Source organism: Hymenobacter tenuis (assembly GCF_054780495.1).
On sequence record NZ_BAAGWF010000001.1, the window covers coordinates 1,773,242 to 1,829,917 of the forward strand.

General features: G+C 55.8%; 49 protein-coding genes, 2 tRNA genes and 1 pseudogene (1 of these 52 running past the window's edge). 32 read left to right on the forward strand and 20 right to left on the reverse strand.

All coding sequences use genetic code 11. The features are described 5' to 3' along the window. Positions 1 to 232: the 5' end (the start) of an SDR family oxidoreductase gene (locus tag ACYVGU_RS07760; protein ID WP_460621580.1), read on the reverse strand. The gene continues 869 nt to the left of window position 1, outside the view; the window shows 232 of its 1,101 coding nt (coding positions 1-232); the start codon lies at positions 230 to 232; the stop codon falls past the left edge of the window. 306 nt (positions 233 to 538) lie between these two features. Between ACYVGU_RS07760 and ACYVGU_RS07765 the strand changes: the two genes are divergently transcribed. Continuing rightward, on the forward strand, positions 539 to 1,246 hold the full coding sequence (locus ACYVGU_RS07765) for an RsmE family RNA methyltransferase (RefSeq protein ID WP_460621581.1): 708 nt from the start codon (positions 539 to 541) through the stop codon (positions 1,244 to 1,246). A 210-nt stretch (positions 1,247 to 1,456) separates the two neighbouring features. Further along, on the forward strand, positions 1,457 to 2,122 hold the full coding sequence (locus tag ACYVGU_RS07770; RefSeq protein ID WP_460611671.1) for a DUF4159 domain-containing protein: 666 nt from the start codon (positions 1,457 to 1,459) through the stop codon (positions 2,120 to 2,122). Between the two features lie 75 nt (positions 2,123 to 2,197). On the opposite strand, the gene ACYVGU_RS07775 is transcribed toward ACYVGU_RS07770, so the two are convergent. From ACYVGU_RS07775 to ACYVGU_RS07795, 5 genes are all read right to left on the reverse strand, one after another. Next, complete coding sequence (locus ACYVGU_RS07775) at positions 2,198 to 2,770, reverse strand: hypothetical protein (RefSeq protein WP_460621582.1); 573 nt, start codon at positions 2,768 to 2,770, stop codon at positions 2,198 to 2,200. Between the two features lie 87 nt (positions 2,771 to 2,857). Beyond that, complete coding sequence (locus tag ACYVGU_RS07780; protein WP_460611669.1) at positions 2,858 to 3,430, reverse strand: lysophospholipid acyltransferase family protein; 573 nt, start codon at positions 3,428 to 3,430, stop codon at positions 2,858 to 2,860. Positions 3,431 to 3,509: 79 nt separating this feature from the next. Next, the gene (locus ACYVGU_RS07785; protein ID WP_460621583.1) at positions 3,510 to 4,277 is read right to left on the reverse strand and encodes a patatin-like phospholipase family protein; all 768 of its coding nucleotides are present in this window, start codon (positions 4,275 to 4,277) and stop codon (positions 3,510 to 3,512) included. 94 nt (positions 4,278 to 4,371) lie between these two features. Next, a complete protein-coding gene (locus ACYVGU_RS07790) occupies positions 4,372 to 5,220 on the reverse strand; it encodes an MBL fold metallo-hydrolase (RefSeq protein WP_460611667.1) in 849 nt (282 codons plus the stop codon). A 123-nt stretch (positions 5,221 to 5,343) separates the two neighbouring features. Continuing rightward, entirely contained in the window at positions 5,344 to 6,291 is a 948-nt protein-coding gene (locus ACYVGU_RS07795) for an acetyl-CoA carboxylase carboxyltransferase subunit alpha (protein ID WP_460613117.1), read from the reverse strand. Positions 6,292 to 6,545: 254 nt separating this feature from the next. Between ACYVGU_RS07795 and ACYVGU_RS07800 the strand changes: the two genes are divergently transcribed. Further along, positions 6,546 to 6,619, forward strand: a tRNA-Asp gene (locus tag ACYVGU_RS07800). Positions 6,620 to 7,029: 410 nt separating this feature from the next. Beyond that, positions 7,030 to 7,103 (forward strand) — tRNA-Asp (locus tag ACYVGU_RS07805). A gap of 116 nt (positions 7,104 to 7,219) precedes the next feature. Here the strand turns inward: ACYVGU_RS07805 and ACYVGU_RS07810 are convergent. Beyond that, entirely contained in the window at positions 7,220 to 8,173 is a 954-nt protein-coding gene (locus ACYVGU_RS07810) for an ADP-ribosylglycohydrolase family protein (protein WP_460621584.1), read from the reverse strand. 256 nt (positions 8,174 to 8,429) lie between these two features. On the opposite strand from ACYVGU_RS07810, the gene ACYVGU_RS07815 reads away from it, so the two are divergent. Both ACYVGU_RS07815 and ACYVGU_RS07820 read left to right on the forward strand, forming a co-directional pair. After that, positions 8,430 to 8,711: a hypothetical protein gene (locus ACYVGU_RS07815; RefSeq protein ID WP_460611665.1), complete on the forward strand. Its 282-nt coding sequence runs from the start codon at positions 8,430 to 8,432 to the stop codon at positions 8,709 to 8,711. Between the two features lie 154 nt (positions 8,712 to 8,865). Further along, positions 8,866 to 9,102, forward strand: coding sequence for a hypothetical protein (locus ACYVGU_RS07820; protein ID WP_460621585.1), 237 nt, complete (start codon positions 8,866 to 8,868; stop codon positions 9,100 to 9,102). Positions 9,103 to 9,402: 300 nt separating this feature from the next. On the opposite strand, the gene ACYVGU_RS07825 is transcribed toward ACYVGU_RS07820, so the two are convergent. Next, positions 9,403 to 10,959, reverse strand: a complete 1,557-nt coding sequence (locus tag ACYVGU_RS07825) for an ArnT family glycosyltransferase (RefSeq protein WP_460621586.1) — start codon at positions 10,957 to 10,959, stop codon at positions 9,403 to 9,405. A 349-nt stretch (positions 10,960 to 11,308) separates the two neighbouring features. Here ACYVGU_RS07825 and ACYVGU_RS07830 point away from each other — a divergent pair, with 349 nt between their 5' ends. From ACYVGU_RS07830 to ACYVGU_RS07840, 3 genes are all read left to right on the forward strand, one after another. Then, a complete protein-coding gene (locus ACYVGU_RS07830; RefSeq protein WP_460621587.1) occupies positions 11,309 to 13,045 on the forward strand; it encodes a M28 family metallopeptidase in 1,737 nt (578 codons plus the stop codon). A 189-nt stretch (positions 13,046 to 13,234) separates the two neighbouring features. Further along, entirely contained in the window at positions 13,235 to 13,759 is a 525-nt protein-coding gene (locus ACYVGU_RS07835) for a hypothetical protein (RefSeq protein WP_460621588.1), read from the forward strand. 147 nt (positions 13,760 to 13,906) lie between these two features. Next, the gene (locus tag ACYVGU_RS07840) at positions 13,907 to 14,920 is read left to right on the forward strand and encodes a S41 family peptidase (protein ID WP_460621589.1); all 1,014 of its coding nucleotides are present in this window, start codon (positions 13,907 to 13,909) and stop codon (positions 14,918 to 14,920) included. 40 nt (positions 14,921 to 14,960) lie between these two features. On the opposite strand, the gene ACYVGU_RS07845 is transcribed toward ACYVGU_RS07840, so the two are convergent. After that, on the reverse strand, positions 14,961 to 16,931 hold the full coding sequence (locus ACYVGU_RS07845) for an OmpA family protein (RefSeq protein WP_460621590.1): 1,971 nt from the start codon (positions 16,929 to 16,931) through the stop codon (positions 14,961 to 14,963). 351 nt (positions 16,932 to 17,282) lie between these two features. On the opposite strand from ACYVGU_RS07845, the gene ACYVGU_RS07850 reads away from it, so the two are divergent. Next, the gene (locus tag ACYVGU_RS07850; RefSeq protein WP_460621591.1) at positions 17,283 to 18,368 is read left to right on the forward strand and encodes a hypothetical protein; all 1,086 of its coding nucleotides are present in this window, start codon (positions 17,283 to 17,285) and stop codon (positions 18,366 to 18,368) included. A 395-nt stretch (positions 18,369 to 18,763) separates the two neighbouring features. Beyond that, entirely contained in the window at positions 18,764 to 19,324 is a 561-nt protein-coding gene (locus ACYVGU_RS07855; protein ID WP_460621592.1) for a hypothetical protein, read from the forward strand. 102 nt (positions 19,325 to 19,426) lie between these two features. Here the strand turns inward: ACYVGU_RS07855 and ACYVGU_RS07860 are convergent, their stop codons facing one another. Beyond that, positions 19,427 to 19,942 (reverse strand): NUDIX hydrolase, encoded by a 516-nt coding sequence (locus tag ACYVGU_RS07860; protein WP_460611656.1) that lies wholly within the window; start codon positions 19,940 to 19,942, stop codon positions 19,427 to 19,429. Positions 19,943 to 20,253: 311 nt separating this feature from the next. Between ACYVGU_RS07860 and ACYVGU_RS07865 the strand changes: the two genes are divergently transcribed. Both ACYVGU_RS07865 and ACYVGU_RS07870 read left to right on the forward strand, forming a co-directional pair. Next, entirely contained in the window at positions 20,254 to 21,690 is a 1,437-nt protein-coding gene (locus ACYVGU_RS07865) for a DEAD/DEAH box helicase (protein WP_460621593.1), read from the forward strand. A gap of 176 nt (positions 21,691 to 21,866) precedes the next feature. Further along, positions 21,867 to 22,346, forward strand: a complete 480-nt coding sequence (locus ACYVGU_RS07870; RefSeq protein WP_460611654.1) for a hypothetical protein — start codon at positions 21,867 to 21,869, stop codon at positions 22,344 to 22,346. A 118-nt stretch (positions 22,347 to 22,464) separates the two neighbouring features. On the opposite strand, the gene ACYVGU_RS07875 is transcribed toward ACYVGU_RS07870, so the two are convergent. The 3 genes from ACYVGU_RS07875 to ACYVGU_RS07885 form a co-directional block, all read right to left on the reverse strand. Then, positions 22,465 to 22,635 carry a hypothetical protein gene (locus ACYVGU_RS07875; RefSeq protein WP_460611653.1) on the reverse strand — a complete coding sequence of 57 codons (171 nt, stop codon included), beginning with the start codon at positions 22,633 to 22,635 and terminating at the stop codon, positions 22,465 to 22,467. Positions 22,636 to 23,407: 772 nt separating this feature from the next. Beyond that, on the reverse strand, positions 23,408 to 23,983 hold the full coding sequence (locus ACYVGU_RS07880; protein ID WP_460621594.1) for a helix-turn-helix domain-containing protein: 576 nt from the start codon (positions 23,981 to 23,983) through the stop codon (positions 23,408 to 23,410). 556 nt (positions 23,984 to 24,539) lie between these two features. Next, complete coding sequence (locus tag ACYVGU_RS07885; RefSeq protein ID WP_460621595.1) at positions 24,540 to 26,306, reverse strand: L,D-transpeptidase family protein; 1,767 nt, start codon at positions 26,304 to 26,306, stop codon at positions 24,540 to 24,542. Between the two features lie 360 nt (positions 26,307 to 26,666). On the opposite strand from ACYVGU_RS07885, the gene ACYVGU_RS07890 reads away from it, so the two are divergent. After that, positions 26,667 to 28,487: a M1 family metallopeptidase gene (locus ACYVGU_RS07890; RefSeq protein WP_460621596.1), complete on the forward strand. Its 1,821-nt coding sequence runs from the start codon at positions 26,667 to 26,669 to the stop codon at positions 28,485 to 28,487. A 149-nt stretch (positions 28,488 to 28,636) separates the two neighbouring features. Then, complete coding sequence (locus ACYVGU_RS07895) at positions 28,637 to 29,575, forward strand: cyanophycinase (RefSeq protein ID WP_460611649.1); 939 nt, start codon at positions 28,637 to 28,639, stop codon at positions 29,573 to 29,575. Between the two features lie 246 nt (positions 29,576 to 29,821). Here ACYVGU_RS07895 and ACYVGU_RS07900 read toward each other — a convergent pair whose 3' ends face one another. Then, positions 29,822 to 30,811 (reverse strand): isoaspartyl peptidase/L-asparaginase family protein, encoded by a 990-nt coding sequence (locus ACYVGU_RS07900; protein ID WP_460621597.1) that lies wholly within the window; start codon positions 30,809 to 30,811, stop codon positions 29,822 to 29,824. 148 nt (positions 30,812 to 30,959) lie between these two features. On the opposite strand from ACYVGU_RS07900, the gene ACYVGU_RS07905 reads away from it, so the two are divergent. The 3 genes from ACYVGU_RS07905 to ACYVGU_RS07915 all read left to right on the forward strand — a co-directional run bounded on the left by ACYVGU_RS07905 (position 30,960) and on the right by ACYVGU_RS07915 (position 33,212). Then, positions 30,960 to 31,385 (forward strand): DUF3127 domain-containing protein, encoded by a 426-nt coding sequence (locus tag ACYVGU_RS07905; protein WP_460611647.1) that lies wholly within the window; start codon positions 30,960 to 30,962, stop codon positions 31,383 to 31,385. Positions 31,386 to 31,627: 242 nt separating this feature from the next. Further along, a complete protein-coding gene (locus ACYVGU_RS07910; protein WP_460621598.1) occupies positions 31,628 to 32,500 on the forward strand; it encodes an SDR family oxidoreductase in 873 nt (290 codons plus the stop codon). 85 nt (positions 32,501 to 32,585) lie between these two features. After that, positions 32,586 to 33,212 carry an AlbA family DNA-binding domain-containing protein gene (locus tag ACYVGU_RS07915; RefSeq protein ID WP_460621599.1) on the forward strand — a complete coding sequence of 209 codons (627 nt, stop codon included), beginning with the start codon at positions 32,586 to 32,588 and terminating at the stop codon, positions 33,210 to 33,212. Here the strand turns inward: ACYVGU_RS07915 and ACYVGU_RS07920 are convergent. Then, the gene (locus ACYVGU_RS07920; RefSeq protein ID WP_460621600.1) at positions 33,200 to 33,598 is read right to left on the reverse strand and encodes a VOC family protein; all 399 of its coding nucleotides are present in this window, start codon (positions 33,596 to 33,598) and stop codon (positions 33,200 to 33,202) included. The two genes, ACYVGU_RS07915 and ACYVGU_RS07920, sit on opposite strands and share 13 nt — an antisense overlap. 278 nt (positions 33,599 to 33,876) lie before the next feature. Next, positions 33,877 to 34,410, reverse strand: a complete 534-nt coding sequence (locus tag ACYVGU_RS07925) for a DinB family protein (protein ID WP_460611643.1) — start codon at positions 34,408 to 34,410, stop codon at positions 33,877 to 33,879. 473 nt (positions 34,411 to 34,883) lie between these two features. Between ACYVGU_RS07925 and ACYVGU_RS07930 the strand changes: the two are divergent. From ACYVGU_RS07930 to ACYVGU_RS07945, 4 genes and pseudogenes are all read left to right on the forward strand, one after another. Further along, positions 34,884 to 34,982, forward strand: a pseudogene (locus ACYVGU_RS07930) (YkvA family protein); the annotation flags it as partial. A gap of 391 nt (positions 34,983 to 35,373) precedes the next feature. Continuing rightward, positions 35,374 to 37,635: a S46 family peptidase gene (locus ACYVGU_RS07935; protein WP_460621601.1), complete on the forward strand. Its 2,262-nt coding sequence runs from the start codon at positions 35,374 to 35,376 to the stop codon at positions 37,633 to 37,635. Positions 37,636 to 37,708: 73 nt separating this feature from the next. Further along, positions 37,709 to 38,281, forward strand: a complete 573-nt coding sequence (locus tag ACYVGU_RS07940) for a hypothetical protein (protein WP_460621602.1) — start codon at positions 37,709 to 37,711, stop codon at positions 38,279 to 38,281. A gap of 57 nt (positions 38,282 to 38,338) precedes the next feature. Beyond that, positions 38,339 to 39,598: a metal-dependent hydrolase family protein gene (locus ACYVGU_RS07945; RefSeq protein WP_460621603.1), complete on the forward strand. Its 1,260-nt coding sequence runs from the start codon at positions 38,339 to 38,341 to the stop codon at positions 39,596 to 39,598. 66 nt (positions 39,599 to 39,664) lie between these two features. Here the strand turns inward: ACYVGU_RS07945 and ACYVGU_RS07950 are convergent, their stop codons facing one another. Beyond that, complete coding sequence (locus ACYVGU_RS07950; protein WP_460621604.1) at positions 39,665 to 40,429, reverse strand: glycosyltransferase family 2 protein; 765 nt, start codon at positions 40,427 to 40,429, stop codon at positions 39,665 to 39,667. A 98-nt stretch (positions 40,430 to 40,527) separates the two neighbouring features. On the opposite strand from ACYVGU_RS07950, the gene ACYVGU_RS07955 reads away from it, so the two are divergent. The 3 genes from ACYVGU_RS07955 (at position 40,528) to ACYVGU_RS07965 (ending at position 42,276) form a co-directional block, all read left to right on the forward strand. Then, on the forward strand, positions 40,528 to 40,827 hold the full coding sequence (locus ACYVGU_RS07955) for a hypothetical protein (RefSeq protein WP_460611638.1): 300 nt from the start codon (positions 40,528 to 40,530) through the stop codon (positions 40,825 to 40,827). A gap of 136 nt (positions 40,828 to 40,963) precedes the next feature. Beyond that, entirely contained in the window at positions 40,964 to 41,815 is an 852-nt protein-coding gene (locus ACYVGU_RS07960) for a LysM peptidoglycan-binding domain-containing protein (protein WP_460621605.1), read from the forward strand. 62 nt (positions 41,816 to 41,877) lie between these two features. Next, positions 41,878 to 42,276, forward strand: a complete 399-nt coding sequence (locus ACYVGU_RS07965) for a GxxExxY protein (RefSeq protein WP_460621606.1) — start codon at positions 41,878 to 41,880, stop codon at positions 42,274 to 42,276. 129 nt (positions 42,277 to 42,405) lie between these two features. Here ACYVGU_RS07965 and ACYVGU_RS07970 read toward each other — a convergent pair whose 3' ends face one another. Further along, a complete protein-coding gene (locus tag ACYVGU_RS07970) occupies positions 42,406 to 43,287 on the reverse strand; it encodes an SDR family oxidoreductase (RefSeq protein ID WP_460621607.1) in 882 nt (293 codons plus the stop codon). A gap of 537 nt (positions 43,288 to 43,824) precedes the next feature. On the opposite strand from ACYVGU_RS07970, the gene ACYVGU_RS07975 reads away from it, so the two are divergent. From ACYVGU_RS07975 to ACYVGU_RS07985, 3 genes are all read left to right on the forward strand, one after another. Further along, complete coding sequence (locus ACYVGU_RS07975; protein ID WP_460611635.1) at positions 43,825 to 44,670, forward strand: Rossmann-fold NAD(P)-binding domain-containing protein; 846 nt, start codon at positions 43,825 to 43,827, stop codon at positions 44,668 to 44,670. 51 nt (positions 44,671 to 44,721) lie between these two features. After that, positions 44,722 to 45,978, forward strand: coding sequence for a BaiN/RdsA family NAD(P)/FAD-dependent oxidoreductase (locus tag ACYVGU_RS07980; RefSeq protein WP_460621608.1), 1,257 nt, complete (start codon positions 44,722 to 44,724; stop codon positions 45,976 to 45,978). Between the two features lie 148 nt (positions 45,979 to 46,126). Further along, positions 46,127 to 46,573 (forward strand): ferritin family protein, encoded by a 447-nt coding sequence (locus ACYVGU_RS07985; RefSeq protein ID WP_460611633.1) that lies wholly within the window; start codon positions 46,127 to 46,129, stop codon positions 46,571 to 46,573. A gap of 410 nt (positions 46,574 to 46,983) precedes the next feature. Here ACYVGU_RS07985 and ACYVGU_RS07990 read toward each other — a convergent pair whose 3' ends face one another. Both ACYVGU_RS07990 and ACYVGU_RS07995 read right to left on the reverse strand, forming a co-directional pair. Further along, complete coding sequence (locus tag ACYVGU_RS07990; RefSeq protein ID WP_460611632.1) at positions 46,984 to 48,954, reverse strand: DEAD/DEAH box helicase; 1,971 nt, start codon at positions 48,952 to 48,954, stop codon at positions 46,984 to 46,986. Between the two features lie 401 nt (positions 48,955 to 49,355). Beyond that, positions 49,356 to 49,547, reverse strand: coding sequence for a cold-shock protein (locus ACYVGU_RS07995; RefSeq protein WP_044002346.1), 192 nt, complete (start codon positions 49,545 to 49,547; stop codon positions 49,356 to 49,358). 320 nt (positions 49,548 to 49,867) lie between these two features. Here ACYVGU_RS07995 and ACYVGU_RS08000 point away from each other — a divergent pair, with 320 nt between their 5' ends. The 4 genes from ACYVGU_RS08000 (at position 49,868) to ACYVGU_RS08015 (ending at position 55,953) form a co-directional block, all read left to right on the forward strand. Further along, a complete protein-coding gene (locus ACYVGU_RS08000) occupies positions 49,868 to 50,290 on the forward strand; it encodes an acyl-CoA thioesterase (protein ID WP_460621609.1) in 423 nt (140 codons plus the stop codon). 67 nt (positions 50,291 to 50,357) lie between these two features. After that, on the forward strand, positions 50,358 to 51,068 hold the full coding sequence (locus ACYVGU_RS08005; RefSeq protein WP_460621610.1) for a hypothetical protein: 711 nt from the start codon (positions 50,358 to 50,360) through the stop codon (positions 51,066 to 51,068). 70 nt (positions 51,069 to 51,138) lie between these two features. Beyond that, positions 51,139 to 54,558, forward strand: coding sequence for a UvrD-helicase domain-containing protein (locus tag ACYVGU_RS08010; protein ID WP_460621611.1), 3,420 nt, complete (start codon positions 51,139 to 51,141; stop codon positions 54,556 to 54,558). 129 nt (positions 54,559 to 54,687) lie between these two features. Further along, positions 54,688 to 55,953: a TCR/Tet family MFS transporter gene (locus ACYVGU_RS08015; RefSeq protein WP_460621612.1), complete on the forward strand. Its 1,266-nt coding sequence runs from the start codon at positions 54,688 to 54,690 to the stop codon at positions 55,951 to 55,953. The last annotated feature ends 723 nt before the right edge of the window (positions 55,954 to 56,676 follow it).

Genomic DNA, 56,676 nt, shown 5'->3' on the forward strand with positions numbered 1-56,676 from the left:
CCAAGCGCTGTACATCTTCGGTTTTGCTTACGTCGGCTACTACATAGGCGGCCCGACCACCGGCCTGGTTGATTTCATCGGTGAGTTGGCGCAGGGCGTCTTCGCTGCGAGCGGCCAATATAAGCCGAGCACCAGCCTTGGCTGCCATGCGCGCCGTTACCAGCCCAATACCCGACGAAGCCCCCGTGATGACTATGGTTTGATCCTTGAGTTTTTTCAGTTTAACTGCCATACCGGTATCAGATTAAAAGTAAGTGATACCCTACAGTACGCGGATAAAAACCCGGGGGCCAGAACTGGACAATTAAAATTTTGGCCTTTTCAACTCCCTGAATGAACGAAAGTTTGAGCATATCTACCTGATTTAAACTCTCCTTCACTCCATTTCAGCGACTTTGCCAACAATTTCCTACTCAATGAAAGAAGCAGGGATCAAGCTGATTTGCTAGCTAGTAGATTCAATGAAATGCTTGCTTGTATAGGAGCCCAACGCACTTGCGAGCAGGCAAACCTCTTGGTTTCAGCGTAGCTTTGCCGTATGCCGCACACCTTCTTCGCCCCCGACCTTACGCTCCCGACCTACACCTTACCCGAAGACGAAAGCAAGCACGCCGTGCGGGTACTACGCCTGACAACCGGCGACGCGGTGGTGCTGGTGAATGGGAGCGGCGGTGTGTACCAGGCTGAGGTAGAGACGGCGGACGCCAAGCGCTGCCGCCTGCGGGTTGTGAGCGAAGAACAAGTGCCACGCCGCGCCTACCACGTGCATGTGGCTGTAGCGCCCACCAAAAACCTCGACCGAATGGAGTGGCTGGTGGAGAAAGCCGTGGAAATGGGCGTCGATACGATGACGTTTTTGCGGTGCGCCCGCTCTGAGCGGCGCGAGCTGAAGCTGGAGCGGCTCCAGAAAATTGCCGTCAGTGCCCTGAAGCAGTCGGGGCAGGCATGGCTGCCGGAGCTCACTGAACTCACCGATTTTACTAGGTTCCTGCCCACTGCAAACCCTGCCACTACGTTTATTGCCCACCTTGAGGATGGCGAGCGGACGCCGCTGGCCCGCGTGGCCGCTGCCGCCGACGGCTGCTGCGTGCTTATTGGCCCCGAAGGTGATTTTACGCCCCAGGAAATTGAAGCGGCCTTTGCCCTGGGCATCCGGCCGGTTACGCTAGGTGCCTCCCGGCTCCGAACCGAAACTGCCGCGCTAGCAGCCGTGCACACGGTGCATATTGCCCGGGAGCTGGCTTAAGTAATACGGCAACAGGCACCATATGAGGTTGTTGAACTTCGAGAGCAGACTATTTACAAAACCGGAAGTGTACCGTATGTGAGAGTTGGTTGTTCTTAAAAACTAGTATACAGCGGTCCGCAGCACCACCCGTGCCCACAGCCGGAACCTGCCAGGCAACCGCCTGAGTTATGGCGTAGCTGCTTACCCCATTTTGCGCATCTTTACTGTATGATGAAGTTTCTGCTTCCGGCCCTGCTCCTGCTCGTGCTGCTTACTGCCGCCGCACCGGTGGCGCCTAGTTTCCGTATTGCCAAGCTGCACTATGGCGGGGGCGGCGACTGGTACGCGAATAAAACGAGCCTGCCCAACCTCATACGCTTCTGCAACCAAACGCTAAAAACCAACATCAATCCCGAGGAGGCCACCGTAGAGCTAGATTCGCCGGAACTGCTCACGTATCCTTTCATTCACATGACGGGGCACGGCAACGTGTCGTTTACGGATGCAGAGGCGCGTAATCTGCGACGCTACCTTATTGGCGGCGGCTTTCTGCACATCGATGATAACTATGGCCTCGATAAGTTTATCCGGCCGGAAATGAAAAAGGTATTTCCGGATCTGGAGTTTGTGGAGTTGCCGTTCTCGCATCCGGTGTACCACCAGAAATTTCAGTTTCCGCGCGGCCTGCCCAAAGTGCACGAGCATGACGGCAAGCGCCCCCAAGGCTTCGGACTGCTGTACAAAGGCCGCCTGGTATGCTTCTATAGCTATGAGTGCGACTTAGGCAACGGCTGGGAAGACCTCGGCACCTACCCCGAAGACACGCCTGCTACCCACGAAGCAGCGCTGAAGATGGGCGCCAACCTGGTTACCTATGCTTTAACGCAGGACTAAGCCTAGCAACCTACAGTACAAAGCAAACCCCGCTGCCCCAGTTTAGTGGCAGCGGGGTTTGGCTTGAAAGAGAGCCTAGAAGCGCCGCTGCAGAATTTCACTGAGCACAAAGGCAGCGCGCACGCTGGCGGGGTTCCGGAGCGAGTCAGCAACGGTAGCGCGCGTAGAGGATTGCGCAGCCGCTTCTGGCCGGCTCCAGTAATCCTCGTTGCGATGCTGCGTGGTTGTTCGGGGAAGCGTAGAGGCTAGGCGCGCTTCTTTTCGGGTGGTTTCCAGCGAGCGGGCGGTAGTGGCTTGCCGCTCCAGGGAGCGGGCATTGCGTTGCTCCATTTCCAGACTACGTGCGGCTGGCGCTTTCTCCTGCGGCATAGGTCGGCCGGCTGGAGTGGTTTCGGGCAGAAAAGTAGGTGCTGGCGTTGAGGCGGGCGGCGTGCTTTTGTTTTGATTTTGCATTTGCCGAAGCAACTCCTCAAAGGAGGTGGCCGGCAAGCCCGGCGCTATAGGGCGTGGCTTGCCGGATGGGTCGGGGCGGGAAAAGCGCCGCTCCTGCTGCTCCCGAGCCGTGGTGGCTTTGGCCTTCTGCACCATGCGCCAGACGAATACCGCCAGAACAACCAGAATCCAGACCAGAGTTTGCACCTTTTCCATGAGCAGTAGCAGGTAATGAGGCTTTAAGGTAAGCGGTAATCCGGACTTCGGAAGCCAGGCTACCCGGGTATTACTAGCCTTTGTGTCTTACCGAACCCCTTTTTCCGGAAAGCGCCCTTGCTTGGTGCGGTAAAATGCCTTTATTTCCTCCAGGTCCTTTTCGTAGTCGCCGGTGGGCCAGAAGGCCGGCCCCACGCCTGCTTCCTTGTTCTTGTAGTCGAGGTAACCAAGCAAAATAGGCACTCCGGCGCCCATAGCGGCGTGGTAGAAGCCTTTGCGCCACTTGGGCTGGTAGCTGCGCGTGCCTTCCGGCGTGATAAGAATCACGAGTTCGTCGCGCTCATTAAAGAGCTGCACCATGCCATCTACGAGGCTATTGTTTTTGCTCCGGTCGACGGCTAGGCCGCCCAGGCTGCGCACCAGCCCCCCTAGCAGTGGAATAGTGGTCCACTCCTTTTTAATGGTTAGCCGAACATCGACATCCATCAGGAAAAAGGCGGCCCGGGCAAACATAAAGTCCCAGTTGCTGGTGTGCGGTGCCGCAATCATCATGCTTTTCTTGATGTTTGGCGGCACTTGCGGACCCAGGTGCCACCCAGTAATCCAGAACCAGAACTTTGAAAACAGATACCAGAAAGTAGAGGTTTTGCGTGCAGCCATGCGGGAAGTAAGTGGTAGCCGGGTACTAGGGGGCTACTGCAGCTCAAAGCTAGAGAAATGTTACGGAAGCGCCGCAGCCTTACTCCTGCTCCAGTAACGCTTCCAACTCCTTGGCCTTGCTCAGGGTGTAGCGGTATCCTATTTCAAACAGTTCAGGGGCCCTTCGGTACTGCGCCATCCGGTAAGCACCCAGCTCTGGCGGCTCCAGCAATAGGTGGCAGTGCTGTTTGCTAGGGTAGGTATTGGCCCCAACTGCCAGGTTTAGCGTCCGCTCAATAAGGCCCCGCAGCGTGCTAATTCGCGCCTCTTTGTGCGGTGGGTTACAGTGCACACCCACCACTTTCAGGCCGGGCTTGCCTAGTAAGGCCTCTACCGGCAAGTTATTCAGCAAGCCGCCATCCACGAGGTGCCGCCCTTGGTATTCCACGGGCCGATATAGCACGGGAACAGCTGAGGAAGCCAGCAGTGGCGGAATCAACAGCCCCTCCGAAAAGCGCACCGACACGCCTTCCTTGATATCGGTAGCTATTAGGGTAAGCGGCAGGCGCAACTGCTCAAACGTGGCATCGGGGCCCAAGTGCAGTTCGAACAGCTTTCCTACCCCATCAATGCGCAGCAACCCGTAGCTGCTGAGCGCCAAGCGGGTAATCTGGCCCAGGCTAACCTCCTGGAACAGACGCAAAATCTCGCGGGGCGGAAAGCCCGCAGCATAAAACGCCGCCACAATAGCGCCTGAGGATACTCCGGCCAGCTCCCCTATGGGCAGGGCCAGCTCATCAAGGGCGGCCAGCACACCCAGGTGCGCAATTCCGCGCGCCCCGCCGCCAGAAAAAGCTAATCCTAGCATTGGTTAATGGTCATGAGTTTTCTCAGGTTTAGCCTTTAACGAGACCTAGGCGTAAGGTTGCCCCACTTGCAAGGAGTATTTGCTGGCGTAGCTCCTACAGGTCTGCTAGCCGAAACGATTCGGCAGCCCTGATGCCGCGCTCAGTGTGTTGCACGGTTATGCACTCAGTCTGGGCATCGTGCTCCAGTACCAGCACCCAATTTTCGTCGGCAGCCCGGCGCAATAGGCGCTCCTTTTCATCCATGGTCACCAAGGGGCGCATGTCGTAGCCCATTACGTAGGGCAGTGGCACGTGCCCGGCACTTGGTATCAGGTCGGCGGCGAACACCAGCGTGCGGCCCTTGTACTCTAGCACCGGCAGCATCATTTTCTCAGTATGCCCGTCGGCATAGATGATTTCACGCAGGCCGCCCAGTTCCGCCGGCAATGCGGCGCCCGGCTCCAGGAAACGCAGTTGGCCGCTTTCCTGCACGGGTAGGATATTTTCTTTCAGAAAGCTGGCCTTCTCGCGCGGATTGGGTGTAACGGCCCAGTCCCAGTGCGCCTGGTTGCTCCAGTACGTGGCGTTCGGGAAGGCTACCTGCAGCTTTTCATCGGAGGTGCGCACTACAGCCCCGCCCACGTGGTCGAAGTGCAGATGCGTTAGAAAAACGTCGGTGATATCGGCGGCGGTGAAACCGCGCTGGCGCAGGGAGTTTTCCAGCGTGTCGTCGCCGTGTAGATAAAAATGCCCACGAAACTTGGCGTCCTGCTTGTTGCCAATACCCGTGTCCACTAGCATGAGCCGGTTTCCGTCTTCTATCAGCAGGCAGCGCAACGCCCAGGTGCACATGTTATTTTCATCGGCGGGGTTGAGCTTTTGCCACATGCTCTTGGGCACCACGCCAAACATAGCGCCGCCATCAAGCTTAAACAGGCCGGTATCGAGGGTATGAACAGTCATCTTTTCAACAAGCAGTTAACAGTGAAATATGAGCAATAAACGATCTAAAAAGCAAAAGCGCAGTCAGCTGGAAGTACCCGCCTGACTGCGCTTTTTCATACAATTTAGAGAGTGCTTATCCGATTATTCTGCTACCACTCCCATGTTCGAGAACTTATCAATCCGCTGACTGATGCGCTCTTCGTGGGGCAGGGCCTCCAGTTCGTCAAGGGTTTTGAGAATGGTCTTTTTCAGAGTCTTGATCATGGTGGCGGCATCAGTATGCGCGCCGCCGAGGGGCTCTTTCACGATTCCGTCTACAAGACCAGCCTTTAGCATATCAATAGCCGTGAGCTTGAGGGCTTCAGCGGCCTGCTCTTTGTAATCCCAGGAGCGCCACAGAATGCTGCTGCATGATTCCGGCGAAATAACGGAGTACCACGTGTTTTCCAGCATCATCACCCGGTCGCCGATGGCAATACCCAACGCACCACCCGAAGCACCTTCGCCGATGATAATGCAGATAACGGGCACCTTCAGCAGGAACATTTCCTTGAGGTTGCGGGCAATAGCCTCGCCCTGCCCCCGCTCCTCGGCCTCCAGGCCCGGAAAGGCGCCGGGCGTGTCAATCAGGGTAACGATAGGGCGGTTAAACTTCTCGGCTAGCTTCATCAGGCGCAGGGCCTTGCGGTAGCCCTCGGGGTTGGGCATGCCAAAGTTGCGAAACTGGCGCTGCTTGGTGTTGCGGCCCTTCTGCTGCCCAATAAACATTACGGAGCGGCCATCAAGCTCGGCAAAGCCGCCCACCATGGCTTTGTCGTCGCCTACGGTGCGGTCGCCGTGCAGTTCAATAAACTTTTCGGTCATGCCCTCAATGTAGTCGAGGGTGTAGGGCCGGTCGGGGTGGCGCGAGAGCTGCACGCGCTGCCAGCGCGTGAGGTTGGCGTAGGTCTCTTTCTTAAGCGCCTGAATTTTCTCTTCGAGGGCCGTTACAGCGGCTGAAACGTCTACCTGGCTATCGAGGGCCAGTTGTTGCATTTCACGGAGCTTGCCTTCGAGAGCGGCAATTGGTTGTTCAAAATCGAGGAGCATCGCCACGGGCAGGGTGCGTGTTGAGGTTGCGAGGGGGAATTGAGAAGAAAGCAAAGGTAAGCGACGAGGTCGAAACCGCGCACTGCCCACTCCTTCCGAATTTTTGAAAAATTTTTCTGCCTGAGCAACAGCCTGAAACAATTTAAGCCGCTTCTTTTTTCATCTTTTTTTAGAGGTAGTGTTGCGCAGTCCAATTCGTCCCTCTACTTTTGCACCACTTCAACGCCACTAGGGCAGCGAAGTAGAACAACCTTGGTTCGGTAGTTCAGTTGGTTAGAATGCCGCCCTGTCACGGCGGAGGTCGCGGGTTCGAGTCCCGTCCGGACCGCAAAGGCCCTTCAGCACACAGCTGAAGGGCCTTTTGCTTTTTTCCCCTACCTCATCTTTTCATCAGTGGCAAAGGCAGACGGCCGTTTTCTGTGCTGCACTGCTGCCGGCTACTACCCCCACTCCTGCTCTAAACCTCCTCATGGGTCTTACTCGGTGCTGTCGGGACAACCCACACGGGAATACACGTCAGTGAAGGTCAAGAAGCGGTAGTTTTCCTTCGAACCATACAGAAAGCGCTTCCCTTGAAAAAAAATTACGCACTCTATCCTGTTTAGTAACAGAACAATATCGTTTAAAAAAGCCCGTATGTGCCTGTCAGGGCAATTTTTTGTTTGCACGGTCAGAATCGACCTTCTATATTTGCATCACAATAACGGAAAGCACACGGCTTTCTGGTTAGTGTAAAACGGTTCGGTAGTTCAGTTGGTTAGAATGCCGCCCTGTCACGGCGGAGGTCGCGGGTTCGAGTCCCGTCCGGACCGCAAAGGCCCTTCAGCATCGCGCTGAAGGGCCTTTTGCTTTTCCCCCTACCTCGTCTTTTTATCAGCGGCAAAAGCTAGATAAGGGGGTTCAGGCCAACTCTGCCCCTAGTAGGTCTTTACAACGCCACCGCCATGCGCCGAGCTAGGTCCTCGATATCGGGGCGCCGGGCTAGTACCTGCAGCCAGTCGGCGGGAATGGCTTCTTCTCCATAGTAGAGTCCGGCCAGGCCGCCGGTCACGGCACCGGTTGTGTCGGTATCATCGCCGAGGTTCACGGCGGCCAGCACGGTTTCTGTATAGGTTTCGTGGCGCAACAAGCACCAGAGCGCCGCTTCCAGGGTGTGCAGCACGTAGCCGCCGCTACTAATAGCTGATTGGGGCAGATCAGGTAGGCGCCCACTCAGGATGCGCTCAAAGTGCTCGGTTTCGTGGACCGGAATATGTAGTTGCTGCAGCTGCGCGGGCACTTCTGTGCACAAGCGGGCATAGGCTTGCTCAATGGTGCAACCCAAGCGCAGGTGGTGGCAAAACTCCAGATACAGGAAGCACGCTACTGCCGAGCGGATATGCCCATGCGTAACAGCAGAAACTGCCTGAATAAGCTGGAAACGCTCTTGTAGTAAGGCATCAGGCTGATAAAAAGCTAGGGGCAGCATGCGCATCAGTGAGCCATTGCCATTGCTGTACTCATCCTGGCCGCCCGCCTGCAACAGCGTATGATCGGCGGCGAGTTGGCTTAGCGCTTCCCGAGTGGTCACTCCAACGTCGAATACGGTCCCGTGCGGCGTCCAGAAACCTTCGAGGTACCAGCGGCAGCAGGTTCGCACCAGCTTCGGGAGGCTGAAGCCGCCCGCTATGGTTTCGGCCAGGCAAAACGTAAGCGACGCATCATCTGACCAGGTACCGGCCGGTTGGTTGTGGGTGCCATATGCCCGCATATGCACCACCGGATCCTGGCGACGGGCGGCGCGGCTTTTAAATTCGACCGGGACGCCCAAGGCATCGCCCACGGCAAGGCCTAGCAGGGCAGTACGCAGCTGCGGTTCAGCTGATAAGATAGAATGCAGCATAGATGGATAGGGAAATGCAAGTGCCGTGCAAACGGTAGCCAAAGCTACCAGATCTAAAAACACCACGAAGGCACAAGGGGTAAAAAACTAGCAAAGAAGCTCGTAGAGGCACATTTTTGTTGCCCTGGTAGGAACTTTTTTATTCGGCTGTAGATCCTTTGGCTGACTTTTTTTTCAACCACCTTCTATTCTGGCCGAACATTTGCCTCCGGGTTTGGTACTTTCGCGTTCCATTTGGCGGCTTCACTTTTTATTTATGCCTAGATTTCTTCTAATTCTCTGGCTGATGCTGATGGCATTGGTTGATATTAGCCCGGCGTTGGCCCAGGGCGGACCGGCGGCCCGCGCCAAGATGCGCGGTAAAGTATACGTACACCGCCCTAACTACCGCACGTACAAAGGCGGCGGCAGAAAGGCCCGCAAGAAGCGCACTATCCGCTACCGTCAGAAGTGGTTCCAGTTCTGGCGCAAGAGAAAGAAAAACAACAACACTACCCCCAGAAGACCGTCGCGTAACCAGACGATTGGTGGGGAATAGAAACACCCTTCATAGGTAAAATTCATCGGCCTCCTTTGTCATTTGGCAAGGGAGGCCGTTTGGTTTGCGGCGGTTTGAGCCGGCAGCAGGGCTAGTAGCTCCACAATTTTTCAGCGCAAACGGAGTTTAGACCCCAAACAACCCCTATTGGAGTATGATACGCATTCTGATATTGATTTTTGCGCTGTTGATGGTAAGCGGCCCGGAGCCAGCTGAGGCCGGGAGGCCCACGCGGTACGCCCGCGCTAAAATGCGGGGCAAATCGTACACGCACCGCCCATTTTATAAGAAATACAAAGGCCGCAAATCCAGAAAGAAGCGCACTTCCCTGTTCCGCAAAAAAGCTAGCGCCAAGCCAACCTACAAAGTAGGCCGCCACTCAACCCGGTAAGCAAGGGGTAATACGTGTCACGAAAGGATACGCGCAACAGCGCCCCGGCTCCCGTCGGCTGCTCACAAACTACTACCTAGCAACTTAGTAGCCGGCTTCACTGCGCCGAAGAGGCAGGCGAACAACAGGCGGTGCGTCGCGTCGCTGAATATCTACTGGACTTGCAAATGATGATACCAAAGGAACAACCATGCTGAGTAGTTGGCTCCTTAAGCCACCTGCTCAGCATGGTCGTTCTGGAGTTTTCGGCCACTCCCAACCGGGACTTGTGCGATTTCCACTACTTCTGAAACAGCTCTGTTACTGGTCTAGGGAAGCGGGTACCAGTAGTACAATCGTATTTTGCAGATAAGCAGGCCGGGCATTCTCTGGGTTTCGCTCGGCAAACGCGGCCAGCCGAATACCTTGTCGCTGCAGACTTTGGTATTCCTGCTCCGTGGGCCAGCCCTCGTACACGTTGCGCTGCGAGTAGAACATGGCATCGATGTTTTCCAGAGGCGGCACATTGAACACCACATAACCCGGCGGCACTAACTGATTCAGCTGGCTGTAGACCTGTTTATGCTGCTTCCGGCGCTGCCGCTCCTGCCGCCGCTCCGCAGAAGCGAAGCCATCGACGTGGTTTTTCAGCAGGGTCCAGGGCTGTAGGCAGGCTAGCACAACCAGCACCGAGAAAACACTTGCTGCTATGCGGCGCCCTAGCCCTGCCCGCTGCCGCAACCACTGTAGTCCTGCCACCCAGGCCACAGCCGCCAACACCAGCAGCAGCGGAGCCACCACGTAGGTGTATGAAGGCATTTTGGTGGCCGCCAGCGAGAAAAACCCGAATATGGCCCCGCAGCACACCAGCAGCGCCCGCCGCGGCCGCCCCCGCCAGGTGGGCAGCAACTGCAGTAGTAGTCCGGCCCCTATTAGCAGCACCAGCCAATGATACTGGCTCCATAAGGTATTGGTAAAATAGGTATGCCACGCCCCGCCTTTGTCCTCCAGCGCCTGCGTGAAATGCAGGGCAGCATACTCCTGCTCAAAGGCGCTTTCAAGCGGAAATGTACGGTGCGTGTATAGCTGCCACGGCAGCACCACCAACACCGTGAGGGCAAGGGCCGCCAGCAGCGGGCCATAGGCAGCGGGCTGCTGGCGCCGTTCACTGTGCAGCACGATATCCAGCCCCCAGGCGGCGTACACTACCAGGCCGGGCAGCCATTTGCACAGCACGGCAGCGCCTGCAAACAATCCCGTCAGGCCAATCCAAACCCAGGTGCGGGCGCCCAACTGCCGACTTTCATAGTAGGCCCAGATGCTGCTTGTGACGTACACCATAAACGCCACGTCGCTGTGGTCGACGCTCTGAAAGCCAATGGTAAGCTCCAGCTGATAACAGGCAAACGCCAGCAGTAGCGCCGCATGGTAGCCAACGGCCGCGCTAAACGCCAGCCGGCCAATCCGGTACACGGGCCACACAAGCAAGCTCCCAAGCAAGGCGCTGGGAATCCGGAGGGCTACTTCATTTATCCCGAACACTTTTAGCCCCAAGGCTAGCTGCCACAGAAACAAGGGTTGCTTATGGAGCCATACGTGGTTGCAACACCAATTTCGGTAATCGTAGCCCAGTACAGGGTTGGCGCGCAAAACCGGGCGCAAGGGGGCCAGGAGCATGTTTTTGGCCACTAGCGCATGAAACCGTTCGTCCCATTCGTGCAAAAACGGATCCAGGCAAATCAGCACCAGCCGCAACGCCAAGGCCGCTCCCATCAGCAAAACTACAGCCGCCCCCGTACGCTTGCGCTGGTAAAAAAAGATGCTTCCGGCCGTAAGCCCCGCGCTTAGTAAGAGCACCAGCAAAAGTGTTAAGGGCATGCCATTGAGGGTAAGGATAAAACGAATAACCCGACAAAAAACGGTGGTTTGAGCTAATGATGAAGCTAGTGCGCCCGGAATTCCCTAGGCCTTCGCCATAGCCAAACCCCATCAACATGGTTATCAGCCTATTCGAAGTACATTACTGACTGCATTGGAGTAGCCCACCAGGTAACCTAGCGCGCAAAGTGCGCCGCACCCGCCATGCTAAAGCACCCGCGTTCCTTTTAGCACTTTCGCGAATATCTGGCTACTATTGAGAAATCGAATGGTATCTGTCAGGTTCCTAGGTGGGTTACTGCGCTCAAGTCGGGTCCCACTGGCCACAACCTCTTTCCTTCCACTGTGTATGCCTTTTTCTACTCGTTTCTCCTCTGTTTTATCGGTTCCGGTTTGGCTGCTGGGCCTGGCGTTGGCCGGCTGCCAGTCGAAGCAAGCTAACACCGCCGACTCTGCAACTACCACCGCCACCACCTCCGATTCAAGTGCAGTTGCCACGGATACGTCTGCCTCTGGCGGCGCTATCAGTGCGGCCAGCATCAGCAAGTATTTGCAGGCGGTGTCCTCGGATGAGATGATGGGCCGCAAGCCCTTTACCATCGGCGAGGAGCGCAGCACAACCTATCTGGCCACTGAATTCAAGCGCCTAGGCCTTCAGCCGGGCCCAAATGGCACCTATTTTCAGCCGGTGCCGCTAGTTGAAATCACGGGCACCCCTTCCGCTACCCTGCAGATTAAGGGCGGCGGGCAGCCGCTGAGTCTGCAATACAAAACTGATTTTGTGGCCTTCACGCAGCGCGAGCAGCCCGAGGTGAGTGTGAGTAACTCGCCGCTGGTGTTTGCCGGTTACGGCGTGGTAGCCCCTGAGTACGGCTGGGATGATTATGCCGGCCTCGATGTGAAAGGCAAAACCGTGGTGGTACTGGTAAATGACCCCGGCAACGCCGGTAACGACACGACTCTGTTCAACGGCAAGGCCATGACCTACTACGGCCGCTGGACCTACAAATATGAGGAAGCTGCCCGCCACGGTGCCGCCGGCCTGCTCATCGTACACGATACCAAACCGGCCGCCTACCCCTGGTCAGTGGTGCTAAGCGGCGCCATCAGCCCGAAGCTGCGCGCCCAAACCCCCAACAAAGGCGCCGACAAGTGCGCCCTAGAAGGCTGGCTCACGCTTGATGCCGCCAAAAAGCTATTTTCGGCGGCCGGCCAGAACTACGACCAGCTCTACACCGCCGCCAATACCAAGGGCTTCCGGGCGAAGCCGCTAGGTAACCTCACGCTCACGGCCAGCATCCGGAACACAATGCGCCGCCAAACCTCGCGCAACGTGCTGGCCGTGCTGCCCGGTACCACTCGCCCGAACGAATACATCATTTACTCTGCGCACTGGGACCATTTTGGGGTAGGCAAAGCCATAGCCGGCGACTCCATTTATAACGGTGCCGTAGATGATGGCACAGGCTTGGCCGCGCTGCTGAGCATTGCCGAAGCGTTTCAGCAGGCCAAGCAGAAACCAGCCCGTAGCATCGTGTTCCTAGCCGTAACGGGCGAAGAGCAGGGCTTGCTTGGCTCGGCGTACTACGCCCAGCACCCGCCGTTTCCGCTCAACAAAACAGTGGCCGACCTGAACATGGACATGCTCTGGCCCTACGGTCAGATGAAGGACCTCACCGTTATTGGCTACGGCCAGTCGGAGCTGGAGGACTATGCCCGCGCCGCCGCCCAAGAGCAGGGCCGCTACGTGCTACCCGACCAGACACCCGAAACCGGCATGTTCTACCGCTCCGACCACTTCAGCTTTGCCCACGTGGGCGTCCCCTCGCTCTATGCCAGCGGCGGTTTTGAGAGCCGCACCGGCGGCAAAGAGGCCATTGCCAAGCAGCGCCAGAACTATACCACTAACATGTACCACAAGCCCGCCGACCAGTTTGACCCTAGTTGGGACCTAGGCGGCATTGCCCAAGACGCCCAGCTGTATTTCCGGGTAGGGCAGCGCCTAGCCAATGAAACCACCTTCCCCAAATGGCGCGCCGGCTCCGAGTTTAAAGGAGCGCGGGATAAGAGTATGGGTGGAAAGTAGAACAAGAAATACGCTGACATGACAGCCTCAGAAGCACTAACACACTTAAAGTCAAGTAACACTGAGGAGCAACTAACCGCTCTACGGCAGCTTGTCCAACTAGAGGTAATACCTGAGCTATATGCCATTTGCGTAGCAAACCTTAGCAGTTCAGATGATAGAGTTGTCTTTTTCAGCTTGGATATGCTAGTGAAAAAATATCCATTACAACTACATAACGACGCCAAACTTCTTACTAATCAATTAATTCGTCTCTTAATCACTGGCGACATTCCTGTTTTCGACAGAGCCACCTGGGCCTTAAATGTTGCGGGTGAAAATTCCCTTCATGAACTGGTCAGTTGTATTACTAAGTCAACAGAGGATCATGCTACTCTGCGGTACATCCACGCACTAAGCAGAAACAGGTACCGCCATCGGCATCCGGCCTTAGTAGTTGAAACGTTACGTGCTCAACTCGAGAGCAAAAGCTATCAAATTCAACTAGCTGTAGCCGATGCGTTGCTAGAGATGAGCCCACTGGCAAAAAAGAGCTTCCCTGACAGCCCTTTACAACGTTCTGATACGAATGCCTACGACTTTAAGCCAGTGTATATAGAAGTAGCAGAGGTGTATTGGCAACTCCTGGAACTGCATAAGGAGGATTATCAATGGACTTCTTGGATTGCTCGTCAACTCCACTTACTTGATAACCTGGGGTTGTCCTATCGATAAACACCTATAGCACCTCGCCATTTAGTCGTTCTAGCGGCACAAATCAGCCAATACATCTACGCACAATAAAGAAATCAGCACAACCAACCCTTTGCCTGCAATCCGCATCTTCGTAGCATGAAGAAATTAGGATTACTCGTGTTACTTATGGCTACCGCTCAGGTGGCACAGTGTCAAACTACTACTACGCCTCTCCCCGATTCGGTTAAAACGTTTTTGGATAAAAGCTTAACACTGTTAGAAACTTATTCGCTGGAGCGCAACACCGTGGATTGGTCCCAACTGCGCCAGACAGTGTATCAAAAAGCGCAGGGGGCACAATCGGTGCGGGAGCTGCTCCCGATTTACCCCTATGTGTTTGAGCAGTTGAAGGACGACCACGGCTGGCTGACCTATAAAGGTAAATCCTACAAGTGGCGCAACCAGGCCCGGAAGGTTTACGCCAACGCCACCGTGAAGGAAGCCCTGGCGAAAAAGCCGGGCGTGCTGGTGAAGATGCTGCCCGGGAACGTAGGCTACGTACAGCTGCCGGGCATCAATGCCGGGGGCAGCCTGCAAGCTATGCGCGACGCGGCCAAGGTGGTGCAGGACTCCCTCTGTCGCATCAACCCCGATAAAGCCAAAGCCTGGATAATCGACCTGCGCCTGAATGATGGCGGCGCAATGGCTCCTATGCTGGCTGGCCTTGCCCCCCTTATCGGCGACGGTCATCTGGGCGGTTTCGTGGATAAAGACGGCAAGCCCGACCAGCAGTGGTATCTGCGCCAGGGAAACTTCTACATGGATACCATGCAAGTAACCACGCTGGAAAACCGCTGCCCTGTACGCCGTACCGATAAGCCCATTGCTGTGCTGCTCAGCGGCATGACGGCCAGCTCGGGCGAAATAGTGGCTATCAGCCTGCGCGGCCGGCCCGTTACCCGCTCCTTCGGAGAACCCACTTACGGCGCCACTACGGCCAATGAGAGCTACCTAATCAGCGGTACTTCTTACCTCACGATTGCCGGGTTGCAAGACGCCGACCGCAACCAGGTAGCCTACAAAACCCACCTCACCCCCGACGTGCTCATAACCAGCGGCGACAACTTCACTGACCTTACCAAAGATGCCAAGGTAGCGGCGGCGCTGAAGTGGCTGAAGAAACCGAAGCAAAGCAAGTAACCAGCTCCAGCTAGTGCAGTAGTGGCCGCAAGCCTTTCCGCTACCGTCCCGTCACCCGGAACTCTACGCGGCGGTTCAGGCGGCGGGTGGCTTCCTGGGCGTTGCTGGCGCTAGGCTCCGTCCCCCCCAATCCTATACCCGTGATGCGCGCAGCGCTAATGCCGTGGTTAACCAGATACAGCTTCACAGCGGCTACTCGCTTTTCACTGAGTACCACATTCTTGTCTGCCGCCCCCACGTTGTCGGTGTGGCCGCGCAGCTCAATGGTCAGGGCCGGGTTCGTGGTCAGCAGGTTTACCAGCTTGCGCAGGGCCGGGTAGGAAGAAGGCAGCAGCCTCGATTTTCCCTGTTCAAACTGCACATTCTTTAGACGCAGCGTGGTGCCAATAGCCAGTGGCTTCAGCAAAATATCCTGCACGTACGGGCCCGCCAACGGCATATAGGTGCTGTCGGTGGGCAGATACCCCGGTAGCTCCGCGCGGGCGGCAGTAGCATGGCCCGGCTCCACCAGAAACGAAAATGCCCCCTGAGCCGTGAGCGAGACGGTGGTTTCGGCTCCGGTAGGGCCTAGGTGCAGCTGGGCTTGGGGCAAGGGCTGGAAGCTAACCGCATCGAGCACCCGGCCCCGCCAACTGCTGGCCGCCACGGCAGCGGCGGACGGGGCCGGCAGTGAGGGAGCCCGAAACACATTGCAGCCTGCCAGATCTGTATAAATACCGCGCCGTACCTGACTTGCCTGCCGGCGCTCCAGATCGACCTGATAAATGGCTTTAGGGCCCGCCAGATACAGACGCTGCTGGCCGGAATCATCGTTCTGCAGCAGCAGGTCGCTGTAGCCGCCGCGTTCCGGCAGCCCACTAATGGGCGTCAGGTTGGGGGCTGGCTGGCGGGTTTTCAGGTTGATGCTCAGCAACGAGCCATCGGTGCTATACACTTGGTATAGTGTGTGGTCGGGGGCCAGACAGAAGTTGCCGTGCGTGCCGGCACCCGCAAACCCGATGGTGGAATAGAAGGGCGCCTTTCGCAATGGGTCTGACGCCCAGACCAGAGTTACGGTGCTGTCAGTGGGGCTGACTTTCACGAGCTTGTTGGCATCGGAAGTCATGAAATAGAGGTCGCCCTGCTCATCCGTAGCCGCCGAAATCCAGACGTTTTCAGGTCCCTGAGCAGGCAGCTTCCAGGAGGTATAACGGCCCTGGCGCGTAGCCGGGTTGTAGCGGTACACGTATTCGGGCGCGTTGGTAGGTGCCTTCGTGACGGCATACAGGCAGTTGTCGAAGCCCTTGGCCAGCGCATACGACTGAAATGGCAACGCCCGCCGATGAATTTTTGGGGGCCGGGTCAGGTCAGCTGCCGAAAACTCATGAATCGTACGGCAGTCGTCTTCCCATAACTCATTGTCGTAGCGCAAGGCCGCAATGCCGTACATCTTATCATCGCACGGCTGCGCAACATAGCCGGTACGTGGCGGACTACTGCTTAAGCGAAACGATTTCACCAGTTCCTCGCCGGCAGCCAGGTAGCGTGCGTCCAGGGCAGTAGCCGCCTGGTACTCCACCTGATAAATATAAGTACTACCCCACAGCTGGCGCCCAAGTACCCGAGTTCTTTCAGTAGCAGCGGGGCGGATGGCGAATGTATACTGGTAGCTTAACTCCTGGCCAGAGCCGGCGGCATGCTGCTGAAGGCGAAGCACCTGAGCCTGCGGCTGCTGTAGTATACGGCTCCAAACGGAATCCTGCTGACCGGCGCCCGGCCGGCCGACACTACCCTTTTGGGCAGTAGAAAGCGGCCGGACGCTTACCGTTACAATAGCCTGGTTTTGAGGTGGCCCGGCCGTAAAAACTACTCCCAGCTTATTGTCGCTCAGGTGTTGGCGCCACGAGGTGTCCGGCAAGGTGAGTTGATACTGGGCTGTAAGGTTGGTGTACACGTTGGCCCGCGGCGGCTCCTGCGCATACAATGCAAGCCAGCAAAGCGCCAGAACCAGCGTCAGCAAAACCTTCATCATAGCGGAGCAAGCAAAGAAAACAGCCTTAAATATAGGGAAGCTAGCGTCACGACGCTTGCCAGTAGCGAGGAGCAAGAAAACTGTTTTTTCGTTGGGGGTACCCAATCGCAAGCGGCAAAGTGAAGCGGTTCAGACTCGAACATGACCTAGGAAGCCACGTGGAAGGTAGCGTCCGATGAAAAGGCGTGGCATACCCGACTACATAGCTCGAATGGAATACTTTTTGCTACCCCTGCTTTTAATCCCAACCCGGCTCTCCCTGTACCCTGCCTGTGTTTCTCTCCGAAAGCATTTTCGGATTCTGGCTGCTTAGTAGCGTGTAGAGTGGAAGCTTATTAACCGTTTCTATTTGTGCGTATATATTTACTAGGTACCTCTCTGCTGCTAAGTGGCATTTTATCGGTTCAAACCAGCGCGGCGCAATCTGTGGAAGCTGTGCGCGAGTTTGATGGCCCCATTCAGGTTGATCCTGATTCGCTTACGCGCAACCTGTTCCGGCAGGCCAAAGTCCGCTCCGTACACACAGTACGCCTCACGGAAGAGGGTGAAGTGCGCGACACGGTTACATATCAGGAAATCGACCGGTTTGGCCGCTATACGAGGGTAGACAGGAAGCTTAGCCCGGAATTGCACCGGCAATGGAGCTACGACGCGCGGGGCCGCTGTACGTCCCTGATTACGTATCCAACCTCTAGCTGGCGCCATACGGTAATTTATACCTACAACCCCGACCTGCGCCGGGGAATTCAAGAGGTGATAAAGGCCAATGGTACCCGCACTACCATCAGTGAAGTGAAGCTGGAGCAGCGCGCTGACACGCTCCTGACGGAGTTTATTTCACATGGTATACCGCTCGGCTACAGCACCATCTTGAACCGGGAAAGCCGCGACCTTACTATGCGCTATACCCCCCACCCGGATACCGTACTGGTTCTGAAGTACAACTACAATGGGCTGGGGAAGCTGGAGTGGTCCGGGGCGTTGTACAACGTTAGCCGGCGAGGCCGCCTCCTGGAAGTTGGGAGCCTTGATTTGCGTGATGTTGCCAAGGTCCAGAAAGTAAAGTACGAGGCCGGAAACGTGGCCCCGCTGCTTTCCTACGCTCAGGTTTTGTCGGCGCTCCGGCATAAACAGGGCTTTTACAGTTACCCCCGGCAACGCTGGACTTATGACAGCAACAACAGGGTAGCGACGCAGCAAACCTGGACCCGCATAAATCGGTCGGGGCAGTTTGCTACCACGATAGTAAAATACACCTACAACTCAGCCAATCAAATTATTTCTCACGAGCAAAGTACATCCTCTGTGTATAGTCCGGCCAAGAAAACCTACTCGGTATTTTCTTATTTACCCAACGGGCTATTGCTACGCGAAACATCGGATGCCCGCAGCGAGAAGCCGGCCTTTTACCGTTATGAGTACCAGTACTATGAGTAAGAGACTACTACCCAGAGTCATATTACTCATTTGGATTAAATAAGCAAATGACTCATTATCTGATTTATACAGCAAGTATATTATCAGCTGTTAATCCTCACGCACCTAATTAAACAAATGGTTATTTTCAATAAAACACAGAATCAACACATACACCCATTTGTTTAAACACAAATTTGACTGTTATGCTGAAGCTACTGGTTGACTGTTTAAGCTGGTATAATCATACTTGGCCTACAGCAGCAAGAGCTGCTAGGCAGCCCGGACAGCACAACCTCTAGTTCTGTCGGGGGAAATGCCACACTGGCCGAAACCACGCCGGAGCGGCCGACAGATTTCCTATCTTTGCCCTGTCGAAATCCGGCCATACCTGCATCAGGCTTTTACTTTCTATTATGAAGAAATTTTTCCTCCTCTCCTTTCTGCTACTAGGCACGCTGGCTGCTTCGGCCCAATACATGCCAGGCAAGCCCCGCAAGAAATACACGTTCCCTAAAAAGGATGAGGAAAGCCCCTACGTGCTCAACGTGACCAAGAACACCGATGAGGATGCCGAGGTAGACGCCTGCGTTACGCGCGTGGCCTACCGCCCGTATGCCGAGCTGCTGGTGGAAATCAATGAGCTCAAGCGCATGAACAACTGGGCCGATACCACCTACCAGCGCCGCTTCGACCACCTGCCGGCCGGCGGGCAGCTAACGGTTACCATGTATCGTCGGGGCGCTCAGAACGCTGATCCGGCTTACCTCAGCCTAGTAGCCAAAACCAAGGAAGGCAAAGAAGTACTGAATCTGGCGGAGCTGCCCGCTGGCCAGGGCCGTTTCTGGAACCGCGACCTGTACATGAGCAAGCGCACGATTCCGTTCACGAAGGTAGAGGCGCCCCAGGATGTAACCCTGGTAATCAACGACGCCAAGACCAAGCAGAACTTCGAGTACATCATTAAAGCCCAGTAGCCCGAAGGCTTTCCGGCTAAGAGATACCTAGTAGCAACGCCCGCGAGGCCTACCCCAACGTGGGTACGTCTGGCGGGCGTTGCTGATAGTAGATACCGGGGCTTAACTGCGCCGCAATTGGGCCCACTGGGCCGCAATAATAGTTTTCCCATCCTGGAAAGAAGCAGCCGCGAGTTGCCCGGGAGTGAAATACACCGCTTCTATCTTCTCGTGCTCTTCGGCCAGGCCCCCGCCCTCGCCGGATTTGTGCTTTACCTCGGCATAAAACACGGTAATAATTTCAGAGCTGGTGCCCGGCGAAGGGTACATGCGCGCAATTTGCTCCAGGTACTCTACCTCATAGCCCAACTCCTCCTGAATTTCGCGTCGGATTGCTTCTTCCGGTTCCTCGTTTCCATCTATCATTCCGGCGGCCAGCTCCACTAGCTCGGCTTCGGGACCAATGCGGTACTGGCGCGTCAGGATGTACTGCCGGGTTTCGGTATTCCACACCAGCGCCGCTACCGCAGTTCCGGGCTCAAACCGTTCCCGGTGCAGCGTATCGGCGCCATCCTGCACTTGCAGCTGGCTAAGCTTATAATGACCATTGTAAGCAACTTTACGGTCGGTGATTTTCATACGGCGACTAACTAAAAGACAACATATTTACGAGTAGAGTAAACGGAATTACACGTGAATAGTGTTGTACCAGCTACCGCCGCCTGGCTCATACCCACGCGTTTTTCGCTGGCCCAGCACCACGTAAAAGCCTGTAAACAAGGCCTGGTAACCGCTGTTATACTGCTTGCTATCAGCATAAAAGTCGCTCATATTTTTCCATACCCAGTTCAATATCCGGCAGTCGGCGTAAAAAAGCCGACCTTTGCCGTAGCAAGTATTGTTTTGCCATTTCTACTGCCCGTTTGGCAGCTGTTTTTTCTTCTCTTTTGATGTCGTTCGACGAACTAAACCTTATTGAACCCATCCTGCGTGCCTTGCACGAGGAAGGGTACACTACCCCTACCCCCATTCAGCAGCAGGCTATTCCACAGGTGCTGGAAGGCCACGACCTGCTAGGCATCGCCCAGACGGGAACCGGCAAAACGGCCGCTTTCACCGTACCTATCCTTCAGATTTTGCACCAAACAGCCCAGGTAGAGCGTCATGCTCCCGGGCGTATTCGTTGCCTGATTCTTACGCCTACCCGGGAACTGGCTATTCAGATCGGCGAAAGTTTTCAAGCCTATGGCCGGCATCTACCCAAGCTGCGCTCCACGGTTATTTTTGGCGGCGTAGGCCAGCACCCGCAGGTGCAGGCGCTTAAGCGCGGCGTTGAGGTGCTTATTGCTACCCCTGGCCGTTTGCTCGACCTCATGGGTCAGGGCTTCGTTGACCTGCGCAACATCGAAGTGTTTGTGCTCGACGAGGCCGACCGTATGCTGGACATGGGCTTTATCCATGACATCAAGCGTATTCTGCCCAAGTTGCCCACCCGGCGTCAGACCCTGTTCTTCTCGGCTACCATGCCCGGCCAGATTCAGGAGTTGGCCAACAGCATCCTGCGCCCGAACCCGGTAAAAGTGGCCGTTACCCCCGTATCAAGCACTGCTGATACCGTAACCCAAGCCGTGTACATGGTCGAGAAAAACGATAAGGCGGCCTTGCTGGAACACGTCCTGACGGACAGCAACATCCGGCGGGTACTGGTATTTACCCGCACCAAGCACGGAGCCGATAAAGTGGTTCGCACGCTGGCCAAAGCCGAAATTCCGGCGGAAGCCATCCATGGCAACAAGTCCCAGAACCACCGGCAGCGGGCACTTAGTAGCTTTAAGGCAGGTAGTACGCGGGTACTAGTAGCTACTGATATTGCGGCGCGCGGTATTGATGTGGAGGAGCTGACTCACGTTATCAACTACGAAATTCCGAACGAGCCGGAAACCTATGTGCACCGTATCGGTCGTACGGGCCGGGCTGGCTCCGATGGTACGGCCCTTTCCTTCTGCGACGAAGAGGAACGCGCCTATTTTCAAGACATCCAAAAGCTGATTCGCCGTCAGGTACCCGTGGTGCAGGCGCATCCTTTCGTAACGAACATGGTGCCGCCAGTACCACTTTCGGGTGGTCCGGTTATTAAGCGGCCGAAGGGCCCGGCTGGTCGTCCGGCCCGCCCCGGCCGCGGCACCCAGCCCGCTGATTCTGGTCGGGCAGCAGGTTCGGGCCGTCCGCAAGGGCAGGCGCCAAGCCGGAACGACCGGGGCGCCGGACAAGGCCAGCGCGGCGGGCATAGTTCCGCAGGCCGGGCTGCCGGGGCTCGTCCGGAAGGCAGTGGCGGCTCAGGAGGCAGCGGCCAACGCCGGCGCTTCCGCGGCGACAGTAGCCGGTAAGTAGGTTGCGTTTTTGCGCGAAAATCGATGCTTCTTTACTTAGTAAGGAAGCATCGATTTTTTTATGACCCAGCCCTTCCGGCAAGCTCCTCTTTGCGCTAAAAACAAAAGGCCGGCCCTGCAACTTATTCACAGGATAAGTCCTTCTTTCTGCGTCACATTTCTCTTGTTTTGTTATGGCTCAACGCACTCTTCCCGTTATTCAGGCACTGCGCGATACGGCACACCGCCTAGCTACCCAAGCTCCTTACCAATGGGGGCATATGGGTAGCTGCAACTGCGGGCACCTGGCCCAAACGGTAACCAAGCTTACCAAAGGCGAAATCCACGCCCGCGCCATGCAGCGCTACGGCGACTGGGAGCGGCAGCTAACCGATTACTGCCCTACCAGCGGCCTGCCCATTGATGAAACCATTGATGAAATGCTCGCACTGGGCTTCACCCGCCAAGACTTGGCTCACCTAGAGCGTCTCTCTGACCCCACCATCCGTATGGCCATCCCCTTTGAGCGCCGCGATGCCCTTCGGCACAACCAGCGCGATGACGTAGTACTATACCTACGTACCTGGGCCGATTTGCTCGAAAATGAACTGCTGGCCGGTATTTCCTTGCCCTCGTTGTTGCCATCCGCCACCCTGCAGCCAGTGCTGCGCTAGGGTCAGCCGCAACCCTTGCAGAACGCAGAAAGCCCCGCCGGCCATAGCCAGCGGGGCTTTTTTATGGGGCAGAAGCAGCGACTAAGGAATTAAGCCCCCTCAGTGCACTACCTAATTGCTAGTAATTAACGTTGCTACGCTGTGCTTCGCGGTATTGCTCCGTGCGGTGGCTACGCTTATAGGCCGCATCCGCGTTGGGGTCTTTCTCCGCATCGGGAGCTTGCGAGCAGGACGAGAGGAACAGCGAGGCGCAGGCGGCAAACAGGAAAGTCAGACGAAGATTTTTCATGCGCCAAAGGTAAGCACCGACCCGAAAACTCCCAAGCACTTCCTTCGGAATCGAAAACCACCGGCCACTACTTGTTGCATGATAGGCCGGCAGGGTTGTTAACAAATAGCAACTCCTATCAGGAGCACATGGTTTTCGGGGGAGCTAGCAGGAGCATTTACAATTCTATCAACCGATATATAGCGTGTATTTGTCGGCAGTATTGACTTGCTAGAGTATACAGTTCCCGCGCAATAGGTACTCTGCAAAGGGTGAGCTCACACGCCTACTCAAGCTGGGCTGCTAATGAATAGTCTAAACCTCACTTTCAGTTTCTCTCACTAAATGTATTAGCGAGGCCATGAATAGTGTATGTATGACTTTTCAGGTCTTTTCAGCAGTCAATACGATTAGCAAGCATAGCATATTAGGGCTACTGTGTTAGCTCAACAAAAGAACCCTATATTGATATAACTTTACCAAGTAAATGATAATACCATTACTAAGCACTTTAATGTCAAGAACAAGTTGATTTACGTTATTTCAATCCCTTGATAATAAGGTATTTACTTCATTCAAAAATTATGTTCTATCAACAGGATTAGCAAACAATAATATGTTGTTTTGCCCGGCACATAGACAATATATAATAAAGCAAATTTACTACTTAGCACTCTTAGTACCCACCTCTATTTAGAGAACTAAAACTGATACTGACAAATTGTATTAATACGATAAATAACATAGCATTTTAATAATATAAAACATATACCATCACATGGCTAACTAAGAGCTACTCAGGCCTAAAGTCAGAGAAGGTACCGTCCTGATAAAAGATTACTATACGGCGAATACGCTTCTCCGGATTGGCCAACCCGAGGGCAAAGTCCGATGGCTGTGAGGGTTGGGGCGCCACAACGGCAGCCCTGGCGGGTGGCACCACTGAAGCAATAGGCTGAGCCGCTACGGGAGCCTCCACTACCTTTTCAGGCGCGGCCACGGAGGTAATTTCTGCGACAACCGGAGCCATCACCTCCGGCGGAGTTGTAGCAGTTGCTCTCGGAGCTTCTACAGCCTCTACTGGTGGGGCAGATGACGCAAGGGGTTTAGCGCTGCTTACAGGCTTCTCAGGGCCCGGATTAGGGGCATCAGAGGGGACCTGTGCTTGCATGGGGCCAGTACCCAGCAGTAGCCACGACAACGATAGGCCTGGGAAGGCACTTACTATCTTCTGCACTACCTCTAAGCTCGGCTTATTGCGCCCGCTTAGAATATGGCTGACAATAGGCCTAGAAACCCCTATGGCATCAGCAAACTGAGTAGGGCTTAGCTTTTGGGTGCTTATAATCTGCTTTATTCGATCAAGCATAGTGGCAGTAGCATTGATTTACAAATGTACTGCCTTTCCAGCACCTCAATCGCATACTTTACTTAGTTTACTTTTATTAACAAATGACTTTTCAAACTAATTCTGCGATTGACAATTGTATACAACAGCAATTGATTTACAATTGTATTACTTATGTAAATCATACTTCATCTGTCGGCTCAAAAGGACGTGATATTGCTGAAGGATGGTTCATCATTCTTTACCCGAGGCAAATAGCTGCTCTGTTACCCAAACGACACTCATCTAAGTTTTTCTAGAGGTCTACTAGGGGTAGCTTAGCAACAAAACCCTACCAACTCGAAATCGGCCGCCTTCCCACCCTAGCCTCTCTTTGGTTACGCCTGATACTTGAGCTTCAGGCTAGGGCCGTGTTTTTACTAAACTCACTTGAGCGCTCGGTACTACTAGGGTGGCTGGAAGCACTAACCGTAAGCAGACCGAAGCATAGCATCTCATGAAACGAGCAAAGCCGCCGGCCTACCTTTGCAGGTAGCCGACGGCTTCGTAGTTGAAAGCAGGTGGGCGTGGTTAGACGCTAGTTGAAATACTCTTTAGCTAGGGCTTTGTCGTGGCCGTAGATGTCGTCACGGAAGTGCAACTTGCCATTTTCATCAGCCCAGGTAGTGAAATATACCAGATAAACCGGCAGCTTTTCTGGCAGCGTAATGTACTTCTCGCGCCCCCCCGCAATGGTGTCCATGATGGTAGCTCTGTCCCAACCGGGCTTGTTGCGAAGCAGGTATTCCGCCAGCTTGATGGGCTCAGCTACCCGAACGCATCCGTGGCTAAAGCCGCGCTTGGTCTGGCTGAATAGCTCGTCGTGGGGGGTGTCGTGCAGGTAGATATCGTTGGAATTAGGGAAGATAAACTTCACATCTCCCAGGTCATTCTTAGGCCCCGGACGCTTCCGTAGCGTGTACTTCCAGGTCTTCTCGGTCAGGTTGCTCCAGTCAATGGAGGTAGGATCAACGGGGGTAGCCTTGGCTCCCCACCCTTTAACAACCTCCATGTTGAGGCGCTCCAGAGTACCATAGGCATCGGCGGCCAGCTTCGGACGCAGCTCTTTATCGATGATGCTGTAGGGCACATTCCAGTACGGAGCCAGCACTACAAACTCCATTTTGTCGCTGAAAATAGGCGTTGCGTTCAACGTCTTGCCAACGATTACGCGCATCGTGAACGCCTCCTTGTTATCTTCTACAACGTGCAGCGTATAGTCCGGAATATTCACGAGCAGGTAATTCGGCTCGAACTTTTTCGGGATCCAGCGCCAACGCTCCATGTTCAGAATGATCTGGTCAATGCGCTCCGACACCGGAATGTTCAGCAGTCGTACCGTTTCGCCGGCCACAATCCCGTCGGGCTTCAGGCCGTTTTGCGTCTGGAATTCTTTTACCGCCGCCACCAATTCCGGATCGTACGTTGGGGCCGGAGCCGTACTTGCAGCGGGCTGCGTACCGCCCGTATTGGATACAGCTACGGCCGGCGTTGCAGTCGATTCAGCAGCGGCCGCGGGGCCTCCTAGCAGGCGTGCCCGCAAGGCCGTTACGGCCGGTGAGGCAGCGCCCGGCTTCAGGCGCGTACCTGCCGGAACAGTAGCCCAGCCGCCGTTTCGCTGAATTTCGCGGTAATCAGCCAGGGCCTTTTTCAGGCGGTCGTACTCAGGGTGCAGTGGTTCGAAATCATAGTAGCCATAGATGCTTTCCCGCTCTTTCAGGATCGTCATCAGGGCCTTATGCAGCTTCACTTTGTTGCGTTTCACCTGCCAGTCAATTGACTTGACAGCGCGCGGATCTACGGTGCCCCGATAGAAGTCGGAAGCATAGTTAAAGTAGGTACCCGATAGCGCTACGTCAATCTCCTTTTCCAGCGCATTGCGCTTAGTAGAGTCCGATTTAGCAGCCTCAAAATCAGCAAAGAGCTTATCGAAGTCCTTGGTTTTATATTCTTTAGGGTCGAGTCCTTCGTCAGCGGCTTTGTTGATAACGCTGAGCAGCGTCTTGGCCTGGGGCACTATTTCGTGGTTCCGAAACCAGCCCAACCGGAAGCCACGTTCCTTATAGAACTTCTTGGCCCAATCAATCTGGTCTTTGAACTTAGGATCAGCACTCATATACTTAACAATGTACACACTGTCGAGAGTGGGCTGAGCGCCACCGGCCTTGGTTAAGGCATCAGGTAAAGCGTCTTTGATCTGAGCTTTCTGATCCTGGCTGCACGACGCGGTAGACGTGAGCAGCAGCAGACCGAAAAGCCAGCAGCAAAGTGAGTAAAAAAAAGTAGGGCGAGCAGTTTGGATCATGTGCAAAGCGGAGAGAAAAACGAGAAGAAGCCAAATTCCGAGCCAATAGCGGCCGGGTTTAGGATCTGGGCGTTTTACTGAATTCGGAACCTATGAGTTGCCGCCTTCAGCTTTCTCTTACAGCCGATGCAAGTTAGCAGATTTACGATGATGCACCCCTATTAAGGCCGCATCAGATGTCTTTGTAACAAGACGACTGCTGAAACTTAGCTTGCCGCTTCCCAACCACTAGGGCCGAGTTGGAGTTAAATGCCGAGTGTTCCGGTATCTGGCTTTCACTTCCTGACAGGGCTAGTAGTACCAGCGGCACCTTTGTATCATTGGCCGGCTTGCGGCCAGTCTTTGCTTTACGATTTGCTTATGTCTCATCCTACCTTGGCCTCCCCACTGGCTGTCACGCCCGACCCGCATAGCTACGCCCGGCCCGCCGAGGTCAGCGTGCACCACTTGGCGCTGGCCCTTACCGTTGACTTCGATGCTAAAACTTTGGCCGGCCATGCCACCTGGCTTCTCACCAATCATGCTGCCGCCGCTGAGCTGGTACTTGATGCCCGGGGGCTGGCAGTAGAAGCCGTGCTGCTGGGTGGCCCTGACGGGGAGCCCACGGAGTTTACTCTTGGCCCCGAGGATGCAGTACTAGGTCAGCCATTGCGCATAACCCTGCGTCCTGACACTAGCTCGGTCACGATCCGCTACCACACGACCCCGGGCGCGGCGGCGCTCCAATGGCTACAGCCTGAACAAACAGCCGGCCGGCAGCAGCCGTTTCTCTTCACCCAGTCGCAGGCTATTCTGGCGCGCACCTGGCTGCCGTGTCAGGACTCGCCTGGGGTTCGGTTTACCTATGAGGCTAGTGTGCGCGTGCCTGCGCATCTGCTGGCCCTGATGAGTGCCGAAAACCCACAGGTCCGCAACAGCAGCGGCGAATATACCTTCCGCATGCACCAGCCCATTCCGGCGTACCTGATGGCCCTGGCCGTAGGCGACGTCGAGTACCAGGCGCTGAGCCCGCGCACCGGCGTGTATGCTGAGCCCGCTACGCTGCCCGGTGCCGCCGAAGAGTTTGCTGACCTAGAAAAGATGGTAGCCGCCGCCGAGGATTTGTACGGACCCTACCGCTGGGAACAGTACGATTTGCTGGTGCTGCCTCCCTCCTTTCCGTTTGGCGGTATGGAAAACCCACGTTTAACATTTGTTACACCCACAATTCTGGCCGGCGACCGAAGCCTTACCAGCCTGATAGCGCATGAGTTGGCGCATTCCTGGAGCGGTAACCTAGTTACGAACGCCACCTGGAACGACTTCTGGCTAAACGAGGGCTTCACGGTGTACTTTGAGCGCCGCATTATGGAAAAGCTATACGGCCGCCCCTACGCCGACATGCTGCAGGTGCTGGGCCATACGGCACTGTTGCATACCATCGAAGAGCTTGGCGCTACTAGCCCCGACACTCACCTGCACCTCAACCTGGCCAGCCGCGACCCCGACGAGGGCCTGAATGAAATTGCCTACGAGAAAGGCGACTACCTCCTACTCACCCTAGAGTACCTCATTGGCCGCGAGGCGCTCGACACGTTTATTAAGGAGTACTTTGCTCGCCATAGTTTCCGCAGCATGGACACCGCTTCGTTTGTGCAGTACCTACGGCAGGAGCTGCTGGCGCAGCACCCGGACCTAGAAGAACAGCTGCAGCTTGACGCCTGGATTAACGGTCCCGGCATTCCGGCCGTGGCCCCACCAGTAATCGCCAGCCGCTTCGAGGCAGTAGACGAAGCGCTCCGGCTGTGGCAGGCGGGCACTCCGGCTGCGGCCCTCCTTACCACCACATGGTCTAGCCATGAGTGGGTTCATTTCTTGCACTGCTTGCCAGCTAGTCTTCCCGCTGAAAAACTGGGCGAGCTAGATGCAGCCTTTCAGCTGACGAACTCCGGCAACTCAGAAATACTAGCGGCCTGGTTTCCGCATACTATTCGGGCGGGCTACTCCGCGGCTGATGCGGCGCTGGAGCAGTTCCTTACCAGGGTTGGCCGGCGCAAATTTCTGGTACCTCTCTATAAAGCCTTGCTTGCAGTTCCGGGAGGGACAGCACGAGCCCGCCGCATATATGCTACGGCCCGCCCAAACTACCATGCCGTTGCGACTGTTACCTTTGATGCGCTGCTAGGTGCACCTTTGCCGTAAGCAGGTTGTGGCAGTAGCTTACCCTAGCGCTGCTCCAACATTTTCGCAGACCGTGGCAGGGACCTGCTACCCTGGCCTGCGCGTGGCCCGAACCTTGCTTGTGAGGCCCGGGTCTTTCCCTATTGTATTGCTTTAGCTGATCTTTCGAATTGAAAAACTCCAAACCGCTCGGTAAGCTCATTGCCATCGGAGGTAACGAAGACAAGGGCACCTACCCTAACCCCCGTACCAAAAAGAAATACTACCTCAACTTTTTCGAGCTGGGCATCCTGAAGCGGGTGGTGCTCGAATCAGGCAAGGAAGATCCGCGCATCGAGGTGATTACCACCGCCTCCATGATTCCGGCCGAGGTAGCGCGCATCTATATTTCCTCGTTCACGATGCTTAACTGCAACAACGTGAGCATTATGGACATTCGCACGCCCGAAGACGCCCGCCAGCCGGAGTATGTCGAGCGCCTGCGCCTGGCCGATGTGGTCATGATTTCAGGCGGCAACCAGTCGAGGCTGGTCGAAATGTTTGGGGGCACGGAGTTCCTGCGGGTATTGCAGGAGCGCTACTACAACCAGCCCAACTTCATCATTGCCGGCACCTCGGCCGGGGCCATGGCCATGTCGAAAACCATGATTATGGGCGGCAGCGTGCCCGATGCTCTTATGAAAGGCGCCGTGAAGATGGGCCACGGCCTGGGCTTCATTGATAATGTGGTCATCGACTCGCACTTCGTGAAGCGCGGCCGCTTTGGGCGCCTCATCGAAGCCGTAGCCCTGCACCCCAAGCTCATCGGGATTGGCCTCGGCGAAGATACGGGCGTGCTTATCACGGAAGGCAACCATTTGGAAACCATCGGCTCCAATCTAGTTATCATCATGGACGGGCACCAGCTGGAGCACAACAATGCTGCCGCCGCCAAAAAAGGCGAAGCCATTTCCATTGAAAGCATGCTGCTGCACGTGCTAGTGAAAGGCAACGTGTACGATATCAGCCAGCGCGCCTTTTACCCCGACCTCAAGCTCCGCGAGCAAGCCGCCGAGTCAGTACGCCTTACGGCCGGCCAAGATGCCAACACGCCCGCAGAGGCAAGCTAGCCGGTTACTACCCCCTACTATAAATCAAAGCCGACTCCTTACCCAAGGAGTCGGCTTTGTTGTTATTGGTTCTGGCTTGGGTGCTAGGTTTACTAGCCTTCTAAACCAGGCAAACCGGCTCCACTACTCAAGAAGAGCTTCTTAGCAGCATAAAAGCTCATCTACAGTAAGTTAGTGGCTTTAGGCAACCTAGCGAAATATGTGCAGCTACTCCTTGTATATATGGTGCTCAAAAAGCAGCCCACGCTACTCCTTGTAAATAGCCACAAACGGAGCGGCATCGGTGGCCGACTGACTGGCCCGATACATGCCTTCCGAGTTGAAGGGTAGCGCGATGTTGCCGGCCGCATCAATTGCCACCAGACCGCCCTCTCCCCCTAGTGGCGCGAGCTTCTCGTGCACCACGATGCGGCAGGCTTCGGCCAGACTTAAGCCCCGGTATTCCATTAGGCAGCTGATATCATGCGCTACCACGGCCCGCATGAAAAACTCACCGTGCCCGGTGCAGCTAATGGCACAGGTGCGGTTGTCGGCAAACGTACCCGCCCCGATAATGGGTGAGTCGCCGATGCGGGAATACTGTTTGTTGGTCATGCCGCCGGTGCTGGTGGCGGCTGCCAGGTTGCCGTGCTGGTCGCGCGCTACGGCTCCTACGGTTCCCATTTTCTTTTTTGGGTCGTCGTTCGGAAATACCCCGGGCTCTTCAAGCGGTGCGGCCGCAGGCTCGGCGGTGCTGTGGTCGAGGCGCATACGGCCTTCGGCCAGGGCTTCCTGTAGCTGGTCGTATCGTTGCTGGGTGAAAAAGTACTCGGCGGGTTGGGTGGGCAGGCCATGCAGCTGGGCCAGTTCGTCGGCGCCGGGGTAAGCCAGCAGCACATGTTCGGTTTTTTCCATCACCAGGCGAGCGGCCCGAATCGGGTTTTGCACGCTCCGGACTCCGGCCACGGCACCGGCGGCGCGGTTGCAGCCATCCATTATGGCGGCGTCCATTTCATGATGGCCTTCGTGGGTGAACACGGCTCCGCGGCCGGCGTTAAACAACGGGCAGTCTTCGAGGCTGCGCACGGTTAGCTCTACGGCATCAAGCGATGAGCCTCCCTGGCGCAGTACGGCGTACCCCACAGCTAATGCCTCGGCTAGGGCCAGCCGATAGGCAAGCTCTTTTTCCGGCGTCATGAACTTGGGAGATATGGTGCCGGCACCACCGTGCAAGGCTAAAGCGAAAGGAGCAGTCATAGAGCAAAAAAATATCGGGTAGGCGCAAAACGCAAGACAAAGGTAGGCAAGCATCTGGCCCGGGCGCAGCGGAACTGACCCGAACGAACCGCGTTTTTTTTCGTAGGTTTGGTTTACTGTTTTCAACTCCCCAAACATATTCATCCTTATGGCTTACGAAGCTACCGGCCGCCTGCACGAGATTTTCGACGAACAGCAGGTGAGCGAGAAATTCCGCAAGCGCGAGTTCGTGCTGGAGGTCGTAGACGGCCAATACCCCGAGCATATCAAGTTCCAGTTGGTACAAGATAAAACGGCCCTCATTGATCCGTATAAAGTAGGCGACGAGGTAAAAATTTCATTTAACCTCCGGGGCCGTGGGTTCAACAAGAACGGCCAGATGCTGTACTTCACGAACCTGGAGGCTTGGCGCATTGAGGCAGGTAGCGGTGCTGCCGCTGCTCCTCAGGGTGGTGGCTACCAGCAGCCTGCTGCTGCTCCGCGCGCTGCTGCTCCTGCCCAAAACCAAAACCCGAACCTGCGTGCCTCGGCGGCTCCTATTGCCTCCGACGACGACAACGACCTACCCTTCTAATCCGGCCTCCGGACTAGGTCTTCCTGTATGCAAAGCCGCTTCCGGATTCCGGGAGCGGCTTTTTGTTGGCGGCTGGCAGGAAGTTTGCTGCCCTTGCCCGCCGATTAGAGCACTATATTGGTGCCTTTGCAATTTTTCCGCACCACCAGCCCTTATTTTTCGTAGGGCTTTCCAGCGCCTTTCCTTGTACGCTCAGGCCTGCGCCGGTACCTTTCGTTTTTCGCGTTTGCCCCTCTTTCCTTATGAAATCTGCTGCTCTTCCGCTTACCGGCAAAACGGCCCTCGTCACCGGCGCGACCAGCGGTATTGGCTTAGTCACGGCCCGGGAGCTCGCCCGGCAGGGAGCCCGCGTGATTATGGTGGGCCGCGACACGGACAAGGCGGCCCGGGCGCTAGCGTCCATTCAGCTAGCCGTTGGCACCGATGCCCCAGTGCACGTGAAATGCTACGACCTTTCTTTGATTCAGAATGTGCGCACGCTGGCCGAGGAACTGGAGCACGAGCTAAGTCAGCTGGATATTCTGGTGAACAATGCTGGCATTATGCCGGGTCGGCTGATGCTCACCGAAGAGGGCCATGAGCTGAGCTGGGCCACCAACCACTTGGCGCCGTATGCCCTCACCAACTTGCTGCTGCCGTTGCTGGATGCCGCTGGCCAGGCCCGGGTAGTCACGGTATCATCGGTGGCGCATTGGGTGGGCGAGATTGAGCCCGACCGCGAAGTGCGCAACTCCCCTGATAAATACAGCTGGCTGACGGCCTACGCAGACTCCAAACTGGCCAATATTTTATTTACCAATGAGCTAGCCCATCGACTGGACCTAACGGGAATTACGGCCAACTGCCTGCACCCCGGCATGGTGGACACCGGCCTGATGCGCCCCGACACGTCGCCTGTGATGAAGGCCTTGTGGTGGACGGCAAAACCGCTGATGAGCTCACCGGAACGTGGGGCCCAAACCACCTTGTATCTGGCCACTTCCCCGGAGGTAGCTAGTGTTAGTGGGCGCTACTTCGCTAACGCCAAACCAGCCCGCACCTCAGAGCGGGCGCAAAGCCGGGCTGAAGCTAGCCGGCTCTGGAAGATTTCCGCCGACGAAACCGGCATTGAGTAGCGAGCCTCGCTGGATACTTTTTGGGGTGGAGCACGTTTAGTACTAGGTAGCAAGCAGCAGTGAACCTGCCTGAACCGGATGGCATATGACTGACTTATTAGAACTGATCCGACAGGGTGAGGGCGAGCGGCTCGAATTCAAGAAGCGCACTACTCATCCTACCCGTATTGCCCGCACGCTGGCCTCCTTGGCTAATACGCGGGGTGGCCGCGTGCTGGTGGGCGTTGATGATGATGGCCGCGTGGTGGGCGTGCGCGATGCCGAAGAAGAAATTTACCAACTCCGTGAAGCGGCCCAGCATTACATTGATCCGCCGCTTGAGTTGCGTTTCAAGGAAGTAGAAGAGGATGACCGGGTGGTGCTGATTGTGACGGTGCCGGAAAGCCCACTGAAGCCACACCGCGCCCAGGTAGCCGACGGCGACTGGCGCTCTTATGTGCGTGTGCGCGACGAAAGCGTGCAAACCAGCCACCTCACCGAGAAAGTACTGGAGCGCTCCGACCCTAGCCCGCAATTCGAGCGCATCCCCCTGACCCGCGAGGAGTTGGCGGTGCTGGAGTACCTAGGAAAAAATCCGCGCATCACGCTGGCCCAGTACATGAAGCTGCTCAACATTGGGGAGCGGCGGGCGTACCGGACGCTCATCAAGCTTACCCTGCACGGCTACATCAAGCACCACGACAAGCAGAAGGAAGTGTATTATACGCTCTGAGAGGGCTCTAATAAGTCCCACAGATTACCATATAAATCGGCAAAAACCAGCACGCTGCCATACGGCTCTACCACTGGCGGCCGCACTATAGCCACGCCTTGAGCCAGTAACCGCGCATAGTCGCGGGCCAGGTTATCGGTGTACAGAAACAAGGCCACTCGGCCGCCCGTTTGGTTACCAATGCAGCGGACTTGCTCTGGTGTAGCGGCCCGGGCCAGCAGCAGTTCAGCTCCGTGCAGGCCGCAGGGAGCCACCCTCACCCACCGTTTTTGCGGGCTCATCAGGGTGTCCTCCACCAGCCGAAAGCCCAGCTTATGGGTGTAGAAAGCAATGGCCTCGTCGTAGTCGGCTACCAGCAAGGTAACAAGGGCAATTCGCTGATTCACGGGCACTAGCACAATAACCTCCTACGCAAAACAGCCGGCCTCTGCTGTAGAGCGAGCCGGCTGCTTTTTCAATTTTTCTCGTTAGTCAAATTAGTCTTGCTGACGAGATTTCAGCGCTTTCTTTTCTTCTTTTGCGGCCTTTTTCTCCTTAGTGGTTTTGGCAGGCTCTTTCTTTTTTTCCTTGCGGGGTTCTTGTGCTTTAGCCATGATGGTGCTGATTGGAAGGGAAGATAGTACCCATAACGAAACCGCGCTGGGAGGTGTTGTCTGCAAGTACGCTAATTGGCCAGCAAGGGCAAATACCGTTCGCGCAGCAAATTGATATGATGTGCCTCGTGGCCGGGCAAAATGTAGGCCATGCCCCGTACGCTCACGGGTTGTCCGCTGGCCGTGCCTAGGCGCTCGTAGTCTTCCGGCCGAAACGATTGGAACAGGCTGAGAGTGGCGGCACGCACCGTATCGTACTCACGCAGAATATCTTCCAGGGCACGGGCATCGGCTCCGGAAGCGGGCACATAGTCGTCCTGCTCAAAACCGGGCAACGGAGTGGTGTCGCCGCGGGCAATGCGCAGGGCCCGGTACGCAAAAATGCGTTCTGTATCCATCATGTGCACCAAATTCTCCTTAATGCTCCACTTGCCGGGTGCATAGCGGAATAAAGCCTGCTCATCAGACAAGCCAGCCAGCAAATGGCGAAGCTCAGTTGGTTGGTGGCGCAAGGCTTCTAGCGGGTCGCCGGTAATCAGGCGCACGTAGGTATGGTAGTACGGAGCGTACTCCGTGGCGGTGGGGGTAGTCAGCAGGAAACTCATAAGTGCGAAGCTACAGGAAACATGCAAGTTTCAACAGTACCCGCGTTTTGCTGGCGCACCACTAGGTGCTCATGAACCTGAAACCTCCGCCGAACGGTTTAGTGCTGAGCTTTTTGCCAGGTGAGCATGTTAGCAGCAGAACAGTACCTAGGGAGAAAGGGCAACAAGGGCCCAGCTGCAAGCGTAGAGAAGGCACACTCCTACTTCACTCATTTTATATGTCTTCTCTCGTCGAAAAAGGCTTATCTATTTCCAAAAACGCACTGTTCAGCGTATTTCTTAACCGTGCCGGCAAGCTGCTGGGCCGCCCGTTCCGGGTGGTGATGGTGCTGAACGAAGTCGCCAACAAGCTGGCCAGCAAGGAAAGCAAAGACAACAAGTTCAAGCAGGTTTTCGACGTCGGGTTTACGCTGGTGCGCTTGGTGCGCAACTACGTGAGCGGCAACTACCGCCAGATTGATACGGGCACCATTGTGTCGGCGCTGGGCGTGCTGCTCTATACCCTCTCCCCCGTGGATCTGGTGCCGGACTTTATTCCGGTGGTAGGCTTCCTGGATGATTTGGCCCTGATCAGCTGGTTTATCGAGAAATTCCAGGGCGAGATTCTGCGCTTCCGGGAGTGGGAGCAAACGCATGCCGACGAGGAAACCAACGATATTCCGGCTGCCACTGCCAAGCCTGTGTACGCTGCCTCCAACACCAACACCGAGAATGCTCCGGCCGTGGCGGAGTTGGGCCACTCCTAACACCTAGTACTTCTGCTCTTTTTCCGCTGATTCGCTTGCGGTTCGCATTGTGCTTCGGCCCTGGCCACTTGGTCGGGGCCGTTTGCTTGCTTAAGGGTTTGAGCGCCGCCGGACCCTAGTACACACCAGCGCTGGGCGCCCAGCAAGCAGCCAGATGCGTATTTTTGCGTCTTGGTAGCACAGATTGCCCACCACTCTGCATTCAACTTTTTAGGTTATGTCTTTATTTTCTCGGCTGGCTTTGCTTGCCCTCACGTTCCTTTCCTGCCTGCCCCAGGCGCGTGCCGATGAAGGCATGTGGCTGCCGCTGCTGCTTAAGCAGCTCAATGAGGCCGATATGCAGAAAAAAGGCCTTAAGCTCACGGCCGAGCAGATTTACTCTGTCAATCAGGGTAGCCTGAAGGATGCGGTAGTACAGTTTGGCGGCGGTTGCACCGGCGAAATTGTCTCGAATGAAGGCCTGCTTCTGACCAACCACCACTGCGGCTACAGCCAGATTCAGAGTCATTCCTCCGTTGAGAAAGACTACCTCACCAACGGCTACTGGGCCATGAGCCGCGACCAGGAACTACCGAACCAGGGCCTGACGGCCACCTTTATTGTGCGCATGGAGGACGTAACCAGCCAAGTGTTGGTGGGCGTACCCACTACCAATATCTTGGAGGGTGAGCGCGAGAAACTGGTGCAAGTAAACAGCCAGCGTGTAGCCCAAGCTGCCGTGCAGGGCACGCATTACCAAGCCTTTGTGAGGCCGATGTTCAATGGCAACGAGTATTATCTGTTCGTGACGGAGGTGTTTCAGGATGTGCGCCTGGTTGGTGCGCCGCCAAGCAGCATCGGCAAATTTGGGGGCGACACCGATAACTGGGCCTGGCCCCGCCACACTGGCGACTTCAGCATTTTCCGCATCTATGCCGGCCCCGACAACAAGCCCGCGCCGTATTCAGCAGCTAACAAGCCCTTCAAGCCCCGTCATTACCTGCCCATTTCCTTGAATGGCGTGCAGCCCGGCGACTTCACCATGGTATTTGGTTTCCCGGGTCGCACTAATGAGTACCTCACCTCGTGGGGTGTAGATGAAACCTACTCGCTCTCGAACCCGGCCAAAGTGAAAGTGCGCGACGCCAAGCTCCGGATTCTGGATGCCGATATGAAGGCCTCCGACAAGGTGCGCATTCAGTACGCGGCCAAGTATGCCAGCATAGCCAACTACTGGAAAAAGTGGATTGGTGAAACGCGCGGCCTGAAGAAACTCGACGCTGTGCGCGTAAAACAGCAGCAGGAAGTCCAGTTTCAGAAGTGGGCTGAAAGCGGCGACCAAGCTCGCCGGGCTGCCTACGCCGGCCTACTCCCGGAGCTGCAGAAAAACTACACCGCCGTGCGCGACTACACCCTGGCCCGTGACTACGTGACCGAAGCCGCCCTGGGCGTGGAGCTGATGCTGTACGCCAACAGCCTGCTGCCCCTGCTGGACATGACCGACAAAAAAGCGCCAGCTACAGAAATAACCGCTGCCGTTGAGAAGCTAAAGAAAGGAGCAGCCGGCTTTTTCCGCAACTACAACGCCCCTACCGATCAGAAAGTGGCCGCTGCGCTACTACCCCTCTACGCCAACGGAACCCCCAAAGCCCTGCTGCCAACTTACGTCGCCAACCTTCAGAAACAATATGGGGCTAGCGGCGGCTGGAGCGCTTACGCGGCGCAACTCTACAGCAAGTCGCGCCTGACCTCGGAAGCCAGTGCTTTGGCCCTGCTAGATGAGGTAGCCAAAGGTAACTCCACCGCGCTCCGCACTGACCCCGCGATGCAGTTGGCCTCGGCCATCGTGAGCACCTACCGCCAGCAGGTATTGCCCACCTATACCGCTGCTACCGATAACATTGCCCTGCTCCAGCGCACCTACATGGCCGGCCTGCGCCAGCAGCAAACCGACCGCAAGTTCTACCCCGATGCAAACCTTACCCTTCGGGTAGCTTACGGTCAAGTAGCTGGCTACGAGCCCGCCGACGGCACCAAGTACGACTTTTACACCACGCTCGATGGTATCATGGAGAAGGCCGACCCCACTAATCTCGATTTTGAGGTTCCGGCCCGCCTCACCGAGCTGTACCAAAATAAGGATTTCGGGCCCTACGCCTATAAAGGGTCGGTTCCGGTAGCCTTTATTGCCACCAATCACACCACCGGCGGCAACTCCGGCTCGCCCGTTATCAATGGCAGCGGCGAGCTAATCGGCATCAACTTCGACCGCAACTGGGAAGGCACCATGTCCGACATCATGTTCGACCCCGACCGCGTGCGCAACATCACGCTGGATGTGCGCTACATGCTGTTTGTAGTAGATAAGTATGCCGGCGCCGGCCACTTGGTAAAGGAAATGACCCTAGTAGGCGGGCCCAACGGCGCTGCTGCCCCCGCCAATGGCAAAAAGCTGGAGAAGGTGAAAGTAAAGCGCAAGCCCGCGAAAGTGAAGGCCTAGCACTCCTTGCTGACATACGAATGCCCGTCGGAACACCTATCTTCCGGCGGGCATTCGTATTATATGCGCCTGTATGAACCTTAGTTTATTTTATCCAGACCTAAAGCAGATAAGACGAAGGCTCCAAGAGTCTAATGGCTATATAACATTAGATTATTCATATTATTTCATAAATATTTATTGGACGCCTCTCACCCTAAAGCAAAAACGCGAAAACCTTCTGTTACTTGTGTTTTTCGCTTGTATCTGGGTAGGCATGTGCCTATATCATGATATGTATTTAGCCATATTTTGGCCAGTGGCTTTAGGGGCGTTCATATGGTTTATTGAGCATCGAAGAACAACCGACCTTGATGTATTACGCTTACACAACGCAGTTAAGTTTGACGTTGCCTCTCAAAGAATTTATATCAAACATCTTAATGAAAAATACCGCCTACAGGTTGCGAAGGAGCAACAGGTAGCCTTCAGCGATATAAAGACGGTGCAAGTACAATCCTCAGGCTACGCAGGTGTACTGTATTTGGAGCTAGCAGATAGTTCAAAACTATTTCTACTTGAAATAAAGACTGAAATTATGGCCAATCAATTAGCTCTGGTTATGAGACGAGTAATTCGACTATCAGAACAAACTCGCCAGTCTTAGTAGCATTCCTGAGAACGAACAACTCCTTCGTTATACTTCTTTGTCAAAGCATTAGCTATGCGCCTCGCTCTCCTCACTCCGCTGCTGCTTTCTGGCCTAGGCTCCCTGGCCCAGTCAACCTCTACCCTCTTGCTGCGGCCGGCGGCTGTGTTCGATGGCGAAACGATGCACGCGGGCTGGGCCGTGCTGGTAGAGAACGACAAAATCAAAGCTGTAGGCCCCGCCGCCCAACTTATGGCCCCGGCCGGCGCCCGCACGCTAGAACTGCCTGGCCTTACGCTGCTGCCCGGCCTCATTGAAGGGCACTCGCATATGCTGCTGCACCCCTACAATGAAACCACCTGGAACGACCAGGTGCTGCTGGAATCGGAGGCGCTACGGGTGGCGCGGGCCACGGCGCATGCCCGCGCCACGCTGCTGGCTGGCTTTACTACCGCCCGCGACCTAGGTAGCGAGGGCGCCGGCTACGCCGATGTGGGCCTGAAGCAAGCCATCGACCGGGGTCTGATTCCGGGGCCGCGCCTGTTGGTAGCCACGCGCGCCCTAGTGGCTACCGGCAGCTATGGTCCTAAGCTCTCGGTGGATGTAAATGTGCCGCAGGGTGCTCAGGAAGCCGATGGTGTAGATGGCATTATCCGGGCCGTGCGGGAGCAAATTGGCAAGGGCGCCGACGTAATTAAAGTGTACGCCGACTACCGCTGGGGCGCTAATGAGCCTAGCCGCACCACGTTTTCGCAGGAAGAGTTGAACCTGATTGTGCAAACCGCCCGCAGTGCCGGCCGCCCCGTGGTGGCCCACGCCAGCACGCCCGAAGGCATGCGCCGCGCTACCCTAGCTGGCGTACAAACCATTGAGCACGGCGACGCAGGCACCCTAGAAGTGTTCCGGTTGATGAAGCAGCGAGGGGTAGCGCTCTGCCCTACCGTAGCCGCCGGCGACGCGGTTTCTCAATACCGCGGCTGGCGCCGGGGCCAAGACCCTGAGCCCGAGCGCTTGGTGCAAAAGCGCCAAAGCATGAAAGCTGCTTTGCAAAGCGGCGTGGAGCTGGCCATTGGCGGCGACGTAGGCGTGTTCACGCACGGCGACAACCTCCGCGAAGCCGAACTGCTAGTGCAGGACTACGGCCTCACTTCTCTGCAAACGCTGCGCGGGCTCACTAGCACCAACGCCCGTCTCTTTCAGCTCCCTGACCGCGGCCGCATCCAGCCTGGCCTCTTAGCCGACCTAGTTGCCGTAGCCGGCGACCCTAGCAAAGACATAAAGGTGCTCCGCCAAGTGCGGTTGGTAGTGAAAGGTGGGGTAGTAATAAAGGAGTAACGTGCACCGGGCGGTTTGCAAGATGTACAACCGCCCGGCGTCTGACACTTTACCCAGCTTTCAGGCCTAGGCGCCCGGCCGCTCAATACCTAGCTGCTGCAGCTGCTCAGCGTATTTATCGTAAATCACCTGCAGATCCTGGCCGTGCTTGTCGGCATCAACGCCGATGCTAACGTTGCTGGTGTGGAAGCGGTGCAGGTGGCTGACGTGGGGGCAGATGACAGGCAAGTGGCCCGCCAGCAGAAAGCGCACGTACAGGTCCAGGTCTTCGGCCATTTCAATTTCTTCGTCATAGCCGCCTACTTCCTCATACAGCGCCCGGGTGTAGCATACATTGCCCTGAATGAAATGCTCGGCCCGAAAAATGGCCCGTAGCATATCAGCAGGCGTTTCAAACTTCCAGGCGTAGTAATCTTCATTCGGCAGGTAGCGCCGCTCCTCATCTACTCGCAAAAAATCGGCTACCAGCCAAGGCTGGCCGGGGTTCTGCTGAATTTGAGCGCCGTAATGAAACAAGGCGCGCTGCAACAGAATATCGTCATCGTCGAGGGGCACAATCCAGCCCTCCGTGGGCACATACTTTCTGATAACACGATTACGGGCCGGGCCGGGCAGCAGTTTACTAGCTTGGTTTAGCACCCGAACCGGCACACCTTCCTGGCGGCTGGCTTCCTGCAGCCATTCTTTGGTGCCATCGGTGCAGGCGTTTTCGCAAATAAGGTGGTCGAAAGAGAAATCAAGGGGAGCTGACACGCTGGCGCGTACGCTGGCCACCGCCTCCGGCAGAAACTGCTGCCGGTTGTGGGTTGGGGTAATTACAGAGAAGTGCATGCTCCCTATTCTGGCAGTAGCCGGAAAAAGTTACACCCACGCCGATACTCAACCTTAACGGGCCACCTGGCGTTATTCCGATGTCAGTAGCTAAATCCATGGCCAAGTTTGTCGTATCCATGCGTCTGCCGGATTTTTTCGATGAGGATTTTGTCGCCCTCATCCCGCGCCACCGTGCCTTCATCAACCATTTGATTGAAGACAACATCGTGGAATCCTACGCTATCAGTGCTGACCGCAGCCGCGGCTGGGTAACCATGAACGGGCAGAGCACGGCCGCTATTAAAGCGGTAGTGGAGCAGTTTCCGCTGTACCGGTTTTTGCGGGAGGTAGAAATTGATGAGCTTTTCATCTTCGATAGCACTGCCAGCCGCTTTCCACGTATCAGCCTGAATTAAGTGAAATATCTTTCTTCCTGGTAGATTTAAGCCTACGACAAGCACATCTGTCCGCTAGCCTGTACCTACTTCCCACTCCGGCCTGGTTTCTGCATACCAGCCAGTACTCCTTTGTACTGCTACCGCTTACGTTTTCATGATTCGTTATTTTTTGCTTTTTCCCGTAGCGGCCCTGCTTTTAGGTGTTAGCGCCGCTACCCTCCCCGCTGACCCCAAGCCCACCACCGAACAGCTTATTACTAGGCTCACCGCTTCTATTGAAAACCTGAAAACGTTGCGGTGCAATGTGCGGGCTAAGGAGCGCATTGGCTCTGAGTACCAACTGGCCCAGACCAGCATGAAAATGACCTTCAAGCCGTACAAAGTGTACTTGCGCAACCAGAAGGGCATTGAGGTGCTGTACGTAACAGGCCAGAACGACGACGATGCGTGGGTGTACCCCAACAGCTTCCCGTACGTAACCGTCAGCCTTGATCCGCTAGGCTCTCTTATGCGCAAAAACCAGCATCATAGCGTGCTTGATGCTGGCTATGGCACCATTGCCGAGCTGCTGCGCGGCTCTAGCAACCGCCTCGACCACAGCTTCGAGAAGACCTTTCGCTACACCAGCGACACCATTGTGCAAGGCCGGCCGGCGCATGTGCTGCGGGCTAACTACCCCCAGTTTCGCTACGTGAGCTACAAGCCCAGCAAGCCCGAAACGGTATCATCTATTGCCGAGCGGTTTGGGTGCGGCGAGTACCGCATTCTGGAAAAAAACAACTTGACTACAGGCGCCACCGTGCCAGCCGGCCGCACTCTGCAAGTACCCAACGCCTATGGACGCAAGGTGACTATTGTAGTAGATCAGAAGCTGACGCTACCCCTCGTTATCCAGGTCAACGATGACAAAGGCCTGTTCGAGAAGTTCGAGTTCAGCGACATAGTAGCCAATCAGCCCATTCCGGCCCAGGAGTTCACAAAGGATTTCAAGGGATATAAACTCTAATCACGGATGTAAACGGATTTTCCGGATTTCACGGATTGGTTCTCTTCCGACTGTAAGGTGATATGCTACTGGAAAATACTTACAGTGAGATAAGCAAGCAAATCATTGGATGTGCCATGCGTGTGCACACTGCATTAGGTAATGGCTTTCCTGAAATCATTTATCAGCGTAGTCTGGCCATCGAGTTTGAGATGAACGGGCTAGCCTTTGAGCAGGAGCTTCATCTGCCGGTTTACTATTTAGATAAAGAAGTAGGCTCCCGGCGTGTTGATTTCCTGGTTGCCAAAAGCATAATCGTTGAGTTAAAAGCGTTATCAGAAATAACCCCTCTGCATTATGCCCAGGTCATCAACTATCTGAAAGCGTATCGTGTGGAAGTCGGGCTGCTGCTAAATTTTGGCGAAACCAGCCTGAAGTACAAGCGCTTTCTTCGCTCTTCCGATTCACCGAGGAACATATAACTACCTACTCACTCAAGCAGAAGGCTTCTGAAGATAGATCTTCAGAAGCCTTCTGCTTGATTACCCAACGGGCGTATTTGGTCTCAGAACCAATCCGCGAAATCCGAAAAATCCGTTTACATCCGTGATTTAGCGGCGCATGGTTTTTTCAATTTGATCCCACATGTCGGAGCTCAGGAGCTCAAGCTTGTTGAATTCGCCGGCTCCGTTCAGCCATTCGCCGCCGTCGAGCGTTACGACCTCGCCATTCATATAGGCAGCAAAATCCGAAACCATATAGGCAGCCAAGTTGGCTAGCTCCTGGTGGTTGCCCACCCGCTTGAGCGGTACCGAGGCAGCTGGGTCGAGTTTGGAGGCTAGTGGCTCGGGAAACAGGCGGCTCCAGGCGCCTTCCGTCGGGAATGGACCGGGGGCAATGGCGTTGGAGCGGATACCGTACTTGGCCCACTCCACGGCCAATGAACGGGTCATCACCAGCACACCTGCCTTGGCTGCGGCCGACGGCACCACAAAGGCCGAGCCTACGGAAGCGTATGTCGTCACGATGTTGAGGATAGTGCCGGGCTTTTTCTCGGCAATCCAGCGCTTACCGAAGGCGAGGGTGCAATTGTAGGAGCCTTTCAATACAATGTCCACAATCACATCGAACGCCTTGTGGCTCAGGCGCTCGGTGGGGCTGATGAAGTTGCCAGCCGCATTGTTGAGCAGCACGTCCACGCCACCAAAGGTGTCGATGGTTTTCTGCAGCATGGCCTCTACCTCATCGTATTTGCGCACATCGCACTGCACGGCCAGCACGTTCTGGTTGCCAGTCTGTTCCCGCAGTTCACTGGCCGTCTGCTCCAGCACATCCAGCTTCCGGGAGCTAATAACAACGTTGGCGCCGAGCTGCAGGAAGTAAGTAGTCATGGCACGACCAAGGCCGGTACCACCACCCGTCACGACGATAGTTTTACCCTGGAGGGCGTTGTCGCGGAGCATGGGCTGGGCGTAAGGATGAGAAGCAGACATAAGATGGCTTGGTGAGAAAGTGGAGGAATAGGGCAAAGGTAGAAACTACTGCCGCGTCTCAAATAAACCAGTTATTCGGGTAACTGCGCCCTCCGCTACAATTCCGTTTCCTTCCACGCAGTAAAAAGATGTGCCTGAGCACACAAATTTCTGGTGCACTCTCAGGCGGGATTCAGGGAAGGGGCAGTATATGAGGGCGTACAGCCACTCCTCTACTGGCACTGCCAGCTTCTGCCAGGAATTGCCAGTTTCGGGGTCATAAAAATCGGGGCAAAGCATAAAACACAGGGTGGCGTTTTCGCCAGAGGCATACCGGAAATCCCAGCGTATGCCGTTGTAGGGCGGCAACTTATGACCACCTTCTTTGAAGGCAGTATCCGAATCCGAGCCTCGAAACGTCGTCGAGGTCAGCATAGAACTAATAAGCCATGGAGTAAGCAGATAGCAACAATCTGGACCGTAATAAATGTACAAGGTTACTAGATTGCAGGGCCGGCAACTTGCTTGAGCAGGATTTTTTGCCACCTTTACCACCCCATGACCGACGCTGTTTCTACTGCTCCTCTTCCTACTATTGCCGTGCTGGGCTGTGGCTGGCTGGGCCTTCCATTGGCGCTGGCCCTAGTAGCGGCTGGCTACAGCGTGAACGGTACCACTACTACGCCGGGCCAATTGCTCACGCTGCGCGACGCCGGCATCCGCCCCTTTCTGCTACGCTTAGCCCCTACTCTTTCCGCTACCGATGCCGACACGCTACAGGCCCTGCTGCACGGAGTGGAAACCCTGGTTCTGAACGTGCCGCCCTCCCGGGGCGCCAGCACCCCTGATGCCTACCCCACGGTGGTTCGGCATGTGGCGGCCGCCGCCAAGCAAGCCGGCGTCCGGCATGTGCTGCTGGTCAGTTCCACCGGTGTGTACCCCGATGAGCCCCGCTTGATGCGGGAGCCCGATGCCCAGGCCAGCCCCGATGCCACGCTACCCTTACTGCAGGCCGAAGCCCAGTTTCAGGGGCCTCAGAATACCATTGTGCGGCTAGCGGGTTTGTTCGGGCCGGGCCGAGCGCCGGGTCGGTTTTTGGCGGGCCGGGCGGGTGTACCCCACGGCGAGGCTCCTGTCAACCTGATCCACTTGCAGGATTGTATCAGCTTGCTGGTTAATATCATAGAGAAAGATCTGTGGGGACATACGCTTAATGCCAGCGCGGCTACGCACCCTACCCGCCGCACATTTTACACGGCCGCTGCTACCCGCCTGGGCCTGGCACCTCCTACGTTTCAGGAAGAAACCAGCGGCGGCAAGCAGATTGATTCTTCTCGGATCCGAGAGCTGACGGGCTATCAGTTCCGGCACGAAGATGTGGTAGCGGCGCTGGAGTACTGCTGATTTCAGGGCGGTTTGCCCGGTAGTACGGCCTAGGGATAGTACCTTTGCAGAGTGAAGGCAGATCAGAAAACAGTGGTGGTAGTGGGCGGTGGCGCAGCAGGTTTCTTTGGGGCCATTGCCTGCGCTGAAGCCAACCCGGAAGTGCGGGTAATCCTGCTTGAAAAAACCTCGAAGCTGCTCAGTAAAGTCCGGATTTCGGGGGGTGGCCGCTGCAACGTAACGCATGCCGCTGAAACCGCAGCCCAACTGGTGCAGCACTACCCCCGCGGCGCCCGTCAACTCAAAGAGTTATTCAAGCAATTTGGTGCCCTCGATACGGTTCGGTGGTTTGAGAAGCGCGGCGTGCAGCTCAAAACGGAGCCCGATGGCCGCATGTTTCCCGTTACTGATTCATCGGAAACCATTGCCCGGTGCCTGCTGGATGCTGCACAAAAAGCCGGCGTCAGTATCCTGACCCAGACTACGGCCGAGCACATTGAGGTATTGCCTGAGGGTGGCTTCCGGCTGACGCTTACCGGCGCTCACGCGCAACATGCAGTGGCCAACCGGCTGCTGATTGCCACTGGTGGCGCGCCCAAATCGGAGCAGTATGAGTGGCTGCGAAAACTAGGGCATACCGTGCAGGAGCCTGTACCCAGCTTGTTTACCTTCAATGTGCCTAACTCGCCGCTGCGCGAGCTTCCGGGCGTGAGCGTGCCTAGGGCCCGCGTGCGGGTGAGTGGCGAAAAGCTGGAGTATGAAGGCCCGGTGCTGGTTACGCACTGGGGCGTAAGCGGGCCGGCGGTGCTCAAGCTTTCGGCGTGGGGCGCGCGTCGCCTGCATGAGCTGCAATACAAAAGCACGGCCCTTATCAACTGGATTCCAGAGTACACGGAGGATACGTTGCGCCAGTATTTGCTGGAGTTCCGGGAGCAGCACGGCAAGAAGGGCGTGGCCGGCAATCCTTTGTTTGGGCTGCCCCAGCGCCTGTGGCGCACGTTAACGGACCAGGCCGGCATCGGACCGGAAACTAGGTGGAATGAGCTGCCTGCCAAACTACAGAACCGGCTGATTGAGAGCATGCTCCGGACGGCATTGCCTATGCACGGCAAAACCACTTACAAGGATGAGTTTGTGACGTGTGGCGGCATCACGCTAGGTGAGATTCAGATGCAAACCCTGGAGAGCCGCCACGTGCCCGGCCTGCACTTTGCAGGCGAAGTGCTCGATATTGATGGCATTACCGGCGGCTTCAACTTCCAGGCCGCCTGGACTACGGGCTACCTCGCCGGCCGAGCCATGGCAGCTGGTTTGGGTTTGAGTAGCTAACCTCCTTACCTTCTGCGAGTCAGAGAGTTCGAAGCCGCAATCTGCACAGTAGTTTTGCTGTTTGATTGGTACTTATCGAAACTTGAATTGGGTTTTGGCAGTAAAGAGAGACATTGCTACCTTTTGTTAATCTTAACCTACTCTCCTTATGGATGCCAAAGCAACCCAAGCCGCCCTTAACGAACTTCTAGAAACCCTGAAAGACGGCCAGCGCGGCTACACCGAGGCCCTCACCGATGTGGAGGACGCTGATCTGAAACAGATTTTCAAGAAATACGCCGCTCAACGTTCCGAATACATTACGGAGCTGGAGGACAAGATGCACAAGCTAAACCTGCATCCCAAAGAAGAGTCGTCTATTACGGGTACAGTACACCGGGCCTTCATCAACCTGAAAGGCCTAGTAACTGGTAAAGACCGCCACAGCATTCTGGCGGAGTGCGAGCGGGGCGAAGACTACGCCAAGAAAGCGTACGAAACCGCCCAGAAAATCGAAGGCCTCCCCGGCGACCTGCACTCTCTCATTACCAAGCAGGCAGCCGGCATCAAGCAAGGCCACGATGAAATCCGCGACCTGCGCGACGCTTCCAAATAAACTACAACGCCTTTGTGAAATGCCAGCCAACGTGGGCCGGCTAGCTACTAGGTTGTTTTTAACGTGAAAGGTGCTCCGTCGTTTAAGCTTGGCTTAGCGTAACGGAGCACCTTTTTGCGTTTGCAATTCCCTAGCCTCTAGCTAGGCTTAAACCGAACATCAATTCACGCTCACCTTTTCATGAGCTTGCGTTACTAGGCTGCATCTGCACACAAACCGTTCAAGCTCAGCGAACTGCAGTATCTTAGCCACTACCCTGAGTCTGCGTGGCAACTCAGCAACAAGATGCTTCGGCAGTTTCAGCATACTGCCTAGGTCTGCTGCCAAACAAAAAGGCCACTCAATTGAGTGGCTTTTTTGTTGACTAGTATGTTCTACTGATGAGCGAGTAGCCAATCAGCTGGAGCTGACTATTCGCCGTCGTTGTCGCGCTTGCCTTTGTAGCCGCCACCGAAGCTTCCGCCACCGCGGTTGCCACCGTAGCTGCTACCGCCTTCCCGACGGTCGCCGCCGAAGGAGCCACCACCACGGTTACCGCCGTAGCTTCCGCCGCCGCGGTTACCGCCGTAAGAGGAGCCGCCTTCGCGACGCTCACCTCCGCCGTAGGAACTGCCGCCACGGTTGCCGCCGTAGCTTCCACCGCCGCGGTTACCACCGTAGGAGGAGCCGCCTTCGCGACGCTCGCCACCACCGAAGCCACCTGGACCCCGACGAGGACGCTCGCTGCCGCCGAAGCCGCCGCGCGTATTACCTTCCTGCTGGGCATCACCTTCCTGACGTGGGGTAGCAATGTTGAAGGCAACCGGACGGCCCTGGATGCTGCTACGGCCCAACTGAGCAATAACTTCCTCCACAAACTCATTCGGCACTTCCACGAAGCTAAACTTATCGTAGAGGGCAATATCACCTACTTTACCAGCCGTGAGGCTCGTGTTTTCGGCGATCAGGTCCACGATGTCGCGGGGATGCAGACGGTCTTTCTTGCCCATCGTAACAAACAGGCGGGTGAAACCGGCGCGGGCGGCACCTTGGGTGCGGCTGGCGTCGAGGCTTTCCTGCGCACGCTTGTCTTCCTTCATCGTCATCTTGAGCAGAGCAGCAGCTACGTCCAAAGACGTTACAGCCTCTTCCTGGTCCTGATCGATGAGGCGCTGCACGCGGGCAATGTACTTGTCGAGGTTACCCTTTACAATTACCTCCTTAATGGAGTTCAGCATCAGCGTGGTTTTCACCTCCGACACATCTTCGAAGGACGGCACGCGCTCCTGCTTGATGGTGGCTTTAGTGAAGCGCATGATGTCGCGCAGCTTGTAAATATCGCGGCCGCTCACAAAGGTGAAGGCTTTGCCCAGTTTACCAGCGCGGCCGGTACGGCCAATGCGGTGTACGTAGTATTCCTCGTCGGCGGGCAGGTCGTAGTTTACCACTACTTCCACGTTGTCCACGTCGATGCCGCGAGCAGCCACGTCAGTAGCCACCAGGATTTCCAGCGTGCCTTTGCGGAATTTGTCCAGCGTGTTCTGGCGCTGCTGCTGGCCCATGTCGCCGTGCAGACCTTCGGCGAAGTAGCCTTTGGCTTGCAAATCACCTACAATCTCGTCAACCATGCGCTTCGTGTTAGCGAAGACGATGCCCGACTTAATATTGTACATGTCGATGAGGCGCGTCAGAACGTCTTTCTTCTGCGGGCCACGCACCTCGAAGTAGCTCTGCTCGATGTTGGTAACCGTCATTTCCTGATGGTTTACCTTCACGATCTGCGGATCCTTCTGGTAGCGCTTGGTCATCTCCATGATCGGCTTGCTCATGGTAGCCGAGAAGAACACCGTCTGGCGCTCCTCAGGCATTTTCTTGAGCACCGTCTCGATGTCGTCGCGGAAGCCCATGTCCAGCATCTCGTCAGCCTCATCGAGGATGATCATTTTGCAGTTATCCAGCTTCAGGGTACCACGCTCAATGTGGTCCATTACGCGACCAGGCGTACCAATTACGATTTGCACGCCGCGCTCCAGAGCCCGGAACTGACGGTCATAAGAAGAGCCACCGTAAATCGGCACTACGGCCAGACCACGCTTATATTTGCCTAGTTTCTGGATTTCACCTGAAACCTGCACCGCCAGCTCGCGGGTAGGGCACAGCACCAAGCACTGCACTTCGCGCGAGTCGGTGTCGATACGCTCAATAGCTGGGATAGAGAATGCGGCAGTTTTGCCGGTGCCCGTCTGGGCTTGGCCGATAACGTCGCGGCCGGCGAGCAAGGCTGGAATGCCGGCGGCCTGAATCGGCGAAGCCTCTTCATACCCAACTTCGGCAATAGCACGCTGCATTTCTTCAGAGAGGGTCAGCTCACTGAACTTCATTTTTTCCTTTTCGTTTTCCATTTTGGTGTTGATGGAGTGGAGACAATAGCTCTGAAAACAGCGGATTCAGCGACGCTCTTCTCCCACTCAACAACAACGACAAGTGACGGAAGCAACGGACGGAAGACAAAGCCGGCCCAACAAGTTTCTTTAAGGCAGCTCTCAAGCTGCGCGGAACGTGGCCGTTCTCAAATGCGGCTGCAAAGGTAGGGAGAAATAATGATATTTGCATAACTCCTGCCATAATCAGGCTAGCCCCCACCGGGTGGTGAAGTGCTTGCCACTTAAACGCCGCGTGGCCAAAACAGGTTGAACCTGATACAGGACCTAGGCAATTCCATCTATATAGCTACCATCAGGGCACAAAAAAAGCAGGCTCGTCAGGAGCCTGCTTTTCTAAGATATCCGAGAAGGATACTGGACTAGGCCAGCTTCACTTTCACGGCGTTGGGGCCTTTTTTGCCCTGAGCGATTTCGAATTCAACCTTGTCTTTGTCGCGAATCTCGTCGATGCACTCGGTTACGTGAACGAACACGTCCTCGCCGGTTTCGTCAACTTTGATAAAGCCGAAACCTTTGGTTTCGTTGAAGAATTTTACAGTTCCTGTCTGCATGGTACTCTGGTGATGATGGATGTTTTTTCGGAAAGCGCACTCAACTCTGCTTTCCCTCCCAAAAGGAAGTACTCAACAGGACGGTGAAACCGCGTTTTCTTAATGTGATTCAAATATACACGGATATTTTAGATGTGGAATAGCTACCAGTTAAAGTCATGTAAATCCTCTGCGGAAGCTCAACAACACCAGAAATGCATTTAATCCCTGATTGTCAATCAATTGAATTGCCTCAAATAGCATCTTATTTTCTTTTTCTATCACCCTACTTCTGGCGGCTTAGCCCATTATTTTGTTACCAGCCCGATACCTTTGCTCTGATGCAAACATCTAGTCAGCCCGCCTTCCGCTTCTCCCGCCTCCTTACGGTTCAGCCTCAGGACATCGATGAGCTCGACCACGCCAACAATGTACAGTACGTGCGCTGGGTGCAGGACACGGCCGGAGCGCACTGGAATACAGCCTACCCTGCCGGTGAGCGGGAACGCTACATTTGGGTGGTACGCGAACATAGGGTGAAGTATCACCACCCTGCCTTATTAGGCGAGGAACTGCGTTGCACTACCTGGATTGGCGAAGTACGCGGCGCGCAGTGCCAGCGGTTTGTGCACATTGAGCGGGCTAGTGATAACAAGCTGCTCTGTGAGGCCGAAACCCAGTGGGTGCTACTGGACCCAACCACCAAACGACCTGTACGCGTGGAACCAGAGGTAATAAATCGGCTGTGGGGATCGGTGGAGTGAATTGCATAGTGCCTCACTACCTTAGTGAACTCCTTTATCTTCCTGCTTAACTAAGATTATTGCTGTCATGCGTCCCCTCTCCGCTCTGCTACTTACTAGCCTTTTGGCCAGCTGTAACTATGCCAAATCAAACCAACAGGTGTTGGTTTCTAATGATTGTGGCATGCAATGGAGCAAAATTGCGGCGGGTGATGCCGTCCCGAAAGGCACGATGAATCCATGCTACATGAAAGTGGTTATTCCCAACTTTCCAATGCAGGGGGATAGCCGGTTCATTACCAACCTCAAGGATCGGGTCCGGGCCTCGGTACATATCGACTACGACTACTCGATTATTGATCCACTGGCGTTTATCCGGCAGGCAAAGTATTTGGGCAAAGCCAATGCCCACGCCGACAGCAACGATGCACTCAGTCCAGCTGCATTTGAGGGAGCCGAAAACATGGTTATCGACAAGCGGATCCGAGACGTGAGCAAAGCGCTGTTTCTCACAGAAGATATAGTAGAGCTGGACCAGGCCGAAATCGAGAACAGCTTGCTAGTGCAGTCAAATAAGGTGTTGGAGCCGTTAGGGGTGCACCTGAACTTTATTACACTCACCTTCGATCTGGATGATCAGACTCGGCAGGCCATCGATATTTCTACGGCCATGAAGATTTACGAGAGCCGCAACCTAACGGAAGTAGGCAAACAGGTAATGATCCAACGCGCCGGCGCTACCAAAATTACCGTCGAAAACCAAGCCCCTTCGCCCCCCACCAACAAAGAGGAAGAATAGACTCTGATTCTACTATATACGGCTATTCACCTCGGGCAAACTTCTTCATTCGCATCCTATTATCCCCCCAATGCCCGCCACATTCCGCATTTACTCATCCTCAGCCGGCTCCGGCAAAACCTACCAGCTCACTAAGGAATACCTGAAGCTGGCTCTGGGCACTGATGAGGCGGCGTACTTCAAGCGGATTCTAGCCATCACGTTTACCAACGATGCGGCGGGTGAGATGAAGGAGCGCATTATTGGGGCCTTACGCCGGTTTGCACAACTAGCAGAAGGAGAACAAGATGCGCTGCTCACCGAAATTGCGGAGGAGTTGGCGGGTGAAGGTCCTCTGGCCTACCTCGAAACGCCTGAGGAACGGCAACGGGTACTGCGGGAGCGGGCGGCGCATACCTTTCGGCTGGTGCTCTACCACTACGCCGATTTTGCCGTCAGCACCATCGACTCATTTGTGCAGCGCATTGTTACGGCGTTTACCCGCGAGCTAGGGTTGCCCGCTACTTTTGAGGTAGAGCTGGACAGCGCCACCGTGCTGCAAAGCGCCGTAGCCCTGCTCCTCGACCGCGTAAACCGTGACCCCAACGCGGCTTTACTTTCGCGCACTATCTCTGATTTCGCCCTCAACAAAGCCGACGAAGGCCGCAGCTGGAACAACCTGCCGGAAGAGCTCGTCGAGTTTGGGCAGTTTCTGCTTAGTGAGCCGGTACACGAAGCGGTGGAGCAACTCCAGAAACTGAGTATGCAGGATTATCGCCGCCTGCACGAGGCCCTACGCCAGCGCAAAGCCGAAATTGAAGATGCCTTCCGGCAGGTGGCGCAGGTTGCCCAGGAAGCCGTTGACACGGCCGGCGTCGCGGATTCCGACTTGTACCAGGGCCGAAGTGGCCTACTAGGCTACCTTACTAGGTGGGAAGAACGCCTGCAAGCCGATAAAGAAGCCAACTCCTACGTGCGCGCCACCGTGGAGCAAGACAAATGGTATAGCAGCAAGGTGAAAACCGCAGCCGACAAAGCGCGGGTAGATGCCGTGAAGCCGGCCCTGCTCTCGGCCTACGAGCTAGTGGAGAAAATGCGCGCTACCCTCCTACCCGACTATCTGCTAGTAACGGGCATGCTACCCTATCTTTTTCAGGTAAGCCTGCTCAGCGAGCTAAGCAAATCAGTAGACCAGTTGAGCCGCGACCGGGGGGTAGTACTGATTGCCGAATTCAACCGCCGCATTGCCCAAATTGTGCTGCGCGAACCCGTGCCGTTTCTGTATGAGCGCATGGGCGAGCGGTATCTGCATTTGCTGATTGATGAGTTTCAAGACACCTCCGTATTGCAATGGAATAACCTGTTGCCGCTGGTAGAAAACGCCGTGGCTGGGGGCAACCTCAGCTTGGCCGTAGGCGACGCCAAGCAGGCCATTTACCGCTGGCGCGGGGGTGAGATGGAGCAGATCCTGCGCCTATACCAGGGCCAGACCGAGCAGCTGTATTTGAAAGCTACCGATGACGAGCTGCGCAATTTGCTGGCATCCCGTTATCAAACTTTGGATCAGAGCCTGGTAGCGGCCAACCTGAACACTAACTACCGCTCGGCTCCGGCCATCATCGAGTTCAACAACCGCTTCTTCACCCAAATCAGCGCCACGCACGCCTCCTTGCCACTGGTGCAGGGTATTTATGATGCCGACTTCACGCAGCAGGCGCCCGCAACGGCCTTGGGCACGCCGGGCCACGTAGAGCTGCTGTTCACGGAGGATGACGCGCCCGCCTGCCGCTACGATGCTGCCATTGGCACGTACACGCCCGAGCACCTGCCGGGCTACGCCACCGGCCAGACGCTGGACTACAACGAAAGCACCCTGTACCTCGCGCTGCAGCTGGTGGAAAAAGCCGTGGCCGATGGGTTTCGGCTGCAGGATGTAGCCGTGCTCTGCCGGCGCCGCGACCAGAGCCGCCGGGTAGCTAAGTTCCTGAAAGAGCGTGGCTACGATATTATTTCCGCCGACTCACTTTCCCTGGAGTTTGCCGAGGTAGTTAACCTGCTGGTGGCGCTATTTCGGGTGCTAAACCAGCCCGCCGATACCCTAGCCCGGGCCGAGGCTTTGCTGCTCGTAGACAGGGTAGTACGAGGCCAAGACCCTACCCCGGAGCGCGCCCGCCGCTGGTCAGAGCTGGCCAACGACGAATCAGTACAGCCGTTTTTTGACGAGCTGCGCACCCTGGGCTACGATGTGCAGGAGCGGGAAACCGGCAACCTGGGGTTGTATGAGCTGACCGAACGCCTTATCGGGCTGTTTGGGCTTCTGCATAGGGTAGCGGAGCAGGAATATCTGTTCCGGTTTCTGGACCTGACCTTGGAGTACAGCCTGCGGTTTGGCAACAACCTCAACAACTTCCTCACCTACTGGGACCAGCGCAAAAGCAGCCTCAGCATCAACGCACCCGCCGGCCGCGACGCCATCACCATCACCACGGTGCACAAAGCCAAAGGTTTGGCCTATGGAGTAGTGATTGTACCGTTTGCCGACTGGTCGTTGAGGCCGTACATGGGCACGCTGCTGTGGGGACGCCTAGCTAATACCGCCGATAAACCCCTTGCCGACATGCCTGCGGTAGCTGTGCTGCCCCACACCCAGGCGCTACTGCGCACGCCGCTAGCTACGCAATACACTGAGGAAACCGAAAAGACTTTTTTGGAAGGCCTGAACATGCTGTACGTGGCTTTCACCAGGCCGCGCCACCGTCTGTACGCCATCAGCCGCAAGCCCAAACCCACCAAAGCCGGCAAGGATAGTGAAACAACAGAAGTGATGGAGCCAGCCAAAACCGTGGCCGAGTTGCTGCACCGCTACCTTGTCAGTACCGTGCTCTGGGACGATGAGCAGATGGCCTACGTGCTGTCTGATGCGCACGGCTTCGTGCCCACACCCAAGAACCAGGAGCCACAACCCGATACGTCCCTACCCCTCTACAACCTTGTAAGCACTCCGTGGGAAGAACGGCTGCGCCTAAAGCGCCACGCCAACACCGTCTTCGATTTCGATGACCAACAGGCCCAACGCGAATGGAACCGCAAGCTGCATTACGCCCTGCGCCGTGTAAAGCGCGCTGCGGAGATTGACCGGGTAGCGGCCCAGTTAGTAGCAGAAGGCCTAGTGAGCACGCGCGAGCGGTCGGAGCTGCTACGCCGCCTGCATGAAGTAACGGAGCATCCCCAAATGAGCCATTATTTCAGCGCGCAGGTAGAGGCCGAGGCCGAGCGAGAAATTCTGGTGGGCGGCACGCGCAAGCAGGACTACAAGCCCGATCGTATCGTCTTCGAAACGACCAGTGGAGCAGGCCGCCGCGTTACGCTCATCGACTTTAAAGTGCCGCCGCCCGAGCCGCGCCACCGCCAGCCTCTGCAGCGCTACGCCCAGCTATTTCGGCAGCTAGGCTACGAGGAAGTACACTGCGTACTTTACTACTTTGACACGCAAGAAGTGTTTGTGTTTTAGGTTGCGGCGTAGGCATGCAACACGCTGCCAGCGCTAATCAGTTATACAAAGCGAAGCGGAAGGTTTCCTAGCCCGTAGGCTAACGGAAAGGCTACCTTTGCAGCTCGTACCTTTTATCTGCCTTCTTCTATGGCTGCTCCACGCAAAGCCGCGCTTGGCTTCATTTTCCTGACGCTGTTGCTGGATGTCATCGGTATTGGAATTATTGTGCCCGTAATTCCGGCACTGATCCGCCACCTCACCGGCGGCACTATCAGCGACGCGGCTCGTGTAGGCGGTTGGCTGGTGTTTGCCTTTGCCGTAATGCAGTTCTTGTTTTCGCCGGTTATGGGCAACCTCTCTGACCGGTTTGGGCGGCGGCCTGTGCTGCTCCTTTCCTTGCTGGGGTTTGGGCTTGATTACATCCTAGTAGCCTTTGCTCCCAACATCGGGTGGCTGTTTGCCGGTCGGCTGATTGCAGGCATTATGGGGGCCAGCTTCACCACCGCCTCCGCCTACATTGCCGATATATCGGCCCCGGAGGAGCGGGCCCAGAATTTTGGGATGATTGGCGCTGCCTTCGGTCTGGGGTTTATTATCGGCCCTGCCCTAGGCGGCGTACTGGGCAAGTTTGGCCATCAGGTGCCGTTTCTAGCTGCCGCCGCCATCACGCTTCTGAATGTGGTGTATGGCTATTTTGTGCTGCCTGAGTCGTTGCCCGTGGAGAAGCGCCGCCCCTTTGACTGGAAGCGCGCTAGCCCCCTCGGCTCCCTGAAGATGCTGCGGCGCTACCCCGTTATCACGGGGCTAGTGGCTTCTATGCTACTCATTTACGTAGCCGCTCATGCTACGCAATCCACGTGGTCGTACTATGTAATTGAGAAGTTTAAGTGGGACGAAGCTTGGATTGGCTACTCGCTGGGGGCATTGGGCTTACTGGTGGCCCTAGTACAGGGTATCCTGATTCGACGCATCAATCCGCTGCTGGGCCCGAAACGGTCGGTATTTTTGGGCATGACGCTGTATGCCGTTGGCTTCTTGCTCTTTGCATTCGCTTCCAAAGGCTGGATGATGTTTGTTTTCTTGGTACCCTATTGCCTGGGCGGTATTGCCGGACCGGCGCTGCAAGGCATCATTTCTGGCCAAGTGCCACCCACCGAGCAAGGCGAACTACAGGGTGCCCTCACTAGCCTGATGAGCGTAACCTCCATCATCGGCCCGCCCCTGATGACCAACCTATTTTCGTACTACACCAGCCCCGGCGCGCCCATTTACTTCCCCGGCGCGCCATTCATTCTGGGGGCAGTTCTTATTCTGGTGAGTTTACTGCTACTGGTCCGCTCCTTGTCCTCCTACGTGGTACCTACTACCGAAGGGGAACAAGCCAAGAAGCCCCTGATAAACGCAGGGCACTAGTTGCCCAACACGCGTTTCTGAACAACTATATTTTATGCTGGCGAATTACGGGTTTAAGCTACGGTGTATTTTCCTGCCAGCGCTGCTGCTGTTTCTATCATTTTTCGGTACCTATACTCTTCTCTATTGGCTATTGTCGCTGCACTGGCAGGTTTTCGATCTTAACTCAGAAATGAGCTTTTGGCTGCCTATAGCATTGGGAAGCATCACCGCTTTTATCGGATTGCGCAACCGGATAAACATGTTGCACCGGGGCTCAGATGACCGCTGGATAACCTTGTTCTATCTGGTTCCCGCCGGTATTATGGGAGCGGGTGCACTCCAACTCAGCGACTATCTAACTCAGGCAACCGGCACTCTCACTGCCTTACGTACGCCAACCGAAATAAAACACGCACCCCCATCACGTTTCTACACACTGCGGCAGGGATATGCTTATAAGCCTGGAGTCGGGCTGGAAATACAATTTACCCCTACGGATAAGAACTCCAAGCTTCGTATAGATGCTTATGCTGCTTGCCCGGTACTGGCCACCCCCGCTGATTCAAGCACGCGTTCGGCTTTGCTGTGGGTAGCCTGGAAAAGGTCGGAGACAATATCTGCAAGCCTCCCTAATGAAGAAAAGGAGAGGCTGTATAAAATATTCCTAGCCTCCTGCGACTCAGAGTTTCGGGCTGCTGACCTGACGCGCTACCGTTACTTATCCAGGGTAACTGCCGCGGA

What these genes read in the sequence shown, in the direction of transcription:
- ACYVGU_RS07975 (WP_460611635.1), top strand. Translation starts at nt 43,825, where the DNA reads ATGACCGACGCTGTTTCTACTGCTCCTCTTCCTACTATTGCCGTGCTG.
- ACYVGU_RS07770 (WP_460611671.1), top strand. Translation starts at nt 1,457, where the DNA reads ATGATGAAGTTTCTGCTTCCGGCCCTGCTCCTGCTCGTGCTGCTTACT.
- ACYVGU_RS07780 (WP_460611669.1), bottom strand. Translation starts at nt 3,430, where the DNA reads ATGGCTGCACGCAAAACCTCTACTTTCTGGTATCTGTTTTCAAAGTTC.
- ACYVGU_RS07935 (WP_460621601.1), top strand. Translation starts at nt 35,374, where the DNA reads ATGTCTTTATTTTCTCGGCTGGCTTTGCTTGCCCTCACGTTCCTTTCC.
- ACYVGU_RS07950 (WP_460621604.1), bottom strand. Translation starts at nt 40,429, where the DNA reads ATGCACTTCTCTGTAATTACCCCAACCCACAACCGGCAGCAGTTTCTG.
- ACYVGU_RS07960 (WP_460621605.1), top strand. Translation starts at nt 40,964, where the DNA reads ATGATTCGTTATTTTTTGCTTTTTCCCGTAGCGGCCCTGCTTTTAGGT.
- ACYVGU_RS07965 (WP_460621606.1), top strand. Translation starts at nt 41,878, where the DNA reads ATGCTACTGGAAAATACTTACAGTGAGATAAGCAAGCAAATCATTGGA.
- ACYVGU_RS07995 (WP_044002346.1), bottom strand. Translation starts at nt 49,547, where the DNA reads ATGCAGACAGGAACTGTAAAATTCTTCAACGAAACCAAAGGTTTCGGC.
- ACYVGU_RS08005 (WP_460621610.1), top strand. Translation starts at nt 50,358, where the DNA reads ATGCGTCCCCTCTCCGCTCTGCTACTTACTAGCCTTTTGGCCAGCTGT.
- ACYVGU_RS07945 (WP_460621603.1), top strand. Translation starts at nt 38,339, where the DNA reads ATGCGCCTCGCTCTCCTCACTCCGCTGCTGCTTTCTGGCCTAGGCTCC.
- ACYVGU_RS07970 (WP_460621607.1), bottom strand. Translation starts at nt 43,287, where the DNA reads ATGTCTGCTTCTCATCCTTACGCCCAGCCCATGCTCCGCGACAACGCC.
- ACYVGU_RS08000 (WP_460621609.1), top strand. Translation starts at nt 49,868, where the DNA reads ATGCAAACATCTAGTCAGCCCGCCTTCCGCTTCTCCCGCCTCCTTACG.
- ACYVGU_RS07825 (WP_460621586.1), bottom strand. Translation starts at nt 10,959, where the DNA reads ATGCCCTTAACACTTTTGCTGGTGCTCTTACTAAGCGCGGGGCTTACG.
- ACYVGU_RS07830 (WP_460621587.1), top strand. Translation starts at nt 11,309, where the DNA reads ATGCCTTTTTCTACTCGTTTCTCCTCTGTTTTATCGGTTCCGGTTTGG.
- ACYVGU_RS07910 (WP_460621598.1), top strand. Translation starts at nt 31,628, where the DNA reads ATGAAATCTGCTGCTCTTCCGCTTACCGGCAAAACGGCCCTCGTCACC.
- ACYVGU_RS07900 (WP_460621597.1), bottom strand. Translation starts at nt 30,811, where the DNA reads ATGACTGCTCCTTTCGCTTTAGCCTTGCACGGTGGTGCCGGCACCATA.
- ACYVGU_RS07810 (WP_460621584.1), bottom strand. Translation starts at nt 8,173, where the DNA reads ATGCTGCATTCTATCTTATCAGCTGAACCGCAGCTGCGTACTGCCCTG.
- ACYVGU_RS07955 (WP_460611638.1), top strand. Translation starts at nt 40,528, where the DNA reads ATGGCCAAGTTTGTCGTATCCATGCGTCTGCCGGATTTTTTCGATGAG.
- ACYVGU_RS07870 (WP_460611654.1), top strand. Translation starts at nt 21,867, where the DNA reads ATGGCTCAACGCACTCTTCCCGTTATTCAGGCACTGCGCGATACGGCA.
- ACYVGU_RS07880 (WP_460621594.1), bottom strand. Translation starts at nt 23,983, where the DNA reads ATGCTTGATCGAATAAAGCAGATTATAAGCACCCAAAAGCTAAGCCCT.
- ACYVGU_RS07865 (WP_460621593.1), top strand. Translation starts at nt 20,254, where the DNA reads ATGTCGTTCGACGAACTAAACCTTATTGAACCCATCCTGCGTGCCTTG.
- ACYVGU_RS07940 (WP_460621602.1), top strand. Translation starts at nt 37,709, where the DNA reads ATGAACCTTAGTTTATTTTATCCAGACCTAAAGCAGATAAGACGAAGG.
- ACYVGU_RS07905 (WP_460611647.1), top strand. Translation starts at nt 30,960, where the DNA reads ATGGCTTACGAAGCTACCGGCCGCCTGCACGAGATTTTCGACGAACAG.
- ACYVGU_RS07840 (WP_460621589.1), top strand. Translation starts at nt 13,907, where the DNA reads ATGGCTACCGCTCAGGTGGCACAGTGTCAAACTACTACTACGCCTCTC.
- ACYVGU_RS07845 (WP_460621590.1), bottom strand. Translation starts at nt 16,931, where the DNA reads ATGATGAAGGTTTTGCTGACGCTGGTTCTGGCGCTTTGCTGGCTTGCA.
- ACYVGU_RS07855 (WP_460621592.1), top strand. Translation starts at nt 18,764, where the DNA reads ATGAAGAAATTTTTCCTCCTCTCCTTTCTGCTACTAGGCACGCTGGCT.
- ACYVGU_RS07775 (WP_460621582.1), bottom strand. Translation starts at nt 2,770, where the DNA reads ATGGAAAAGGTGCAAACTCTGGTCTGGATTCTGGTTGTTCTGGCGGTA.
- ACYVGU_RS07890 (WP_460621596.1), top strand. Translation starts at nt 26,667, where the DNA reads ATGTCTCATCCTACCTTGGCCTCCCCACTGGCTGTCACGCCCGACCCG.
- ACYVGU_RS07915 (WP_460621599.1), top strand. Translation starts at nt 32,586, where the DNA reads ATGACTGACTTATTAGAACTGATCCGACAGGGTGAGGGCGAGCGGCTC.
- ACYVGU_RS08015 (WP_460621612.1), top strand. Translation starts at nt 54,688, where the DNA reads ATGGCTGCTCCACGCAAAGCCGCGCTTGGCTTCATTTTCCTGACGCTG.
- ACYVGU_RS07785 (WP_460621583.1), bottom strand. Translation starts at nt 4,277, where the DNA reads ATGCTAGGATTAGCTTTTTCTGGCGGCGGGGCGCGCGGAATTGCGCAC.
- ACYVGU_RS07815 (WP_460611665.1), top strand. Translation starts at nt 8,430, where the DNA reads ATGCCTAGATTTCTTCTAATTCTCTGGCTGATGCTGATGGCATTGGTT.
- ACYVGU_RS07885 (WP_460621595.1), bottom strand. Translation starts at nt 26,306, where the DNA reads ATGATCCAAACTGCTCGCCCTACTTTTTTTTACTCACTTTGCTGCTGG.
- ACYVGU_RS07790 (WP_460611667.1), bottom strand. Translation starts at nt 5,220, where the DNA reads ATGACTGTTCATACCCTCGATACCGGCCTGTTTAAGCTTGATGGCGGC.
- ACYVGU_RS07860 (WP_460611656.1), bottom strand. Translation starts at nt 19,942, where the DNA reads ATGAAAATCACCGACCGTAAAGTTGCTTACAATGGTCATTATAAGCTT.
- ACYVGU_RS07925 (WP_460611643.1), bottom strand. Translation starts at nt 34,410, where the DNA reads ATGAGTTTCCTGCTGACTACCCCCACCGCCACGGAGTACGCTCCGTAC.
- ACYVGU_RS07765 (WP_460621581.1), top strand. Translation starts at nt 539, where the DNA reads ATGCCGCACACCTTCTTCGCCCCCGACCTTACGCTCCCGACCTACACC.
- ACYVGU_RS07985 (WP_460611633.1), top strand. Translation starts at nt 46,127, where the DNA reads ATGGATGCCAAAGCAACCCAAGCCGCCCTTAACGAACTTCTAGAAACC.
- ACYVGU_RS07795 (WP_460613117.1), bottom strand. Translation starts at nt 6,291, where the DNA reads ATGCTCCTCGATTTTGAACAACCAATTGCCGCTCTCGAAGGCAAGCTC.
- ACYVGU_RS07990 (WP_460611632.1), bottom strand. Translation starts at nt 48,954, where the DNA reads ATGGAAAACGAAAAGGAAAAAATGAAGTTCAGTGAGCTGACCCTCTCT.
- ACYVGU_RS08010 (WP_460621611.1), top strand. Translation starts at nt 51,139, where the DNA reads ATGCCCGCCACATTCCGCATTTACTCATCCTCAGCCGGCTCCGGCAAA.
- ACYVGU_RS07875 (WP_460611653.1), bottom strand. Translation starts at nt 22,635, where the DNA reads ATGAAAAATCTTCGTCTGACTTTCCTGTTTGCCGCCTGCGCCTCGCTG.
- ACYVGU_RS07820 (WP_460621585.1), top strand. Translation starts at nt 8,866, where the DNA reads ATGATACGCATTCTGATATTGATTTTTGCGCTGTTGATGGTAAGCGGC.